Source organism: Olleya sp. Ti.3.14, from assembly GCF_038154885.1.
GTDB lineage: Bacteria > Bacteroidota > Bacteroidia > Flavobacteriales > Flavobacteriaceae > Olleya.
In genome coordinates this window covers 57,672-115,342 of sequence record NZ_JBAKAO010000011.1, presented here as the reverse complement: position 1 = coordinate 115,342, position 57,671 = coordinate 57,672, and the positions used below count along the sequence as shown (strand labels likewise).

The following is a 57,671-nucleotide window of genomic DNA, read 5'->3' as shown; positions in this document are numbered from 1 at the left end:
AAATCATTTCTAATTACATTTTTGAAATCATTACAGATTTAGATAATAACGGGAAACTACCCTTTAGAAAAACTAAAAACGAAAGCGATGATGTGCCACGTTTTAAAGTAGGACTTGGTGTAATACCAGATTATTTATTTGACGGAAAAGGCATGCGTATTGATGGTATAAGCGAAGATAAACCAGCACAAAAAGCAAACCTTCAAAAAGGTGATATAGTTGTTAAACTTGGTGATAGTACTGTTTTTGATATGATGAGTTATATGAAAGTTTTAGCAACCTTTAAAGCAGGTAATAAAACAAATATAACAGTAGACAGACAAGGCACAATGGTTGATGCTGTAATACAATTTTAAAGCTTCTTAATTAAACCATGAAAATCACCAACCATGACATAATAACAAAAATACACTTAATCATATCAGTATGTATTGTTGTTCCGGTGTCTTTTTTTTATGGTTTTAATCCAAGCTCTCAGTTCGATATTCATTTAAACACCATTGACGAGCATAATTTTTTTAAAGCCATTATGGGTCTGTATTTAGGGTTTTCTGTGCTTTGGATTTTGGGAGTATTTAAAGCCAATTATCTAAAAATAGCATTAGTGACCAATATGATTTTTATGCTAGGCTTAGGTTTTGGAAGATTACTAAGTGTAACATTAGATGGTATCCCAACCTTTGGTTATCAATTCGGGACTTTTGCAGAGCTATTTTTAGGGTTTTATGGATTGTGGGTATTGCTAAGCCATCATACTACCACAAATACCTAAACTAACAATTACATAAACAGCAGCTAGTATAAATAACACTTTAGCTGCTTTTTTGTTTTTTTTAAGTAAAGCAAAACCAATAATAGCTAATAAAATAGCTGGTCCAAACATAATAGCAGCAAAAAATAAGACTATTCCGTCGTAATTTCCACCTCCTCCAGTAGCTTCTATAAGTAATGATATCATAATTACATCTCGTTTCTAAGTTGTTCTAAGCGTGCTTTTTTGTCATCACGATAAAACAAATTCATGGTTTCAAAAGGGATAATTTTATTGTCTTTATCTACAATATGCACACACGATTTTTTAATAGCTCTAACATCAAAGTTATAAGCATCTATAAACTGCATAATAATTACTCTAAATAAATTATCATACCCTAACTCTGGAGCATCAATATTTGGTAAGCAACACATAATAGATTTTAGGTTCTCCTCAGCAACCTCAACCGAGTTTCCTGTGCTAAATAGCTCTACCATTTTACCTTGCAGTGCTTCATCTTGCTCGTAAATAATAGTGTTTTTGCTATTATCTAATAAATCGTTTGGATTAATATAACGTGTTAACGGAAACACTTCATCACCTAGTTTAAGTGCGTAACCCATAACCAGAGCATCTGGATTACAAGGTACAGGAAGTAAATCGTCAGCATTAAAAATAGTGGTTTGTTCCATTATTTTTCGACGTACCTCAGTAATGGTCATCCGATCCGTTTCTGGATTAAAATTATCTAATCGACCAGCAATTTGAGTTGGTTGTAAGGTCACACCTCTAACACATTTTTGTTTTAAAGCATAGTCAATAATTTTACCAATCTCGCCATCATTTAATCCTTTTTGTAGTGTGACCACTAAAGTTGTTGATAGGTTTAATTTGTTTAGGTTTTCAATAGCCTGTTTACGGATATCATTTAAATCGGCACCACGAAGCTCGCGCAACACACTGTTTTCAAACGAATCAAATTGTAAATAAATTTCAAAATCTGGAGCATAGGTTTTCAGTCTTTCCGCGAAAGCGAAATCTTTAGCAATTTTAATCCCATTAGTATTCAGCATTAAATGCCTAATCGGTAACGTTTTGGCGTAGTCCATAATTTCCCAAAACTGAGGATGTATGGTTGGCTCTCCACCAGATATTTGCACCACATCAGGCTCCTTTTCATTTCTAACTATAGTATCTAGCATGGCTTTAACTTCGTCCAAAGTACGATGTCTACCGTATGTTGGTGACGATCCTGCATAACACGTCGGACAAGTCAAATTACAACGATCCGTCACCTCAACAACCGTCAAACAACTGTGCTGCTCGTGGTCTGGACACAAACCACAATCGTAAGGACAACCGTAATCCGTTTTAGTGTTAAAAGTATAAGGTGTTTCGCTAGGCTTATTGTAGTTGCGTATGTTTTTATAATACTCAATATCATCAGCAATTAACACCTTGCTATTGCCATGTTCCTTGCAACGTTTTAACATGTAAACATTATCATCTTCAAAGACAATTTTAGCATCCACACGTTTTAAACACTCAGGACACAAGCTTAATGTAAAGTCGTAATAGGTATAATTTCTAACTGGCATTTTCTGTAATTTATGTTATTTTGGCGTTACCACAAGGGTCGCGCTATTCACTAAATCTTTTTTACTTGTTCTCGATACATTTTGCTCATGCTTCACAAAACACTCAAACTGACGCAAAAAAGGATACCGTTTCTATCGCTAACGCGCGTGCTTGCCAAGTAAAAGACTAGCAATAAATTTGCTGTAATACAACCAACAAATTACACATAATATTTGGATACTACTTAAACCAAAAGTATAAAACACATTAGGTTTTAAAAACTCGATACAAAACCTAAAGCCAAAATAACTGAGCATAAAAATCTTAAACAAATCTCCGTTTTTTAACTGTAATCTATTGTTTACAGTTTTTAAAGCTATAAATAAAAAGATTAAAAAAAACAGCTCATATAAAGAGGTGGGATGTCGCAGTAAGCCATCACCTAAGTCCATTCCAAAAGCAGAAGTAGTGACCTTACCATAAGTAAACTCGTTAATACCAGATAAGAAACAACCAATACGACCAATAAAAATTCCTAAAATTATAGGGAAGACAAATAAATCTCCAGACGAGTGCTTTTCGCTAATTATTTTCTTTGCCAATTCCACACCAAGTAAACCGCCAAATAAACCACCCATTATGGTTTTTGTGTTTAGTAATGTAATGGCATTATTTAATGTAAATTCAATTAAAGGATTTTCTAAAAACCCAACCAATCTTGAGCCAACTAAAGCACCTAAAGCTGCACCTAAAATAATAGAGAGTCGGTTATTGGTGTTAATAACATCTGTATTGCGTTTTCTTAAAAACACATAATATCTATACGCTATAAAAAAGGCGAGATATTCTAATATAAGGTGAATATTTATGTTAACGCCAAAAAGCTCAGTGTTGAAGGGTAGGTCCAAATAATGATAGATTATTAGTTAAATATACACAATTACCTAAAAAACACTAATTTTGCACCAAAATTGTATCGTGGTAAAAATAGGTAATATAGAACTTCCAGACTTCCCGTTGTTGTTAGCACCAATGGAAGATGTGTCAGATCCACCATTTAGAGCGTTGTGTAAAGAGCAAGGTGCAGATGTGGTGTATACAGAGTTTGTAAGTAGCGAAGGTTTAATACGTAACGCAGCAAAAAGCGTTATGAAATTAGATATTTACGAAAAAGAACGTCCCGTTGGTATCCAAATCTTTGGAGCTAATTTGGATAGTATGTTACAAACCATTGATATTGTAGCAGAGTCAAAACCAGATATTATTGATATTAATTTTGGATGTCCTGTTAAAAAAGTAGTTAGTAAAGGTGCAGGAGCAGGAATCTTAAAAGACATCTGTTTAATGGAGCAACTAACTGCAGAGATGGTTAAACGTACCAATATCCCTATAACTGTAAAAACACGTTTAGGTTGGGATCACGATTCTATTAGAATTGTTGAGGTAGCAGAACGACTTCAAGATGTAGGTTGTAAAGCTATAGCAATACATGGTCGTACCAGAGCGCAAATGTATAAAGGTGATGCGGATTGGAAACCAATTGCACAGGTAAAAGATAACCCACGTATGCATATTCCTGTTTTTGGAAATGGAGATGTGACTACTCCAGAACGTGCAATGGAAATGCGTGATCAATATGGTTTAGATGGCTGTATGATTGGTCGTGCAACTATTGGTAATCCATGGTTTTTTAAACAAGTAAAACACTTTTTTGAAACCGGAGAACATTACAGACCAATTACTATGCAAGAGCGTGTGGATGCTGCACGCAGACACTTACAAATGTCTATTGACTGGAAAGGAGAAACACTTGGTGTTTTTGAAACCAGACGTCATTATACAAATTACTTTAAAGGGATTCCGCATTTTAAAGAACACCGAATGAAAATGGTTACTAGTGATGCATCTGTAGATGTATTTGCTGCTTTTGATGAGGTTTTAGAATTGTTTGCAGATTTTCAATTTACAGAATAACCAGGCTAATACTTTGTTAAGCAAAGCGCCAACTATATATAACAGTAAGCGCAAGAAGGATGAAGCAATTTGTCTGAGCTCCTCGAAGAGAGCGAGTTGCGCGAGCCTGTTTGCCTGTTAAGGCAACTTGCCCCAATTTTAATTAGTTTTTACTAAATCACGTGTAATACGTGAGGCTGCTATTTTTGAAGCTATTATCCCTAAAACTGAAATAGTAAGCATAACTATTACAAAGTTTTTAAAGTGTATTGCAACTGGATAAGGTAAGCTTGGTGTAATCATTATTAAGTCAAAACTAGCTTGTAATTGAACAACTATGTAGCCTATTGCTAATCCTAAAAACCCACCAATAATAGTCATTAAAATGCCTTGATAAAAAAAGATGTTCCTTATGTCTTTTACTGTTGCTCCTATATTGTATAGGGTGCTTAAGGTTTTCTTTTTGTCTAAAATCATCATTATAATAGAACCTATGACGTTAAATAAGGCAATTATAAGTACTAATGTAAAAATTAAATAGACTGCTAAATTCTCTGTATTTAGCATTTTGTATATCGCATCGTTTAGTTGGTCCTTATTTTTTATAATAATGTTTTTACCTAAAATGCGTTTAATGTTGGTTATAACTGTTTCTTGGTTAGCATTGTCAGTCAATTTAAACTCTAGACTGGTAATTTGGTTTGGTTGGTAATTTAATAATTGACGAGCAGTGGCGATAGATGCAAAAATGTATTTATTGTTTAGCTCTTCGTTAATATCATAAATACCAACGTTAATGGTATTAACCTGATTTAAGGCTTGACTTTGCGAGCTTATTTGACCTTTTCCTGGTTTTGGTACGGATAGGGTAATGGTTTTTCCGTAATCGTTTACAAAAGCTGATAACCGATTGGATATTGCCGAACCAAGAACAATTTGTGGGGTGTCTTGATACAGCCACGTACCATAAGGAATTATGGAGTCTATGGCTGTTATTTTGTTGTAGTTTTCATCTACACCTTTGATGTAAGCGGGATGATTGTTACCCTCTGAAGAGGCAATAACACGTTCTTCTATTATTCTAGAAAAGCTAACTACGCCATCAATAGCGTGTAGTTGTTTGTCTTGATTATCGTTTAAAGTAAAAGATTTACCTATGGTGGTTTCGACTTTTAAATCGGGGTCGATAATGCTGGTAAATTCTAATGTAAAATCACGTAAACCAGCAAAACCCGACAATACAATAAACAATGATGCAGCACCTAAAACAATACCTACAATAGCTATTATTGTAATAAAGTTAATGGCATTATTACTGCTTTTACTGCGTATGTAGCGTTTTGCTATGTATAAAGAAAAATTCAATTAACCTTTGCTACGTTTATCTAATAAATCTGGGTTTTGTATTGGATTTTCATCCCCTTTTAAAGATTTTTCAATTTTATCGATATGCTCTAAACTGTCGTCAACGTAAAACTCTAATACAGGCATTCTGCGTAATTGGTTTTTGGTACGTTGTGCCAATTCATGTCTAATCATAGGTTTGTTAGCTCTAATTCCCTCTAAAAGCTCTTTAGCTTTATCATTAGGGAATATGCTTAAATAAACCTTAGCGTCTGTTAAATCTGCAGTTACTCTAACCTTAGATACAGATATAATTATACCACGCATTCCACCTTGTGTAGCAGCGCCTTGAAGGATATCTACTAAATCACGTTGTAAAACCGAGGCTATTTTTTTTTGTCTTTGACTTTCTTCCATGTTGCAAAAATAGTTGTTATTACAATAATATATTACTTTTAAGCCATAATTAAGCAATTATTATACCCTAAATTATATAATTAATGGAAAAAATAGAACATATTGGTATAGCAGTCAAAAATTTACAGGAATCTAATGCGCTTTTCGCGAAACTTTTTGGCAAGCCACACTATAAAATTGAAACGGTAGAAAGTGAAGGGGTTAATACCTCTTTTTTTGAAGTTGGACCCAATAAGATAGAGTTATTAGAAGCAACAAAGTCAGATAGCCCAATTGCAAAGTTTTTAGAGAAAAAAGGTGAAGGTATACATCACATTGCTTTTGCTGTAGATGATATAAAAGCAGAAATTTTGAGATTAAAATCTGAAGGTTTTATTGTCTTAAATGAAACACCTAAAAAGGGCGCAGACAATAAGTTAGTCGCTTTTTTACATCCAAAATCATCAAACGGTGTATTAATAGAGTTGTGCCAAGAGGACAACTAATTAAAAAAAGGTTTGCAAGACTTTAAAATAAGTAGTAATATTGCAATCCGATTTCGGGTCCTATAACTCAGCTGGTTAGAGTATCTGACTCATAATCAGAAAGTCCCTGGTTCGAGCCCAGGTGGGACCACCATCAAAACCGATTCATTAATTTGAATCGGTTTTTTTGTTTTATATATGTTAAAGGGTTTCTTCGATCCATTTTTAATGTTTTGTTTTACATACCAAACAATTACTCTAATTGATTACAAGTCAGGTGATTTTATTAATATTCAATTAAAAATAAATACTAGTTAGCATATGTATCTTAAAAGTATCCAGTCCGTTTTTGTTTTGTTTATAGTGCTTCTATCTTCTTTTTTATGTACCTCTCAGAATGTTAAAAAGCTACTAAAAAAAGGTAGTATTGAAGATAAAGTGTTTAAATCAACATTTAAATATGAGCCTTACGGTAATGCTATTTTTGTTAAGGTGTTAATTAAAGGTAAAACGTACCGTTTATTATTTGATACTGGAGCAGTTACTGCAATTTCACCTAGAATGGTAGAAGAATTAAACTTAGAGATTGTAGGTAAAGAAGAGGTTTATGATTTAGGAAACACCTCTAAAAATTTAAATTTTGTTAAAATGGATACTATAAATTTAAATGGAATTAATTTTTTTGATACCGGAGCAGCTGTACTTGATATTGAAGCAGTAAAAGATTTTAAGTGCACAGGAATAGATGGCTTTTTAGGTGCTAACTTTATGCGGAATGCTGTTTGGGAAGTAGATATGGCAAAGCACGAAATTACATTTACAAATACTATTGATGCTATTAGTATTCCAGAAGGTACACCTTACACTAAAATCTTTATTGGTTACGATGGAACCCCTGCAATAACAGCTTATTTAGGTAACGAAAAATTATATAGTACTATGATAGACTATGGTTATGGTGGTGGTATTTCTCTTTTTTCGTACGATTTTAAAAAACTAAGAGAAGAAAATGCTGATATTAAATATGTCAAATCTAATGGCGGAAGTACTGTAGCGGGAGTATACGGAGATATAAAAACGTCAACTACTTATAAAGCAATTGTTGATAATTTTAAAACAGGTGATTTTGAGGCACCAAGTACCCTGATGTCTTTTGGGCAATTTGGATCAAGGACTATCGGTGCAGGATTTTTAAAAAATTACAGAGTGGTTTTAAGTTGGAAAGATCGTAAAGCATGGTTTATTGAAAATAAGGCAGCAGATGACCAAATTATATTTAGTGGTCATGGTTACGGAATTAGACTTGAAAATGAATCCATTTTTATCAGTTCAATTTCTGAAAATTCAGAAGCGGAAGAAAAAGGTCTTAAAATTAATGATGAAATTTTAAGTGTAAACGATATAGATTTTACAAAAGTGACGGATCAAAAATGGTGTGAGATTCTAAGTACTAATCGTCCTGACAAGGTTAAACTTGTCATACAAAGGGATACAAAGCAATTAACTGTAGCGCTCGAAAAAAAGGTTTTATTAAGCAATTAATTCATTTTTTTATTGTCTTTAAGATCTATAAATACTTTTTTATTGAAATTAAATAAAATTAAACATCTTGGGTGTCATAATAAATACTGTTTAAAATATTGATTACCAGCTATTTAGGTTGTTATTTTGTAGCCTGAATTTAGTCTGTATTTTAAAAACAGACTAGCTATAAAAGGTCAAACCTCTACTTTAGATTATTATTTAAATAGAAGTAGACCATAAATGGAATTAAACAAATACAGTAAAACAGTCACTCAAGATCCAACGCAGCCAGCTGCTCAAGCTATGTTGCACGCTATTGGATTAACTAAAGAAGATTTTTTTAAGCCAATCATTGGTATCGCAAGCACAGGTTACGAAGGTAATCCTTGTAATATGCATTTAAATGATTTAGCAAAATTGACAAAAGAAGGGACTAAAAACGAAGACATTATTGGTCTTATTTTTAATACTATTGGTGTTAGTGACGGTATTTCTATGGGGACACCAGGTATGCGCTACTCATTACCATCTCGAGATATTATTGCAGATTCTATGGAAACTGTAGTACAAGCCATGAGTTATGATGGTTTAATTACGGTAGTAGGTTGTGATAAGAATATGCCAGGTGCATTAATTGCAATGATTAGATTAAATCGCCCAAGTGTTTTAGTATACGGTGGTACAATAGATTCTGGTTGTCATAACGGGCAAAAACTAGATGTCGTCTCTGCTTTTGAAGCTTGGGGAAGCAAAGTTGCCGGAACTATGGAAGAGACGGAATACCAAAGCATTGTTGAAAAAGCGTGTCCTGGAGCAGGAGCTTGTGGTGGGATGTACACTGCAAACACAATGGCTTCGGCTATTGAAGCTTTAGGGATGACCTTGCCTTTTAACTCGTCTAACCCAGCATTAAGTGATGCTAAAAAAGCCGAATCTGTAAAAGCAGGAGAGGCGATGCGTGTGTTGTTAGAAAAAGACATCAAGCCATCAGATATTATTACTCGTAAATCTCTTGAAAACGCGGTTAGATTAGTTACTATTTTAGGAGGTTCTACAAATGCAGTACTTCACTTTTTAGCAATTGCAAGAGCAGCAGATATTGATTTCACTTTAAAAGATTTTCAAAAAATAAGCGATACTACACCATTTTTAGCAGACTTAAAACCTAGCGGAAAATACTTAATGGAAGATGTACACGCTGTTGGTGGAATTCCTGCAGTATTAAAATACCTTTTAAAGAAAGGTTTAATTCATGGAGATTGTTTAACCGTTACAGGAAAAACAATTGCAGAAAACTTATTAGATGTTGCTGACTTAAAAGAAGGTCAAGACGTTATAAAACCAATCGAAAAACCTATTAAAATCTCTGGACATTTACGTATGCTTTATGGTAATCTAGCAACGGAAGGAAGTGTTGCTAAAATCACAGGAAAAGAAGGGTTGAGCTTTATCGGAAAAGCAAAAGTATTTGAAGGCGAATATGCTGCAAATGATGGGATAAGAGATGGATTAGTAGAAAAAGGAGATGTTGTCGTCATAAGATATGAAGGTCCAAAAGGAGGTCCAGGAATGCCAGAAATGTTAAAACCAACTGCTGCAATTATGGGAGCAGGTTTGGGTAAAGATGTCGCACTAATTACAGATGGACGTTTTTCTGGAGGGACACATGGTTTTGTTGTTGGACATATTACTCCTGAAGCACAAGAAGGTGGAACTATCGCTTTTGTAAAAGATGGCGATATGATTACTATCGATGCAGAAACAAATAGTATTGTTTTGGAAGTTTCAGAAGAAGAATTACAAAAAAGAAGGCAATCATGGAAAGCACCAGATTTAAAGTTTAAACGTGGTGTATTGTATAAATATGCTAAAACCGTATCATCTGCCTCAAAGGGTTGTGTAACTGACGAGTTTTAAACAAAAACTAATTATCCAAAATAGAATAATATGGATACAAAAACAATAAAAAAAGAAACAAACACAACGCAAACTACAGAGCGTATTTCTGGTAGTGAAGCAGTTATCAGATGTTTGTTAGCCGAAGGAGTTGATATCCTTTACGGTTATCCTGGAGGAGCAATCATGCCTGTTTACGACGAGCTTTATAAGTACCAGGACAAAATTCATCATGTATTAACACGACATGAGCAAGGTGCAACACATTCGGCACAAGGTTATGCACGTATTTCTGGTAAAGTTGGTGTTGCAATTGCAACGTCGGGGCCAGGAGCTACAAACTTAATTACAGGTATCGCAGATGCACAAATAGATAGCACACCAATGGTCTGTATTACCGGTCAAGTAGCTTCGCATTTATTAGGTAGTGATGCGTTTCAGGAGACGGATATCGTGGGTATATCTACTCCAGTTACAAAATGGAATTGTCAGGTTACCAAAGCCTCTCAGATTCCAGAAGCAATGGCTAAAGCCTTTTATATTGCTAAAAGTGGACGCCCAGGACCCGTTTTGATAGATATTACAAAGGATGCTCAGTTTGAAGAATTCGATTTTAAATACGAAAAATGTAAAGGTGTCAGGAGTTATATTCCTGTTCCAGAATTAAATATAGCTTCAGTTGAAGCTGCTGCAAAACTTATTAATTCAGCAAAAAAGCCAATGATTGTTTGGGGGCAAGGCGTGTCTTTAGGTCAGGCTGAAGCCGAATTTAAGGCAGTCGTGGAAAAAGCAGGAATCCCTTCGGCTTGGACTATTTTAGGCGCAGGAGCAATACCAACCGCTCATCCTTTAAATATTGGTATGGTTGGTATGCACGGTAATTATGCGCCAAATGTATTAACTAACGACTGTGATGTATTAATTGCAATCGGAATGCGATTTGACGATCGTGTAACCGGAAGTTTATCTACGTATGCTAAACAGGCAAAAGTGATTCATTTTGAAATTGATCCAGCCGAAATTGATAAAAATGTAAAAACAGAAGTAGCTGTTTTAGGTGATTCTAAAGAAAGTTTAGCTGCCTTATTACCGCTTTTAGAAGAAAAAACATATCCAGAATGGCATCAAAAATTCAAAGATTTATATGCTATTGAATATGAAAAAGTAATAAAACATGACTTATATCCTACAAAGGAAGGATTGACGATGGCAGAGGTGTTAAAAGAAATTAATAGTCAAACTAAAGGTGATGCAGCCATTGTGACAGACGTTGGTCAGCATCAAATGATTGCTTGTAGATATGCTAATTTCAACAAAACCAGAAGTAACATTACGTCCGGAGGCTTAGGGACAATGGGCTTTGGCTTACCTGCTGCAATTGGAGCAAAAATGGCAGCTCCGGATCGTGAGGTAATTTCAATCTCAGGAGATGGAGGTTATCAAATGACCATTCAAGAATTAGGCACCATTTTTCAGCAAAAAGCAGGTGTTAAAATAGTGGTTTTAAATAATGAGTTTTTAGGTATGGTTAGACAGTGGCAACAACTGTTTTTTGATAAACGTTATGCTTCAACCGAAATGACAAATCCAGACTTTGTTGCTATTGCTAAAGGTTATTCTATACCAGCAGAGAAAGTAACAAAACGAGAAGATTTAAGGGACGCAGTTGCTAAAATGATAAGCACCGATGGGCCTTATTTTTTAGAAGTTTGTGTAGAAAAAGAAGGAAATGTATTCCCAATGATACCAACAGGAGCATCAGTTTCAGACGTAAGATTAGAGTAATATGAGCACAGAAAAACAATTATATACAGTATCTGTTTATACTGAAAACAATATAGGGTTGTTGAATAGGATTTCAGCAATATTCCAAAGAAGACATATTAATATAGAGAGCTTAAACACGTCTCCTTCAGAAATTGAGGGCGTGTCTAGATTTACTATAGTAGTAAATATGTCCGAAGATAATATCAAGAAAATTATTGGTCAGATAGAAAAGCAAGTCGAGGTTATAAAAGCCTATTATCATACAGAAGATGAGATTATTTACCAAGAGTCTTGCATCTTTAAAATGAGATCAGCTTTGTTATTTGACGAGCGTTCAATTCAGAATATAATCAAAGAAAGCAATGCAAGAATTGTAACGGTAAATCGTGATTTTTTTGTGATTGAAAAATCAGGACGTAAAGAAGAAATCGAATTACTACATAGAGAGTTAAGTGCTTTTGGAATCATGCAATTTACACGTTCAGGACGTATTGCAGTATCTAAAGAAGAAATGAAAATATCAACAATGCTAGAAGCATTCCAACATTAAAAAAAACAAGACAATGTCAAATTATTTTAACACATTATCATTAAGAAATCAATTAGATCAATTAGGTAAATGTAGATTCATGGATGCTTCAGAGTTTGAAGATGGTGTAAATGCATTAAAAGGGAAAAAAATTGTAATTGTTGGTTGCGGTGCACAAGGTTTAAACCAAGGTTTAAACATGAGAGATTCTGGTTTGGATATTTCGTACACATTAAGACAGGTTGCAATTGATGAGCAACGCGAGTCTTTTAAAAACGCAAATTCTAACGGATTTACTGTTGGGACTTATGACGAGTTAATTCCTACTGCAGATTTAGTATTGAATTTAACACCAGATAAGCAACATACAAACGTAGTAAAAGCGATAATGCCTTTAATGAAAAAAGGCGCGACATTAAGTTATTCTCACGGATTTAATATTGTTGAAGAAGGGACTCAGGTAAGAGAGGATATTACTGTTATTATGGTTGCTCCAAAGTGTCCAGGAACAGAAGTTAGAGAAGAATATAAACGGGGGTTTGGTGTGCCAACATTAATTGCTGTACATCCAGAAAACGATCCAGAAAATAAAGGTTGGGCTCAGGCAAAAGCTTATGCTGCTGCTACTGGAGGGCATCGTGCAGGTGTGTTAGAATCGTCTTTTGTTGCTGAGGTAAAAAGTGATTTAATGGGAGAGCAAACCATTTTATGTGGTTTACTTCAAACAGGAGCAATTTTGTCATTCGATAAAATGGTTGCAGAAGGTATTGAACCTGGTTATGCTGGAAAATTAATCCAGTTTGGTTGGGAAACAATTACTGAAGCGTTAAAACATGGTGGAATTACAAACATGATGGACCGTTTATCTAATCCAGCAAAAGTAAAAGCATACCAATTATCTGAAGAATTAAAAGATATCATGCGTCCTTTGTTTGAAAAGCATATGGATGATATTATCTCTGGTCATTTCTCAGAAACAATGATGGAAGATTGGGCAAATGATGATGTAAATCTTTTAAAATGGAGAGCTGCAACAGGCGAAACTGCTTTTGAGAAAACAGCATTAACATCAGATCACATTTCTGAGCAAGAGTATTTTGATCACGGGACGTTATTAGTAGCATTTGTGAAATCTGGTGTAGAATTAGCTTACGAAACGATGGTAAGTGCGGGGATTATTGAAGATTCTGCGTATTACGAGTCGCTTCATGAGTTGCCATTAATAGCGAATACAATTGCTAGAAAAAAATTATTTGAAATGAACAGAGTTATTTCGGATACTGCAGAATATGGTTGTTATTTATTTGACCATGCTTGTAAACCGTTATTAACTGATTTTATGAAAACGGTTAAAACAGACATAATTGGCAAATCATTTTCTGTAACAACAGGAGTTGATAATATCGAATTAATAGCAGTAAACGATGCGATTAGAAATCATCCAATCGAAGCAGTCGGAAAACGATTAAGAGCTGCGATGACAGCAATGAAGATTATAAAATCAGATGTTAAAACAGAAGCATCAGTTTTAGCATAATAACTAATTAGCTTGTCACACTGAGCGCAGTCGAAGTGTTTCATTTGTAAAACAAAAATATTTCCACTGTCGTGGGAAATAAACATGGAAGAAACCAAAACAACATACAGGCCTACTATAGAAGCTGTTGAGGCTGCTGCCGAAAAATTAAGAGGAGTTGCAACTGTAACTCCTTTAATTTCAAACATGCGATATTCAAAGCAATTTGAAGCAAACATCATGTTTAAACGGGAAGACTTACAGCAAGTACGTTCCTATAAAATTAGAGGTGCTTACAATAAAATGTCATCTTTGACTGAAGCTGAAGCTAAAAAAGGAATTGTATGTGCAAGTGCTGGAAACCATGCACAAGGAGTGGCCTTATCTTGTAAATTGTTAAAAATAAAAGGCACCATTTTTATGCCTTCTCCAACACCAAATCAAAAGGTGGAACAGGTTAAAATGTTTGGAGAAGATTATATAGAGGTAGTTTTAGTAGGTGATACGTTTGATGATGCTTATCATGCAGCAATGGAAGATTGCGAGCTTTTAAACAAAGCGTTTATTCATCCATTTAATGATAAAAAAGTTATTGAGGGTCAAGCAACAGTTGGTTTAGAGATTATAGATCAAACGGAGTTTCACCCAATAGATTACGTTTTTGTACCTATTGGTGGTGGAGGTTTGTCTTCAGGTTTATCCTCTGTTTTTAAGTTGTTATCGCCACAGACAAAAATTATAGGTGTAGAGCCAAAAGGCGCACCTTCGATGTTAACGTCAATAAGAAATAATAAAAACACCGAGTTAGAAGAGATTGATAGTTTTGTAGATGGTGCTGCGGTTAAGCGTGTTGGTGATTTAAATTTCGCCATTTGTAAAGAGACTTTACATCGTGTGGTTACTGTAGATGAAGGTAAGATTTGCCAAACCATTTTAGATTTATACAATAAAGAAGCGATTGTAGCAGAGCCTGCAGGAGTTTTAAGTTTATCTGCTTTAGAGTATTTTAAAGAAGAAATTAAAGGTAAAAATGTAGTTTGTGTTATAAGCGGAAGTAATAATGATATCACGCGTACGGCAGAAATTAAAGAACGTGCGCTATTACATGCCGATTTAAAGCACTATTTTATTGTTAAGTTTCCTCAGCGTTCAGGAGCATTAAGAGATTTTGTTGTTGATATTTTAGGTGATACAGATGATATTACTCATTTTGAATACACTAAAAAAGCAAACCGTGAAAACGATGTTGCTGTGGTTGGAATTGAGTTAAAATCACCAAACGATTTAGAGCCATTAATTACTAAAATGAAGCGTCATAATTTTTATGGAGATTATCTAAATGATAAGCCTGATTTATTTCAGTTTTTAGTGTGATTTTGATAATTATGACCTTAAATACTTTCAAATTCGTAAAAATTCATCAAAAATGACACAAAATCAACTTTTGTATCAAATTAAATTATACGTTTGTACCATGTTTACAACACTAAATAAAAACGAAAGACCCACAAGTTTGCTATTACGCAGACGACGTCGCTAATACGCATACTTCAAGCTTTTAGTTAATAGTTTTTATTTTTTTTCAGACAGTGAACAATTCAACACAAATATTTCCTTTTTTAAATACAGTTATTAGAAATAATAACAGGATAACCCTACGTCCAATTTTCCGTCGTCGCCCTTAGGGTGAACTTCTATTTATAGAACTAAGGTGAGTCCGGTTCTGCTTTCAAAAACAAAAATTATCACATTTTTTAATTTAAAATTCAATTACAATGGAAATTGTTATTGCTGATAAATCGCATAGTATTTACGCAGATATTATTTGTAACACTATTGCTGATGCTGCTCAAGTTAGAGGAACTGGTATTGCAAAACGCAAGCCTGAATACATCATTACCAAAATGGAAAATGGTAATGCTGTTATTGCTTTAGAGGGAGATAAATTTGCAGGCTTTTGTTATATCGAACAATGGGGTCATGGCAAATTTGTAGCCAATTCTGGATTAATTGTACATCCAGATTTTAGAAACATTGGCTTAGCTAAACAGATCAAACAAAAAATATTCGAGCATTCTAGAACCAAGTTTCCGGAGGCTAAAGTATTTAGTATTACTACAGGTTTAGCAGTTATGAAGATGAATAGTGATTTAGGTTATAAACCTGTTACGTTTTCAGAATTAACAGACGATCAATCCTTTTGGAATGGCTGTCAGACCTGCAAAAATTTTGATGTTTTAACAAGAACAGAGCAAAAAATGTGCTTATGTACAGGCATGTTGTATGATCCTTCTAAAAAGGAAGCAACAAAACCAGCAGTAAATAATCATGATAAAAAAGTATGGACCAGATTGAAAAATATTAAGCAATCCATGTTCCTTAAAAAAGAAAAGAATGAAAAATAAAGGCAAATTAGTAATAGCATATAGTGGTGGATTAGATACATCCTATTGCGCAGTAAGTTTAAGTAAAGCAGGATATGATGTGCATGCAGTAAGTGTAAATACGGGTGGCTTTTCTGATGAAGAAATTCAAACCATCGAAGCTAATGCGTATAAAATGGGTGTGTCAACTTATAAAAACATTGACGCAATTGCCTCGTATTATGATAAAGTGATTAAGTATTTAATCTTCGGAAATGTTTTGAAGAATAACACCTATCCTTTATCTGTAAGTGCAGAGCGTATTATTCAGGCAATCGAAATTATCGAATATGCTAAAAGTATTGATGCCGAATATATCGCACACGGAAGTACAGGAGCAGGAAACGATCAAGTCCGTTTTGATATGATTTTTCAAACGTTAGCGCCACATATTAAAATTATTACGCCAATTAGAGACGGAAGTTTAAGCAGACAACAAGAAATTGATTACTTAAAAGAAAACGGTATTGAAGCTTCTTGGGAAAAGGCAAAGTATTCTGTTAATAAAGGACTTTGGGGGACTAGTGTTGGTGGAGAAGAAACATTAACATCAGAAAAACCATTACCAGAAAGTGCTTATCCTTCGCAATTAAAACATGCGGAAGAAGAGAAAGTTACATTAACCTTTTTAAAAGGAGAATTGGTTGCTGTTAACGGAATTGAAAACGCATCAGAAGTAAATATTGAAGTGTTAAACAATCTGGCATCTGCGTATGCAATTGGTAGAGATATTCATGTTGGAGATACAATAGTTGGTATTAAAGGACGTGTTGGTTTTGAAGCATCAGCTGCTTTGGTGATTATAAAAGCACATCATTTATTAGAAAAGCATACACTAACAAAATGGCAATTACAGCACAAAGATTATATGTCAAATTTCTACGGAATGCATTTGCATGAAGGGCAATATTTAGATCCTGTAATGCGTGACATGGAAGCCTTTTTGCAAAGCAGCCAAGACAAAGTGTCGGGAGATGTTTTTGTGACCTTAAAACCATACCATTTTACTGTAGACGGAATCAGCTCTAAGCATGATTTAATGAATGCGAAGTTTGGAAGTTATGGCGAAGAAAATAAAGGTTGGACGGCTGAAGAAGCTAAAGGCTTTATCAAAATTGTAGGTAATCAGAATAAAATCTATCAACAAGTAAATAATTAATTGAGTGAGACCTGTTAGGTTTTTAAAACCTGACAGGTCTGAAAGACAAGTTGTAATGAAAAAATTAGAAATAGGAATCATTGGAGGAGCAGGTTATACAGCTGGAGAACTTATTAGATTGTTGTTAAATCATCCAAAAGCTAACATCAATTTTATTTACAGTACCTCTAATGCTGGTAATAAAATCTCAAGAGTGCACCAAGATTTAATTGGTAGTACAGATTTGGAATTTTCAAGTGAAATTAACTCAGAAGTAGACGTGTTGTTTTTGTGTTTAGGTCACGGAAATTCTAAAGCATTTTTAGAGAACAATTCATTTTCTACTGAAACTAAAATTATTGATTTAAGTAATGATTTTAGATTAACTAAAGACGCCATTTTTGAAGGAAAAACGTTTGTTTATGGTTTGCCTGAGTTAAATAAAGAAGTGATTAAAAAAGCGAATTACATTGCAAATCCAGGTTGTTTTGCATCTGCTATTCAGTTAGCATTGTTGCCTTTAGCTAAAGCCGAAGCTTTGCAGAATGATGTACACGTTAATGCAGTTACAGGAGCAACAGGAGCAGGAACATCATTATCTGCAACCACGCATTTTACGTGGCGAGATAATAACTTTTCGCATTATAAAGCTTTTACACATCAACATTTGGGTGAGATTAATCAATCGGTGAAACTATTGCAATCTAACTTTAATTCAGACATCAACTTTATGCCAAATCGCGGTGATTTTTCTAGAGGAATTTTTGCTACGCTTTACACTAAGTTTTCAGGAAGTTTGGAAGACGCAAAAGCATTATACAGTGAATTTTATAAAGATGCTGCATTTACTGTGGTTTCGGATGATGAGATTCATTTAAAACAAGTAGTAAATACCAATAAGTGTATTCTTCATTTGCATAAACATGAAGACAAATTATTGGTGACAAGCATTATTGATAATTTACTAAAAGGAGCTTCGGGACAAGCTGTTCAAAACATGAATTTAATGTTTGGTTTTGATGAAACAGAAGGTTTAAAACTAAAAGCAACTTATTTTTAAAAGTACAGCTGCTGCGTTAGCGGTTGAAGTGGCATCCTTTTTTGACGTCAGTTCGAGTGAATTTGTGAAGCATGAGCAAATTTGTATCGAGAACAAGGCAAAAAAGATATAACGGAAGACGCGACCCTTGTGGTAACGCCCAAACAATATAAAATTATGAAAATAGCAATTATAGGAACAGGAAACTTAGGAAAGTCCATCGCAAAAGGATTGATAACCAACAATGCCATTACTAGTTTGTATTTAACCAAACGGAATTTGGAAGACATTCAAGAATTTGATGGTTATAAAAATGTGCATTTAACGACGGATAATACCGAAGCAGTAAGGCAATCTGATATCATCATTTTTGCAGTGCAACCAGCGCATTTTGAGCAAATATTGAATGACATTAAGCCGGAATTAACAGAGAAGCACGTCTTGATTTCGACCATTACAGGTTTTCTAATTCCTAAGATTGAAGCGCAAGTTGGTGCCGATAAATTTATCATTCGTGCGATGCCAAACACAGCAATTGCAGTTGGTAAATCCATGACGTGTTTGTGTAGTAATGTGCAAGGTGCAAAACGTATTAAGATTGCTGAGGCTATTTTTAACCGTTTAGGACATTCGTTAAGTATTCCGGAAAGTCAAATGCAAGCAGCCACTGTGGTTTGCGCAAGTGGTGTTGCGTTTTGGATGCGTTTAATTAGAGCGACAACACAAGCTGCTATTCAGTTAGGGTTTGATGCTAAAGAAGCACAAGAATTAGCGATGTATACTAGTGAAGGTGCTGCGAGTTTATTGATTACCAACGGGAATCATCCGGAAGAGGAAATAGATCGTGTAACGACTCCAAAAGGGTGTACGATTGAAGGTTTGAATGAGATGGAACACAAAGGATTGAGTTCCTCTTTAATACAAGGTATGATTGCCTCGTTTAACAAGATTAGTAACATTAAAGAAGAGCAGATATGAGTTTATTTAATGTGTATCCTTTATTCGATATCACACCTGTAAAGGCTGTAGATGTCTTTGTTTTTGATGAAAACAATACCAAATATTTAGATTTATATGGTGGACATGCGGTGATTTCTATTGGACATTCGCATCCAAAATATGTGGCTGCCATTTCTGATCAAGTCGCCAAATTAGGGTTTTATAGCAACTCGATTCAGAATCCATTACAAGTACAATTAGCCGACAAGTTAGAGCAATTATCCGGTTGTACAGACTATGAATTATTTTTATGTAATTCTGGTGCAGAAGCCAATGAAAATGCTTTAAAATTAGCATCATTCCATAACGGAAAGAAAAAAGTGGTTGCTTTTAAAAATGGCTTTCATGGTCGTACATCAGCAGCAGTTGCAGCAACTGATAACGCGAAGATTATTGCGCCAATTAATGCACAACAAGAGGTTGAGATTCTAGAATTAGGTGACTTAGAAGCTGTAGAAAAAGCACTAGCTAAAAACGATGTTTGTGCAGTAATTATTGAGTGTATTCAGGGTGTTGGAGGTTTAGACGAAAGTACTGCAGCGTTTTACGAAGGTGTCGATGCATTATGTAAAAAATACAATACCTGTTTTATTGCAGATGAGGTGCAATCTGGTTTTGGAAGAACTGGCGATTTCTTCGCGTTTCAGAAATATAATGTGACTCCAGATATTATTTCGATTGCCAAAGGTATGGGAAATGGGTTTCCGATTGGTGGGATTTTAATTCATCCAGACATTAAAGCATCTTTTGGTTTGTTAGGAACCACTTTTGGTGGAAATCATTTAGCATGTGTAGCTTCTTTGACGGTTTTAGAGGTTATTGAAGAGGAGCATTTGATGCAAAATGCTAAAGATATCTCAGCTTATTTTATTGAAAAAGCAAAAGGAATTTCGGCAATTAAAAACATAAAAGGACGTGGTTTAATGTTAGGATTGGAATTTGATTTTCCGATTGCTGAACTACGTAAAAAGCTAATTTTTGAACATAAGATATTTACAGGAAGTGCAAAGAATCCTAATTTATTACGAATTCTTCCGCCTTTAACCATCAAAAAAGAACATGTTGATTTGCTTTTTGAGGCTTTAAAAAGTGAGTTACAGGGATAGCTTGAGCAACGTCATTCTGAACTAGTTTTAGAATCACATAACAGTGGGAATTAAAATATAATCAGCGATACGAGAATAATAAATAGATGAAAAAGTATACAGAAATAAAAGACATATCAAATCTTCAAGAAACTATAAAGGACGCGATTTCACTAAAAAATAATCCTTTTGAATTCGAAGATTTAGGAAAACATAAAACATTAGTCATGCTGTTTTTTAATTCCAGTTTACGAACGCGATTAAGTACCGAAAAAGCAGCAAATAACCTAGGAATGGATGTGATGATTTTAAACGTAAATGACGCCTGGAACCTAGAATTTGAAGATGGAACAATCATGAATGCAAACACCTCAGAACACATTAAAGAGGCTGCGCAAGTGATTTCGCAATATGGAGATGTGATTGCGGTTAGAGCATTCCCAAGTTTAACGGATAAACAAAAAGATGAAAGTGAGTTTGTGATGAACAGCTTTGTAAAATACGCAACAGTGCCAATTGTAAATATGGAGAGTGCAACTGCTCATCCTTTACAGGCATTAGCAGATGCTATTACTATAACTGAATTATCTAAAAAAGCGAAACCAAAAGTAGTCTTGTCTTGGGCGCCACATCCAAAAGCATTGCCACAAGCAGTTGCGAATTCGTTTGTAGAAATGATGCAAAATATGGATGTCGATTTAACCATTACACATCCGGAAGGTTATGAATTAAGCGAAGCAATTACGAAAAACACACCGATAAATCACAGTCAAGAAGACGCTTTGAAAGATGCCGATTTTGTCTATGTGAAAAACTGGAGTAATTATAAAGACTATGGAAAAGTCCTCAGTCAGGACGAGAATTGGATGATGACTAAAGCGAAGTTAGGTAATGCAAAATTTATGCATTGCTTACCTGTAAGACGTAATGTGGTTGTGGAAGATGCGGTTTTGGATGGCGAGCAATCAGTGGTTATTCAGCAAGCAAATAATAGGACTTTTGCAGCACAAATTGTGTTGAAGCAGATTTTGGAAGAATTGTAAACGCCATTGCGAATGAGGAACGATTGAAGCAATCTTTTAATTGAAACAGATTACATAGTCATACTGAATTCATTTCAGTATCACATCAAAAGAAGAATAAGCATGAAAACACTAAAAATCATAAAAATTGGAGGAAACATCATCGATGATGATGACGCCTTACAGCAATTCCTTAAAGCATTTGCGACTATAGATGTTCCTAAAATCCTAGTGCATGGTGGTGGAAAATTAGCAACCAAATTAGCACAACAAATGCAAGTTGAGGTTAAAATGATTGACGGAAGACGAGTAACCGATCAAATGACTTTAGATATTATTACAATGGTGTATGCTGGAAAAATCAATAAAAATATAGTCGCACAATTACAAGCCAACAATTGTAATGCTATTGGTTTTTCTGGTGCAGACGGAAACACAATAGTTTCAGATTTAAGACCATCAAAACCTATCGATTATGGATTTGCTGGAGACGTCAAAAAGGTAAATACTGAAACGTTAGAAATTCTTTTAAACAATGCAATTACACCTGTATTTTGCGCGATTACTCATGATAAAAACGGGCAATTATTAAATACCAATGCAGATACGATTGCTTCCGAATTAGCAATAGGTTTTGCTTCAATATATAGAGCGGAATTATATTATTGCTTCGAAAAAAACGGAGTTTTAGAAAATGTAAATAATGACGATTCTGTTATCGAAAACATAAACGCCAAAAGCTATCAACCGTTGATTGAAAATGGTATTATTTATGAAGGCATGCTGCCAAAATTAAATAACTGTTTTCATGCTGTAAATAATCAAGTGCAAAAAGTTTGTATTGGTAAATCAGACATGCTTTTCGATAAAAATAATACACACACAACCATTTCAAAATGATAGAAAAATTAACAACAAGAGCAATTGCTTTATTAAAACAATTGATAGAAACGCAGTCGTTTTCTTCAGAAGAAGGGGCAACAGCAGCGCATATTGAGCAATGGTTTGTGCAACAGGATATTCCTTTTAAAAGAACCAATCATAATGTTTGGGCAACCAATAAATATTTTGACGAGAGCAAACCAACGCTATTATTAAACTCGCATCATGATACTGTAAAGCCAAATAATGGTTATACAAAAGATCCTTTTAAAGCCATTGTTGAAGATGGTAGATTATATGGTTTAGGAAGTAATGATGCTGGAGGATGTTTGGTGAGTTTGTTAGCAACGTTTGCCTATTTCTATAGCAGAGAAAATCTAAATTTTAATCTGGTTATTGTTGCTTCCGCTGAAGAAGAGAGCAGTGGAGAAAATGGGTTAAATAGTATGTTGTCCGTCATTCCAAAAGTGGATGTCGCTATTGTTGGAGAACCAACTTTAATGAATTTAGCTGTTGCTGAAAAAGGCTTAGTTGTGTTTGATGTAATCGTAAAAGGAACGCCAAGTCATGCTGCGCATCCAAATCACGATAATGCGATTTATAAAACAATTTCGGTATTAGAATGGTTTAAAAATTACACGTTCGATAAAACTTCGGAAGCTTTGGGAGAGGTAAAGTTGACAATTACGCAAATAAGTGCAGGAAAGCAGCATAATGCGGTTCCTGCAGATGTGAAATTAGTGGTTGATGTTCGTGTGAACGATAAATATTCTAACCAAGACATTGTCGATATTTTACAGAAAGAAGCGCCTTGTGATAGTATTATTCCGCGTAGCATAAAATTAAATTCGTCGTCCATTCCTATCGATCATCCATTGGTAATTGCAGGAATAGAAATTGGTAGAAGCACTTATGGTTCGCCAACATTATCTGATCAAGCGGTGTTGAGTTGTCCGTCTTTAAAACTAGGACCAGGAGATAGCACACGATCGCATTCCGCTGACGAGTTTATTTACGTGAAAGAGATTGAAGAAGGGATTAAAATATATATTGAATTATTAGAAAAAGTACTTTAAAATAAAATTATGAAACTCTGGGACAAAGGAATAAGTATCGATAAAAAAATAGAACAATTTACCGTTGGAAACGATAGAGAAATTGATATGCATATTGCAAAGTACGATGTGCAAGCGTCTTTAGCGCATGCAATAATGTTGGAGTCTATTGGCATTATTTCTTCAGAAGAATTGCAACAGCTTAAAAATGGTTTAAACGCTATTGCGGAAACTATAAAAAACAGAACCTTCGTTATTGAAGAATCCTTTGAAGATGTGCATTCTAAAATTGAATATGAGCTGACTAAAACCTTAGGAGATGTCGGAAAGAAAATCCATACCGCACGTTCTAGAAATGATCAAGTTTTAGTTGCGCTTCAGCTTTATTACAAGGAGAATCTAAAGGAAATTAATACGAAGACAAAAACGTTTTTTGATACCCTTTTAGGTTTGGCGGAAACGCATAAAGACGCTTTGCTTCCTGGTTATACCCATTTACAAGTGGCTATGCCTTCCTCTTTCGGATTGTGGTTTTCTGCTTATGCTGAGGTTTTAATTGATGATGTATACTTGCTAAATGCAGCCTTGAAAACCGTAGATCAAAATCCGTTAGGTTCTGCAGCGGGTTACGGAAGTTCGTTTCCTATTGATCGAGAATTAACGACTAAAGAATTAAATTTTTCAACCTTAAAATACAACGTTGTTGCTGCGCAAATGAGTAGAGGAAAAAGCGAACGAACAATCGCTTTAGCTTTAGGAAGTGTGTGTAATACGTTAGCGCGTTTTGCAATGGATATTTGCGTGTATAATAGTCAGAATTTCGGCTTTATTGCCTTTCCGGATGAGTTAACGACGGGGAGTAGTATTATGCCACATAAAAAGAATCCTGATGTTTTTGAATTAATCCGTGGGAAAGCCAATAAAATACAAGCTTTGCATACCGAAATGGTGTTGATTACTAACAATTTACCAAGTGGGTATCACAGAGATTTTCAGCTATTAAAAGAAAATATCATTGCGGCAATTGAAGATGTAAAAGACTTATTAGATATTTTTAATTACGCCATTCAGCAGGTTATTGTAAAAGATATTGATTTGAATGATGCTAAATATCAATACTTATTTACGGTAGATAATATTAATACATTGGTTGTGGGAGGTATGCCTTTTAGAGAAGCGTATCAAAAAATTGGAGGCGAAGTGGAAAGCGGAGCTTATGTACCAGATACCTCTAAAAAACACACGCATGTTGGTAGTATTGGTAATTTGTGTTTGGATGGGATTAGAGGGAAGTATCCTGAGTAACGTTTTAGGCTTATAACTGTCAATTTGAGCGTAGTCGAAAATCTTATGATTTAGGCTTTAATAGCATTTCGACTGCGCTCAATGTGACATTAGTTTTTGTGCTGATTCTTGAAATTGAAAAAATCCCACTTCTGTAGGATTTGATTTAAGTTTATTCCCCTTTGTGAATAGTCGTTCAAAACAAGAAAGTGTTTTAGCTATATCACTGTCAGTTTGAGCGCAGTCGAAAACCTTAAGGTTTAATTTTAGATAGCATTTCGACTGTGCTCAATATGACAAAGAGTTGTGATTATTTAAACCCGAGGCAAATCGCTGTCATCCTTTAAAGGTAAACAGGATTCTCCCATTAAATAGGTGTCAATATGATGTGCTGCTTGTCTACCTTCTGAAATAGCCCAAACAATCAACGATTGTCCACGACGCATATCTCCAGCTGCAAAAACGCCAGGGATATTTGTTTTGTAATCTTTTATTGTTGCTTCAATATTACTTCTAAAATCCATTTTTAAACCAAATTGATCTGCTAGTGTTTTTTCAGCGCCTGTAAAACCAAGTGCTAATAATGCGATGTCGCATTTCCATTCTTTTTCGGTATTTGGAACCTCTTTAAGTTGAGGTCTTTCACCTGGTGTAAAAATCCATTCTACTTCAACCGTTTTTAGGCCTTTTAGGTTTCCTTTTTTATCGCCAATAAACGCTTTAGTTGAAATGCTAAAAAAACGCTCGACACCTTCTTGGTGCGATGAGGTTGTTTTTAACTTCATAGGCCAATAAGGCCAAGGTTGATTTGCAGGGCGACCTACAGAAGGTTTACTTAATATTTCGAAATTAGTCACAGAGGTTGCGCCATGACGATTGGACGTTCCAATACAATCGCTTCCTGTATCTCCACCACCAATTACGATAATGTCTTTTCCTTTAGCAGAAATAACGTCTTTAAAATCGACTAAACCATCCACGTATTGGTTGTTTAGTTTTAAGAAATCCATCGCTTGCGTTACCCCTTTTAAATCCGCTCCAGGTATAGGAATGCTTCTTCTTACGGTTGCACCTCCACATAAAACAACAGCATCAAAGTCGTCTTTAAGCTGGTTGGCGTCTATGTTTTTACCAACATGAGCGTTGGTTTTAAAAATAATACCTTCTTCTTCTAAAACAGCAACACGTCTGTCAATTACGGTTTTTTCCATTTTAAAATCTGGAATGCCATAACGTAATAAACCACCCACTTTTTCGTCACGTTCAAAAACAGTAACGGTATGTCCTGCGCGATTTAATTGTTGTGCGGCAGCTAATCCAGCAGGTCCAGAACCAATAACAGCAACTGTTTTTTCGGTTCTTACTTTTGGTGGTTGTGCTACAATCCAACCTTCATTAAAGGCGGTTTCTACTATGTTTTTTTCAATATTTTCTATGGTTACTGGGTCTTCGTTAATACCAAGTACACAAGCTTCTTCGCAAGGTGCTGGACATAAGCGTCCTGTAAACTCTGGGAAGTTGTTAGTTTTGTGTAAAATTTCAGCAGCTTCTTTCCATTTTCCTTTATAAACTTTATCGTTAAAATCTGGAATTAAATTCCCAAGCGGACAACCACTATGGCAAAACGGAATTCCGCAATCCATACAACGAGCGCCTTGATTTTCTAGGTGGTCTTCTGGTAACGGAACCGTAAATTCTTTGTAATTCTCTATGCGTTTTTCTGGCGCTATATAACTTTCGTTCTCACGCTTAAACTCTAAAAATCCTGTTATCTTTCCCATAATTTACGCTAATTCTAGTTGTTCTTGTTCTAATCTCACTAAGGCTTGTCTGTACTCTTCTGGTAACACTTTTTTAAACTTAGGAAGGTAATTGTTCCAGTCTTTTAAAATACGTGCTGCTAATGGACTTCCTGTTGCTTCAAAATGATTTTCGATTAATTGTTTTAGCTGAAGACTATCTGCTTCGTTTTCAATTGGATTGATATTTAGATCTTCCGAATTGCAATTCTGTTTAAACGTTCCTTTGTCGTCTAAAACATAAGCGACTCCTCCGCTCATTCCTGCTCCAAAGTTTCGACCTACAGTACCAAGAATAACAGCAACTCCACCAGTCATATACTCACAACCATGATCTCCAATACCTTCGACTACTGCTTGTGCTCCTGAATTTCTAACACAAAAACGCTCTCCAGCTTTACCATTTATATAAACTTCTCCAGAGGTCGCGCCATACAGTGTTACGTTTCCTGTAATGATATTGTCTTCCGGAATAATGGTGCATTTTTCTGGCACTTTAATAATTAATTTAGCTCCGGATAGCCCTTTACCTAGGTAATCATTTGTGTTTCCGTGCACGGTAAATTTTAAACCTTTGGTTGCGAAGGCTCCAAAACTTTGTCCTGCAGAACCTGTAAAATCAATATCTATAGTGTCTTCAGGTAGGCCATCTGCTCCGTAAATTTTCGAAATTTCGTTACTTATAACTGCTCCAACTGCTCTATCTATATTTGTGATAGGCATAGCTAAGTTTGTTTTTTGTCTTCTAAATAAAGCTTGATGTGCCTGTTTTATGATTTTAAAATCTAAGTGCACATTCAAGTTATGGTCTTGACAATACGTGTTGTATAGTTGTACATCTTCTGCGACTTCTACTTTGTGTAAGATTGGTGTTAAGTCAATTCCTGAAGATTTATAATGGTCTATGGCTTTGTTTCTGTTTAGTTTTTGAGATTGTCCAACCATTTCGTTGATAGTTCTAAACCCTAGTTTTGCCATAATCTCACGTAATTCTTGTGCTACAAAATACATGTAGTTAACCACGTGCTCTGGTTTTCCTTTAAACTTTTTACGTAAGTCTGGGTTTTGGGTTGCAATTCCGACTGGGCATGTGTTTAAATGACACACACGCATCATAATACATCCTGAAGCAACTAAAGGTGCTGTTGCAAAACCGAATTCTTCTGCGCCAAGTAAGCAAGCAATAGCAACATCGCGACCTGTTTTTAATTGTCCGTCACATTCTAAAACTACGCGATTTCTAAGGTCATTCATCACTAAGGTTTGCTGTGCTTCTGCAACACCAAGTTCCCAAGGTAAACCTGTATGTTTTTGTGAAGTTAAAGGCGTGGCTCCTGTTCCTCCATCAAAACCAGCAATTAAAATAACGTCTGCTTTTGCTTTAGCAACTCCTGCTGCTACTGTGCCAACACCAATTTCTGATACTAGTTTTACATTAATTCTAGCTTCTCTATTTGCTGATTTTACATCGTAAATTAATTGCGATAAATCTTCAATAGAATAAATATCGTGATGTGGAGGTGGCGAAATTAATCCTACATAGGGTGTCGAGTTTCTTGTTTTTGCAATTTCTGGATTCACTTTTGGTCCAGGTAATTGTCCACCTTCACCAGGTTTTGCACCTTGTGCTATTTTTATTTGAATTTCGCTTGCGCTTGTTAAGTAGTTGGAAGTGACTCCAAAACGTCCTGAAGCGACTTGTTTGATTGCTGAGTTTCTCCAGTCTCCTTGTGAGCTTTTGTAGAAACGTTCTTGGTCTTCTCCACCTTCACCAGAGTTAGATTTTCCTCCAATTCTGTTCATAGCAACCGCTAAGTTTTCGTGTGCTTCTTTACTAATAGAACCATAAGACATGGCTCCGGTTTTAAAACGTTTTACAATTTCTGTCCAAGGTTCTACTTCCTCTAAAGGAATTGGGTCAAATTGATCAAATTCAAATAAGCCTCTAATAGTCATTAGGTTTTTAGACTGATTGTTTACTAGTTTTGAAAACTCCTTGAATGTAGTTGCTTTATTGGTTCTTACCGATTCTTGAAGTTTCGCAACTGTTAGTGGGTTAAACATGTGTTTTTCTTGTCCACGTCTCCATCTGTAATCTCCACCAACTTCAATTTGTGGTTCTGTATTTTTATGAAAAGCTCTTTTGTGACGTTTAACAATTTCTTGTTCAATTTCTCTTAAGCCAATACCTTGAATACGTGTTGGTGTATTTGGGAAGTATTTTTCGACTGTCGAGGTTTTAATTCCGATACATTCAAATAATTGAGAGCCACGGTACGAGTTTAAGGTTGAAATCCCAATTTTGTTCATCACCTTTAAAATCCCTTTTCCAACTGCTTTATTGTAGTTTTTAATGGCAGCTAAATATTCTAAATCTGTAAGATCTGCATTGTTGATTTGTTGTTGAACAATTTCATTTACAATGTAAGGGTTTACAGCACTTGCGCCATAACCAAATAATAAGGCAAAGTGGTGGACTTCACGTGGTTCTGCAGACTCAATAATTAAACTGATTCTAGAACGCTTTTTTAATTTGTGTAAGGCGTGATTGACGTAAGAACATGCTAAAAGCGCAGGAATTGGTGCGTGATTTTCGTCTACAAATCGATCGGATAAAATAATGATGTTTGCACCTTCGTCAATAGCTTTAGAAGCTTTAGTGACTAAGTTTTCAAGTGCGACTTCCAGTTCATTTAATCCACGATTTACTTCGTATAACATCGAAATGGATTCGACTTTAAAATCAGGATTAGTATCATAATCTCTAATCTTATCTAAATCGTGTTTAGAAATAACCGGGTTCTGAATTTTTAATTTTTTACAATGTTCCGCATTGATATCAAATATATTGACGTCACTACCAAGCGTTAAGCTTATATCTGTAATTAACTCTTCTCTAATTCCGTCTAAAGGCGGATTGGTAACTTGAGCAAATAACTGTTTGAAGTAGTTATAAATTAATTGTGGTCTTTCTGATAAAATAGCAATTGGCGTATCGCTTCCCATGGATCCAATAGGTTCTTTCCCTAATTGTGCCATCGGACGAATAATAGTATTTAAATCTTCTTCTGTATAGCCAAAAACAACTTCACGTTTTTTAAGATCAATTTCATCATATTTAATATGGCCTTCTTTAGCTTCAATATCGCGAAGATGTATCAAATTTTCGTTTAACCATTGTCTGTAAGGATGTTTGGCTGCTATTTCTTCTTTGATTTCTTCATCATTAACAATACGACCTTCGCTCATGTTTACTAAAAACATTTTTCCTGGTTCTAAACGACCATGGAATTCTATGTTTTCAGGAGCAATGTCTACAACGCCAGTTTCGGAAGACATAATAACGTTTCCTTGTTTTGTTACGGTATATCTTGAAGGACGTAATCCATTTCTATCTAAAACAGCACCTATAAAATTACCGTCTGTAAATGGGATTGAAGCCGGTCCGTCCCAAGGTTCCATTAAGCAAGAGTTGTATTCGTAAAACGCTTTTTTAGAATGCGACATGTGTGGGTTTTTCTCCCAAGCTTCGGGTACTAACATCATCATTGCTTCTGGAAGCGAACGTCCCGTCATTAATAGTAATTCCACAACCATGTCTAGGGTTGCAGAATCTGATTTTCCTCTTAAAATAGTAGGGATTATTTTTTTAATATCATCTCCAAATAATGGGCTTTCCATGATTTCTTCACGAGAAAACATACGTGATACATTACCTCTAACCGTGTTTATTTCTCCATTATGACAGATATATCTAAAAGGCTGTGCTAAATCCCAAGTTGGAAATGTGTTGGTAGAAAAACGTTGGTGTACTAATGCTAATCTTGTGTCTAAAGCCGAGTTGAATAAGTCTAAGTAATATTCGTTAATATGTTCCGGCATTAATAAGCCTTTAAATATTATGATTTTAGTAGATAGACTTGGTAGGTAGAAGAATTGTGATTCTGATAATTTAGAGTCATATATAGTGTGTTCTGCAATTTTTCGTGCAGCATATAATTTTATGTTGAATTCTCTTTCGGTTTGGGTATCGCTAGCCTTTCCAATAAAAATTTGTTTTACAAAAGGTTCTGTTACTTTTGCAATTTCACCTAAAACAGTACTATTAACTGGTACGTCTCTCCAGCCAATTAATTTAAGGCCTTGATTTTGGATTTCTTTTTCAAAAACATCAATACAGTATTGACGTTGGTTTTCTTTTTTAGGAAGAAATACATTACTAACTGCGTATTCTCCAGCTTCAGGTAAATCAAACTCACAAAAAATCTTAAAGAATTTATGCGGAATATCAATTAATATACCTGCGCCGTCTCCTGTTACTCCGTCTGAACTTACAGCACCACGGTGTTCTAATTTTACTAAAATTTCAAGTGCTTTATGGATGATGTCGTTAGATCGTTTTCCCGTTAAGCTACATATAAATCCTGCACCACAATTATCGTGTTCAAATTCTGGTAAATAAAGTCCTTGTTTTTTTAGCATAATAAGTCAATTTTAAAGGCTTTTTGGGCCTTATTACAACTGTAAGATACACGCTAGTAATTGAATTTAAAAAAAGTATAAACACTTTTCCGAAATTCTGATTTAGACTATTATATAATACACTATAAACAATATTATACTGATTAAACTAACAAATCATCAAAGCGAAAAACACATTAAATAGGATTGTTTATTGCGAAAACGATTGCGTAAAATATAAAAAACTGAATAATATTTAAATAAAACATGATTTTTATAAGAATTGTTCATTATCTACGATGTGAGATTAGTAAAAAAAGCATAGGTATTTTGTGATACCCTATAAAAAATAGGGTATAAAATAAAATTATAATAAAAATGAGTCTAGAACCCTGCATTTTTTAGGGGTTAAATAGATTTTAACATAGATTTGGGATATTAACCAACCATTTTAACACCAATTTTTATGAAACAATTACTGACCCTATCGCTTCTTTTGGTTGCAACAACTTTGTTTGCTCAAGAGGATGCTAATACACCAGAAAAAAAGTTTGCTTTTGAAGGTAGTGTGGATGCATACTACAGAACCAATTTAACAGCGCCAAATGATGAAAATCAAATTGCACCTGCAACATCTTTTGCCGATACGGGTGGATTTTCTTTAGGAATGGGAAATATTATTGCATCCTACGAAAAAGGACGTGTTGGAGCTGTTGCGGATTTAGTCTTTGGTCCAAGAGGTGAAGATGCAAGTGCAACAGTATTAAATCAGTTGTTTGCTTTTTATAACATTAGCGAAAACACCAAATTAACCTTAGGTAAGTTTAATACGTTTTTAGGTTACGAAGTTATTGCGCCAGCAGGAAACTTTAATTATAGTACTTCTTATTTGTTTTCTAATGGACCATTCTCTCATACGGGTTTGAAAGCAGACTTTACTTTGTCAGAAGATTTTAGCCTAATGTTAGGAGTGTTTAATCAAACGGATGTTACGGAGTTTAATCCAGACGGAAGTTATGCAGTAGGTGCGCAACTAGGATATGATGGTCAGTATTTAAACTTATTATATGATGCTGCCGGTTTAGGTTTTGAAGTAGATTATACTGGAGGTTTTGATGCCTCAGAAGACTTTTTTGTTGGGATCAATGCAGCGTATGCGGATAATGATGGTGAAGGATTTTATGGCGTGGATTTGTATCCTCAATATGGTATTAGTGACACCTTTACTATAGGATTAAGAGGGGAATATTTTCAAACACAAAGCGAATCTGTAGATGATGATCCAAGTGTTATTGGATTAACGCTTACTGGAAGTTTGGTTATTGACGAAGATTTAATTATTAAACCAGAATTTAGACTTGATAGTAGTTCTGAAGACGATTTTATTGATACAGATTTAATGGCAACAAAAAGCTTAGGTTCTTTTGTTTTGGCAGCGATATATAAATTCTAATAAAAACTAATTATGAAAAAAGTAGAAGCAATAATCAGAAAATCTAAATTTTCTGCAGTTAAAAATGCATTGCATGAAGTTGGCGTAAATTTTTTCTCTTATTGGGATGTTACAGGTTTAGGTAACGAAAAAGAGGGTCATGTTTATAGAGGAGTTTCTTATAGCACAAGTGATATACAAAGACGCTATTTATCAATAGTTGTTAATGATGATTTTGAAGAAGTAACCATAAAAGCCATTTTAGAATCAGGTTCTACTGGAGAGGTTGGTGATGGTAAAATATTTGTCTCACAAATTGATGAGGTCTATAGAATAAGAACAGGAGCAAAAGGCGGAAACACTTTAAAATAAAAAACAATGGAATTACTTACAATAAACAATGTATGGATGATGATCTGTACAGCCTTGGTTTTCTTTATGCACTTAGGATTTGCATTTTTAGAGATTGGGTTAACACGACAAAAAAACACATTAAACATTTTATTTAAAAACATATTTATTATTACGGTAGGTCTATTGCTTTACTGTTTAGTAGGATTTAATTTAATGTACCCTGGTGAATTTAATGGGTTTATAGGATTTGCTGGTTTTGGATTAGATGCGCCAGTAACAGCAGAAGGTACTTTAGATTTGGCATATAATGAAGGTTATACGTATTGGACAGATTTCTTATTCCAAGGGATGTTTGCAGCAACAGCAGCAACTATTGTGTCTGGTGCAGTAGCAGAACGTATGAAGATTGGACCATTTATGGTTTTTACAATAATATATGTTGGATTAATATATCCAATTGCTGGTTCTTGGAAATGGGGTGGCGGATTTTTACAAACACTAGAAACTCCTTTTTATGACTTTGCAGGATCAACATTAGTGCATTCTGTTGGAGGTTGGGCAGCTTTAGTGGCTGTATGCTTATTAGGCTCAAGAATAGGTAAATTTAAAGATGGTAAAATACAAGCTATTCCTGGACATAATATTCCATTAGCAACTGCAGGAGTTTTAATACTATGGTTAGGATGGTTTGGTTTTAATGGAGGATCTGTATTGTCTGCAGACCCATCGTTAACGTCATTAACTTTAGTAACAACTTGTTTGGCAGCAGCAGCTGGTGGAGTTGTTTCGGCTTTTGTGTCTTTACTTAAGTTTAAAAACTTGGATTTAACGATGTTTTTAAACGGAATTCTTGGAGGATTAGTTGGGATTACTGCGGGAGCAGATCAAATGAGTCCTACTGATGCTATAATTATTGGCGCAGTGGCAGGTGCAATTATTGTTTTTGCGGTGTCTTTAATTGATAGGTTAAAGTTAGATGATCCTGTTGGAGCTATTGCAGTACATTTAGTATGCGGTATCTGGGGTACTTTAGCTGTTGGTCTTTTTGGAGAATTAGCCAGTGGTGCACAGTTTGTAAGTCAGCTTATAGGTGTGGTTTCTTATGCTGTTTTGTGTATAGTATCGTCGTTTTTAATTATTTATACATTAAAGAAAACAGTTGGAATTAGAGTTTCTGAAAAAGAGGAATTGGAAGGACTTGATGCTCATGAGCATGGTATGGATGCGTATCCAGACTTTAGATTAAATGAACATTAAGCTTTAGTTAATTTGTTGAAAAAACCTGAAGACATTTTGTTTTCAGGTTTTTTTTATGCCTAATTTTAAATAGTATAAAGCAAAAAAAAGCTCAGCAATTTAATTGCTGAGCATGTTTTAGACTAACAAAAACAGTGTTAAATAATCGTAGATTGTCCTAAGTGAATATTATTGAAATTAATATTCGTGTCATTTGGGTTACTTATAAAATCGGCAATAAAATCTCCAACCTTAGAGGTAGAGACATTAGTGTAGGATGCGTTTAAATCTGGCGTTGTAATTTCTAGTTTTAAAGATTTTTCAACACCTTCTTTAATTAGATTGGCTTCTTCGTGTAGGTCAAAATGCTCTAAAAGCATTGCTGCGCTTAATATAGATGCAATTGGGTTTGCAATCCCTTTTCCTGTTGCTTGCGGGTATGATCCATGTATAGGTTCAAACATTGCATATTTGTCACCAATGGAGGCTGATGCAAGTAATCCAATAGAACCGCCAATTACACTAGCTTCGTCACTTATAACGTCTCCAAATAAGTTTTCGGTTAAAATAACATCAAACTGTTTTGGGTTTAAAATCATTTGCATGGCAGCGTTATCAACAAATAAAAAATCTAAGGTTACATCTGGGTAGTCCTTTGCTAAATCGGTAACGACTTTGCGCCATAATCTAGAGGTTTCTAAAACATTAGCTTTATCTACTAGTGTTACCTTTTTCTTTCTGCTTTGCGCGTTTTTAAATGCTAAATGTGCGATACGTTCTATTTCGTATTTAGAATATTCGCATAAATCAGACGCTGTATTTCCGTCTTCACTTAAATATTTTTTACCAAAGTAAATTCCGCCTGTCAATTCTCTGTAAATACTAATATCTGTTCCCTCTATAATGTGTTGTTTTAGAGGTGATTTATCTAAAAGCATATCATACGCTTTTACAGGTCTTATGTTTGCGTACAAACCAAGTTCTTTTCTAAGTTTTAGTAAGCCTTGTTCTGGTCTAACTTTTGCTGTTGGATCATTATCGTATTTAGGGGCTCCAATAGCTCCAAATAAAATGGCATCACTAGATTTGCACAAATCTAAGGTATTGTCAGGTAATGGATTGTTGTGTTGATCAATTGCTACTGCGCCAACAGGAGCTTCTTTAAATAAAAAGGTGTGATCAAATTCTAAAGCAATAGCTTTTAACACTTTGATTGCTTGATTAGTCACTTCTGGGCCTATACCGTCACCAGGTAAAACTGCTATGTTTAATTTCATAGTATAATTATTAGTATGTTTTTTTGGCTTCAAAAGCCGAAATAGTTTCTTTTTTACTTAATAGGTAGTCAATATCATCATAACCATTAATCATACAAGTTTTTTTGTAAGCATCAATGTTAAAAGCTTCCTTGAAAGAAGTGCCTTTTACAGAAATGATTTGCTCTTCAAGATTAACTTCTAAAATAGTCTCTGGATTTTCTGTGGTAACGTCTAGTAGTACTTTTAAAAATTCTGCTGAAACTTGAACAGGTAATAGCCCGTTATTTAAGGCGTTTCCTTTAAAAATATCCGCAAAAAAACTTGAAACAATAACTTTAAAGCCATAATCGCTTAAAGCCCAAGCTGCGTGTTCGCGACTAGAGCCGCAACCAAAATTATCTCCGGCTACTAAAATGCTTCCTGAGTATTTAGGATTGTTTAAAGAGAAAGAGTTATTTGCTGAATCATCTTTATTAAATCTCCAATCTTTAAAAAGGTTGTCTCCAAAGCCTTTTCGGTCTGTTGCTTTTAAAAATCGAGCAGGAATTATCTGATCTGTATCTATGTTTTCTATTGCTAACGGAATAGCTTGAGATTGTAATGTTGTAAACTTTTCCATCTTAATTTAGTTGTTTTGTTATGTCCACAATCTTACCTTCAATAGCTGTTGCAGCTGCAACTAAAGGACTGGCTAAAATAGTTCTAGAGCCTTGTCCTTGTCTTCCTTCAAAGTTTCGGTTTGATGTTGAAACACAATATTCGCCTTGCGGAATCTTATCGTCGTTCATAGCTAAGCAAGCGGAACAACCCGGTTGTCTTAGCTCGAAGCCAGCTGCGTCAAATACATCTTTAAGACCTTCTTTTATAATTTGAGCTTCTACTTGTTTACTACCAGGAACTAACCAAGCGGTAACATTATCTGCTTTTTGTTTTCCTTTTATGTAGTTTGCAGCTACTCTAAAATCTTCAATTCTAGAGTTGGTACAGCTTCCAATAAAGACATAGTTAATAGGTTTGTTGATTAAAGATTCTCCTTTTTTGAAATCCATGTATTGTAGAGATTTTTCAAAAGAAGCATCGTCTATAGTTGGTATGTTTTCAGTCACTTTAATTCCCATTCCTGGGTTGGTACCATAAGTTACCATAGGTTCTATATCTTCCGCGTCAAAAGCATATTCTTTATCAAAAACAGCATTTGCATCCGTTGGTAGTGTTTTCCAATAGGCTACTTTTTTGTCAAAAGCATCTCCTTTTGGCGCAAATTCTTTATCCTTTACATAGTCAAAAGTGGTTTGGTCTGGGGCAATCATTCCGCCTCGAGCGCCCATTTCAATACTCATATTACAAACGGTCATTCTGCCTTCCATGGACATGTTTTCAAAAACATCTCCTGCATATTCGCAGAAGTAACCTGTGCCTGAGTTTGTGCCTAATTTGGCAATGATGTATAAAATAACATCTTTGGGTAATACGCCATTTTTAAGTTTACCGTTAACAGTCACTCTTAAGCTTTTTGGCTTAGTTAAAAGTAAGCATTGACTAGCAAAAACTTGTGCTACTTGACTGGTTCCAATACCAAAAGCGATAGTTCCAAAAGCACCATGTGTTGAGGTGTGGCTATCTCCGCAAACCATTGTCATTCCTGGTTGGGTAATCCCTAATTCTGGAGCCATAACATGGACAATCCCATTGTATTGGTGTCCTAATTGGTAAAGTGTAATATTGTTTTTTTTACAGTTTTGAGATAATTGTTCTAATTGATTCCTAGACAATAAATCTTTAACTGGTAAGTGTTGGTTTTGTGTTGGTGTATTATGATCAGCAGTAGCAACAATTTGTTTTGGTCTAAAAACAGGAATGTTGCGTTCTTCTAGCTCATTAAAAGCTTGCGGACTGGTCACCTCATGTATTAGGTGTTTGTCAATATATAATACTTGTGGTCCGTCTTTAACGGTCTCTACAACGTGAGCATCCCAAACTTTGTCAAATAATGTTAGTCCCATAATTAAGCCGAAATTATTTGTTGATACATTTTGCTAGTTTCAATAATTTGGTGGATATCGCCATCATTTATTTCTTTTTTTCTATCAGCAAAACTTAAAAAGTTGGCATAAACATCATCTAATTGAAGTTTAGTTAGTTCGTAACCTACATTTTTTGCTCTGTATGCTAAAGCGGCACGACCACTTCTGGCGGTTAAAACAATTGCAGACTCTGTAACACCAACATCTTTAGGGTTGATTATCTCATAAGTTTCACGGTTTTTAATCACACCATCTTGATGTATACCTGAGCTATGTGCAAAAGCATTAGCGCCAACAATGGCTTTATTAGGTTGCGTGTAAATTCCCATACTTTCTGATACTAACTGACTAAGTCCGTAAAGCATTTCGGTTTTTATGCTGGTGTCTAGATTTAAGTAAGGGTGTTGTTTTAAAACCATGACTACTTCTTCAAGCGCAGTATTACCAGCACGCTCTCCAATTCCGTTTATGGTACATTCTATTTGTCTTGCTCCGTTAATAACGCCTTCAATAGAGTTGGCAGTTGCTAGACCTAAATCGTTATGGCAATGACACGATAAAATGGCTTTTTCAATTCCTTTAACGTTCTCTTTTAAATATTTAATTTTTGCGCCATACTCACTAGGTAAACAGTATCCTGTAGTATCTGGTATATTTAGTACTGTTGCTCCGGCTTTTATTGCAGCTTCGCATACTCTTGCTAAATACTCGTTGTCTGTACGTCCGGCATCTTCAGCGTAAAACTCGACATCTTCAACAAAGGATTTAGCATATTTTACAGCATCGTAAGCACGTTGTATAATATCCGCTTTGTTAGATTTAAATTTATGAAGTATGTGGGAGTCTGATGTGCCAATTCCTGTGTGGATTCTTGGGTGTTTAGCATGTTTTAATGCTTCGGCAGCTACTTTTATGTCGTTTTCTACAGCTCTAGTTAAGCCGCAAACGGTAGCAGTTTTTACGATTTTTGATATTTCTTCTACCGATTTGAAGTCACCTGGACTAGAGACGGGAAAACCTGCTTCGATTACATTAACACCTAGTTGGTCCAATTGCTTAGCAATAATTATCTTTTGCTCTGTGTTTAGCTTACATCCTGGCACTTGTTCGCCATCACGTAGAGTAGTATCAAATATTTGAATTGAGTTTTTTGACATTTTAAGAGAGAATTATTTTTCTTTTGAATTACTAATGTATACTTTGGTTAACTGTTTGATTTAGCATTGGAGGAGAAGCTACGATGTTCAAGACACGAAATATATTATAAAACACTAAAAATCAGTTACATAACAAAGTAATTAGTTGATGACTAAAGAGCAAAAAGATAATTTATTTTTATTAGTTAAGTCTTTAACTAAGTCTGAAAAGCGACAATTTAAATTGTACGTGGGTAGACTTGGAGTGAATTCTGATTCTAAATTTTTAAACCTTTTTAATCTTTTAGACAAAGCTTCAGTGTATAATGAAAACGCTATTTTAAAAAGTGGAGTGGTTAAAAAACAGCAGTTAGCTAATGTTAAAGCACACTTGTATAAGCAAATATTAATTAGTCTTAAATTAAACCCTTCTCATCAAAATATTCGCTCTCAAATAAGAGAACAATTGGATTTTGCATCTATATTATATCATAAAGGATTGTATAGACAGAGTCTTAAAATCTTAGATAAGGCTAAAGAGTTAGCAATAATTAATGAAGAAAAAAACCCTGCTTTTGAGATTGTCGAACTTGAAAAAATTATCGAAACACAGTACATAACTAGAAGTATTAGTAACAGGGCAGATCAATTAACTATTCAGGCAAAAGAATTAAGTGAGTTAAATGTTGTTGCTAGTAAGCTATCTAATTTATCACTACAGCTTTATAGTATAATATTAAAAACGGGTTATGTGAAAAATGAGGAAGAAAGCAAAGCTGTCACGACGTATTTTAATGACAGATTGCCTAAAGTAGATTTATCTGCTTTGGGGTTTAGAGAAAAATTATGGTATTATAAAGCGTATTTGTGGTATAGTTTTTTAACACAGGACTTTTTAAACTGTTATAAATATGCTTTAAAATGGGTGAATTTATTTTATGAAAACCCTAATATGATTAGCTTAAATCCCGTGTTTTTTTTAAAAGGAAATAACTATTTGTTAGAGGCTTTATATTTTATAAAAAATAAAGAAAAATTTGAAACTAAGTTGGCTAGCTTTCATTCTGTTGTTAACCAATCTAATTTTCCGAAGGATGAAAATGTGGCTTCTTTAGTTTTTTTATATGGTAATTTTCATAAAATAAATTTACACTTTATAGATGGTAGTTTTGATGATGGCTTAATATTGATTCCGGAAATTGAGACTGAATTGGTTCAATTTGATAATAAAATAGATGCACATCATAAAATGATATTTTATTACAAGTTTGCAAGTTTACATTTTGGAGCTGGTAATAATAAGGAGTGTATTAAATACTTAGATAAAATTATTTCTAATAAATCATTGTCAATGCGTGAGGATTTATTGTGTTTTTCTAGAGTTTTAAATTTAGTAGCACATTATGAGGCAGGATTGGATTATCATTTAGAAACCTTACTAAAAAGCACTTACAAGTTTTTAATTAAAATGAACGACTTACATGAAGTGCAAAAAGAGATGATAAAATTTATTAGAGGATTACAAGATATTTATCCTCAGGACATTAAAAAGGAGTTTAAAAAATTATTAGAAACTTTAAAACAATATGAAGACCATCCTTTTGAACGTCGTGCTTTTTTATATTTAGATATTATCTCGTGGTTAGAAAGTAAAATTGAAAATAAGCCAGTGGGTAAAATTGTACGAGACAAATATTTAGAACTATTTGCTAAGTCATAATTTATAATATTGTTAAAAATAAATAGTTTACACGTAAAAAATAAAGTGACTTTTAAATAAAAACTGATGTTATCAAATAGTCAAATAAATCAAAATTCACAGCTAAAAGCGCAGTTTACCGAAGAAAACAGTATTTAAAAGGTGTTTTTGTTTAAAAAAGAGAATCAAATGTTTTGATAGCATGCTTTTTTTATTACATTTACAATCTCAAATCAGCAATGAAGAAAAATAAAACATTAATAGCAACAGTCTTATTTTTAATAATAAGCATAGTTGGTGTAGCTCAGATAGTAACTCCACCACCTCCAGCACAACAAGTACCTCCTGTAGGGTTGCCAATAGATGGTAATATTATTGTGCTTGTAGTTATAGGTTTGTTATATGGTGTTTATAAGTTGATATTTAAGCGTAAGTCATCAAACATTTAATTCGTTTAGACGCTTTACGTACTTTCCAATAACGTCAAATTCTAAGTTTATTTTAGTGCCAATTTTAAATTGTTTAAAATTTGTATGCTCATGCGTGTAAGGTATTATAGCTACGCTAAAACTATTTTTTTGAGAGTTTACGACAGTTAGACTTACGCCATTTACTGTAATAGATCCTTTTTCTATTGTAATATTGTTTAGCTCTGGATCATATTTAAAAGTATACAGCCAGCTTCCGTTAGTTTCTTTAGCTTCTATACATAGTGCTGTTTGGTCTACATGACCTTGTACAATGTGACCATCCAACCTGTCTCCAAGTTTCATAGCACGTTCAATATTTACAATATCATTTATTTGTAAATCTCCAATATTGGTTTTATCTAAAGTTTCTTTAATTGCAGTAACTTTATATTGGTCATCATTTATTTCAACTACAGTTAAACAGACACCATTGTGTGCAACACTTTGATCTATTTTTAACTGATTAGTAATAGTACTTTCAATAGTAATATCTAAATTGTCCTTAACTGTTGTTAATTGCTTAACAGTACCTAGTGTTTCAATTATTCCGGTAAACATAAACTTAATCGTATTATTTGGTTAAATTTGCTTTGGTAAATTTACAAACAATAGTTATTAGTATTAATGAAGAAAGAAGAAAATATTAGACTAGGAATATCAATAGGAGACCTAAATGGTATTGGAGCCGAAGTGGTTTTAAGAATATTTGAAGATAATAGGATGTTAGATTTTTGTACGCCAATTATTTTTGCTTCGATCAAAACCATGAGTTTTGTAAAAAACCACCTAAAATTGGATATTAATTTAAATGGTATCCATAATATAAATCAAGCATTACCTGGACGTGTCAACGTTTTAAACTGCTGGAAAGAAAACGTAAACATAAATTTTGGTCAAGAGGATCTTAAAATAGGTGAATACGCAATTAAATCTCTAGTTCAAGCAACAAAAGCGCTAAAGGATGATCTTATAGATGTATTAATTACAGCTCCAATTAACAAGCATAATATACAGTCGGACACGTTTAAGTTTCCTGGTCATACAGATTATCTTAACCAAGAGTTAGAAGGTAATAGTTTAATGTTTATGGTAACTCAAGGATTAAGGGTTGGGTTATTAACAGATCACGTACCAGTAAAAGATATTGCTAATCACATTACCCCTAAACTTATCGAAGAAAAGATTGCGACAGTATATCAATCATTAGTTCAGGACTTTAAAATTAGTAAACCAAAAATTGCTGTTTTAGGCATTAATCCACATACAGGTGATAATGGTGTAATTGGAAGTGAAGACGATACCGTTTTAAGACCAACATTACAAAAAATTAAAGCGACAGGTAAGCTAGTTTTTGGTCCATATGCAGCCGATAGTTTTTTTGGATCAGATAATTACAAAAATTTTGACGCTATAATTGCATCATATCATGATCAAGGATTAATACCATTTAAAACGTTATCTTTTGGTCAAGGTGTAAATTATACAGCAGGATTAAATCGTGTAAGAACATCTCCAGATCATGGAACAGCCTATGAAATAGCAGGAAAAGGAACCGCAGATATCAGTTCTTTTAAAGAAGCTATTTTTACAGCAATACAGATTTTTAACAACAGAAAAGAATACGAAGAGCTTACCAAAAACCCATTAGGATTTTCAAAAAGAAAGATATAAACAAAAAAATGTTTATAAGTCTTTTTAATAAAGAAAATTTTATATATTTGCAGGCTCAAAATAGATGTGGTAATGAAGCAATTAAAAGAATTTACAATACCATTTGTAGGTTTAAAAATAGGAAAACATCATTTTGATTATAGTATAGATCAAACGTTCTTTAATCATTTTGAATATGAAGACTTTAACTCTTGTAATATTAAAGTAGATTTAATTTTAGAAAAAAAATCAACTTTATTAGAGTTACATTTTGATATTTCAGGAACAGTAAACGTCAATTGTGATGTTACAAACGAACCATTTGACCTGCCAATAACAACAGAATTTGATTTGGTAGTAAAATTTGGAGACGAGTATAATGATGAGTATATAGACATATTAATCATTCCGCATGGAGAATATGAACTAAATGTACAACAATATATATATGAGTCAGTTGTGTTAGCATTACCAAGTAAACGTATACATCCAGGTGTGGAAGACGGAACATTAGATTCTGAAATACTTGACAAATTAGATGAACTTAGCCCAAAGCTAAAAGATAAAAAAGAAGACAAAGAGGAAACAGATCCTCGTTGGAATACATTAAAAAAACTATTAACGGATAAATAATAATATAAAATGGCACATCCTAAGAGAAAAATCTCGAAAACAAGAAGAGATAAGAGAAGAACACATTATAAAGCAGTTGCGCCACAAATTGCAACTTGCCCAACAACAGGTGAAGCTCATTTATACCACAGAGCGCACTGGAGTGAAGGTAAACTTTACTACAGAGGTCAAGTGTTAATTGACAACTCAGTTGAAGAAAACGTAGCATAATTACTATGCATGCATATAGAAAAACGCTCACTTGTGGGCGTTTTTTTTATGATTTGTTTTTCTTTACGTTAAAAAGCATTTACTTTGCATAGAATTAGTCTAAAAAAGAGTAATTTTATTATAATTAAGTCAATATAGGTCATTTTAGACCTTTTTTTGACTAAAATAGCTAAAAAATGAGCAAAATCTCTGCTGCAATTACTGCTGTTGGTGCCTACGTACCAGACTATGTTTTGTCTAACAAGGTACTAGAAACTCTTGTAGACACAAATGATGAATGGATAACATCAAGAACAGGAATAAAAGAGCGTAGAATACTTAAACTAGAAGGCGAAGGGACATCTTACCTTGCCATTAATGCAGCTAAAGATCTGCTTAAAAAACGTAATCTAGACCCTAAAGAAATAGACTTAGTTATTGTCGCAACTGCAACACCAGATTTGCCTGTTGCTGCAACAGCGGTATATACAGCAACCCAAATTGGAGCAACTAATGCATTTGCCTATGATTTGCAAGCAGCTTGTTCAAGTTTTCTTTATGGTTTATCCACAGCAACTAGTTATATAGAGTCTGGACGTTACAAAAAAATATTACTTATTGGAGCAGATAAAATGTCGTCTATAATAGATTACACAGATCGTGCTACATGCATTATTTTTGGAGATGGTGCAGGAGCTGTTTTATTAGAGCCAAATACAGAAGGTCTAGGTTTTCAGGATGAATACCTTAGAAGTGATGGTTCTGGTAGAGAATTTTTAAAAATTGAAGCAGGTGGATCAATATTACCACCTTCACAGGAAACCATAGACAACAAACAACACTTTGTACACCAAGATGGACGTACAGTATTTAAGTTTGCTGTTTCTAATATGGCAGATGTTTGCGAAAAAATAATGGAACGTAACAACCTTAGTCATGATGATGTATCATGGTTGGTGCCACACCAGGCTAATATGCGTATTATTGACGCAACAGCTAACAGAATGAGTTTACAAGACGATAAAGTCTTAAAAAACATACACAGATATGGTAATACAACCTCTGCAACATTACCATTATTATTAAACGATTTTGAATCCAAGCTTAAAAAAGGAGATAATTTAATATTTGCTGCTTTTGGAGGTGGATTTACTTGGGGTTCTATTTATTTAAAATGGGCTTACAACTCTTAAACTAACTAAAATAAAGATTAATAACTTATAATTATGGATTTAAAAGACATTCAAAACTTAATTAAATTTGTTGCTAAATCAGGAGCAAGTGAAGTTAAATTAGAAACTGACGATGTAAAAATCACGATAAAAACGGGATCAGAAACAGAGACAACTTACGTTCAACAAATTCCTATGCAGGCTCAAATGCCAATGCAACAAGCAATGCAACAAGCTCCAGCAGCACCAGCCTCTACAGAGGCAGCAGCACCTGCAGCTGATGAAAATTCAAAATATATCACTGTTAAATCTCCTATTATTGGGACTTTTTACAGAAAACCATCTCCTGACAAACCATTATTTGTAGAGGTAGGACAAACAATTGCAGAAGGTGATGTACTTTGTATTATCGAAGCAATGAAATTATTTAACGAAATAGAATCTGAAGTATCAGGTAAAATTGTTAAAATATTAGTGGATGACTCTTCTCCAGTAGAGTTTGATCAACCATTATTTTTAGTAGACCCATCTTAATTTTAGATTATTAGTGTTTTTGACTGCTTGTAAAGTAGTTGAAAAATCGAATAATCAAATCGTCTAATTATCTAATTTATACAAGATGTTTAAAAAAGTATTAATTGCCAATAGAGGAGAAATAGCATTACGTGTTATCAGAACCTGTAAAGAAATGGGCATAAAGACCGTTGCAGTATACTCTACTGCAGATGCTGAGAGTTTACACGTCAAATTTGCTGATGAAGCAGTTTGTATTGGACCTCCAGCAAGTAGTGAGTCTTATTTAAAAATGTCAAATATTATTGCTGCAGCAGAAATCACAAATGCAGATGCCATCCATCCTGGTTATGGATTTTTATCTGAAAATGCTAAGTTTTCTAAAATCTGTGAAGAACACCAAATTAAATTTATTGGTGCATCTGAAGAGATGATTAACAGAATGGGAGACAAAGCAAACGCTAAAGCAACTATGATTGCTGCAGGTGTACCTGTAGTACCAGGAAGCGAAGGTGTAATAGCAGACTTTAAAGACTGCCTAAAAGTAGCTAAAGAAACAGGATATCCTGTAATGCTTAAAGCTTCTGCAGGTGGTGGTGGTAAAGGTATGCGTGCTGTTTGGAAAGAAGAAGATTTGCAAAATGCTTGGGAGTCTGCTCGTGCAGAATCTAAAGCTGCTTTTGGAAATGATGATATGTACATGGAAAAACTTATTGAAGAGCCACGTCACATCGAAATCCAAATTGTAGGAGATAGCACAGGAAAAGCATGTCACTTATCAGAAAGAGATTGCTCTATCCAACGTCGTCACCAAAAGTTAACAGAAGAAGTACCTTCTCCGTTTATGACAACAGCTTTACGTAAAAAAATGGGTGAAGCAGCTGTAAAAGCAGCAGAATATATTAAATACGAAGGTGCAGGAACAGTAGAGTTTTTAGTAGATAAGCATAGAAATTTCTACTTTATGGAAATGAATACGCGTATCCAAGTAGAGCATCCAATTACAGAGCAAGTTATTGATTTTGACTTAATCCGTGAGCAAATTTTAGTTGCAGCAGGTGTGCCTATTTCTGGAAAAAACTATACTCCAAATTTACATTCTATTGAGTGTCGTATTAATGCGGAAGACCCTTTTAATGACTTCCGTCCGTCACCAGGAAAAATTACAACATTACATGCTCCAGGTGGTCATGGTGTTAGACTAGACACGCATGTATATGCAGGTTATAGCATTCCGCCAAATTATGACTCAATGATTGCTAAGTTAATTACAACAGCTCAAACTAGAGAAGAAGCTATCAATAAAATGAAGCGTGCTTTAGATGAGTTTGTTATAGAAGGAATTAAAACAACCATTCCTTTTCATAGACAATTAATGGATCATCCAGATTATTTAGCTGGTAATTATACCACTAAATTTATGGAAGATTTTGTTATAGAAAAGCAAATAGAAGAATAAAACTAAGACTCCGAAATTAATTTCGGAGTTTTTTTTTGATGCATATAACAAATAGCTTCAGTATATTTGAATACTAAAGCAATTTACATGAAAAGTCCTAGTTACCTAAAATACAGCCTTTTGTTATTGGTGTTTTTTTCAATAACATCTTGTTTTGAAATTATTGAAGAGATTGATCTAAATAGTGATGGTACAGGTACAATGACCTTTACATTAAACATGAGTAAAAGCAAATCAAAATTAGCTTCAATCATGTTGTTAGACTCTGTAAATGGTTATAAAGTGCCTTCAAAAGCAGATATACAAAAAGGATTAAACGATATGGTTTCGGAGCTTAAAAAAGCAGAAGGCATTACTAATATTGTTAAAACAGCAGATTACGAAAATTTTGTGTTTTCAGTAAAATGTGATTTCAATAAAATCGATAATATCAATAAGATTACTAACAAAATAACTAGTCAACAAAAAAGTAACGCTGCATCTACTTCTTATCTTTTTGATGATAAAAACGGTGTTTTTAAAAGAAAATATACCTATTCCTCAGAAGTAAAAAAACAGTATAATAAATTAAAAACCGAGAATAAAAAGGTGTTTAATGATGCCTCTTATACAGTGATTTATAGATTTGATAACGAGGTAATCAGTCAAAATAATAAACAAGCTAAAGTTTCTAATTCTAAAAAAGCAGTCATGCAACGCGTAAGTGCAATGGATGTGATTAACGGTACAGGAGACTTTACGACTCATATTCAATTAAAAAAATAATCCTTAAACTAACAACCAACCAATGAAAAAATTATCATGTGTAATCATGCTATGTGCATCTGTATTTTCTTTTGCACAAAATTCAACATCAAAAATCCCAAGTGATGCAGCTGTTGTTGCTACAATAAAAGGAAATAATTTGTTACAATTAATGTCAATAGATGAGTTAAATAACTCGTTTATGGGAACTGAGATTTTAAAAGAATTATCCAGAAAACAGACTAAATACAACTCGTTGGAAGATTTTGGTTTTGACTTAAATGGCGCTGCTCATTATTTTTTCCAAGCTAATGATAGTATTAATTACAACGCATTTATCGTTCCTTTAAAAAATGTAACTGCTTTTGAAAGTTTTTTAACCACTCAAAGCAAAAAAGAAATTGCAAACGTTAACGGAGTCAGGTCTTTTAAAGATCATAATCAAGGCGGAATTGTTTGGGATAGCTCAACTTTGATAATGGTTGTTGGAAGCACTAACGATGCGTATTTTCAAAACCCAGAGGTCATGGAGCGTTACGGACTAACACAGGATGATTATTATGGATACGTAATAGATGATGCTGTTGTTGAAAGTGCAGAGGATTACGATGATGAAGTTATTGAGGCTGAAGAAGCATATGAGGAAGAAATAGAAGAAACGGTTATCGAGTCTACAGAAAGTGAAGAGGTTTATGAAGACGAGTATATGGAAGAGGAAGCTACTGAGGTTGTAGAATATAATTACAATAATGATGCGTCTAACTACCAAATTAAAAGCGCCATAAATAAAAATTGGGCTTTATTAAAGGCAGAGCAGCTTTTAAAGCAACAACCAAATCGTTCTATCTTAAAAAACAAATCATACTTAAGTAGTTTAGACAGTAAAGCAGAAGCTACATTATGGGTTAATGACTTTGGGCAATTATACTCTAATATGTTAGGGTCTATGTACTACAATCAATTAGTTGGTTTTGATTTATCAAGCATGTATACTAATAATGGTTTAACAGCTAAATTGTTTTTAGAAAACGACAAAATGGTACTAAATACAAAGTACACTATGTCTGATCAAATGGCTGATAGTTATAAAAAAATGACCTCTAGAAAACTTAATAAAAAGTTTTTAGACTATGTAAATGAAGACAGAATGATTGGCTTTATGAGCTACTCTATAGATACAGAAGCCATGTTAGAAGAGTATCCTAAATTAATGAAGTCTATGTATAGCAACATGCCATACTACGGAGAAGAAGCTAGTTTGGGTATAGATTTATTTTCCTTATTATTAGATGAGGAAGCTGTTGGAGAAGTAATTAATGGAGATTTACTATTTTTATTATCAGGTATCTCTCAGCAAGAAGTTACTTATACTACATACCAATATAATGACGATTATGAGTATGTTGAAGTGGAAAAAACAAAAACAGAAACAGTTCCAGATTTTTTATTAATGGCATCTACGGATGAGCCTAGCATGCTTAATAAATTAATCCAATATACTGTAAATAAAGAGATGGTAACTTTTAACAATGGTTATTACACATTTGAAATTCCAAGAAGCCCACTGGCTATTCACTTTGTAATTAAAGACGGAATTGCTTTTTTAGGTACATCTGAAGTAGAAATGAATAAAATCGTCTCAGGTACATTTGATGCTAAAGTAACATCTAAAACTAAAAAAATGATGTTAGACAATTCTTATTCAGTATTTGTTAGTGCTAAACAATTAGCACAACAATTACCAATAGAAGAGATGGGAATTGACAGAAGTGGTAAGCTAGAATGGTTTTTAAACACAACAGAGGATGCATACATTACAGCATCAAAAATTAAAGGAAATGCAGTAAATAGCGAAATGGTTGTTGGTGTGCCTCCAACCGAAGAAAATGCTTTAAAATACATCTTTAATATCATCGAAAAATTTGCAAAATAATTATTAATGAAAATTAAGAAAATATTAAAAAAAGCAGCCATTATTATTAGTGTGCTGCTTTTGGCTTTTAAAGGCTTTTTAATGTACCGTAATTACACGTCTTACCAAGATGTAATACATTATAAGGCCAATCAAATAGTTAAGGTAAATATTGACGATATCGCTCAATCACTAGTGTTTAATGCAATTGCAAATCCTTCATTTTATTTAAAATCAAAAAGGGAGAATGACTCCATTATTGATGACGATGACAAACAAACAAAAGGATTCAATATTCCTGCTAACATCTTTTTATATACTATTAAAGGACAACCTATAACCACAGTATTTACATCCTTTAAAATTTCAGAACAAAACACCTTTAAAGACTACCTAAAAGCTAATTATAAAACTGAAGATTTTAAAGACACCCAAGACTTTACTGTTGCAACAGTATTAAATAATAGTGTGGTTATAGCATTTAACAAAACACAAGCAGTTATTGCATACAATCCAAGTAAGGACGATGTAAATCAAGTGTTTGAAGACATATTGGTAAATCATAAAACATTAGAAAAGTCAGATGTAAAATGGGAGAAATTACAGGATGCAGATGGACATTTTAATTACCTCACAAAAACAGATCATTTGGCTATTAATTTTCAATCTGGAAAAGCTATAATACAAGGTGATTTTGTATTGCCAGTATTTTTGGACACTCCAAAAGTTTATAAAAGCACAAATTTTTCTAAAGATGCTAGTGTAACTTTTAATCTTAATCTACTTTCAACATTAAAGTATGTAAACTTTAAACACAAAAATCAAAGTGTAGACATAGACAGTTTAGATACATATTATAAAGGTCATATGGCTCTAGAAATTGCTAAAGCAACATCACAATTAGACTCGGTAATAACTTATGAGTATAATGACGATTTTGAAAAAGTAGAAACCCTGACAACGGTAACAAAACAAGTACCAGAAATTAATTTGCAATTAACCTCTGACGCTTCAAAACTTTATAAATATTTAGAAAAAATAGCGATAGTAAAAGACGGTAAATTAAGTAAAGATATATTTCCTTTGTATCAAGTTAAAATAGATTCTACTAACGCTAAAAGTTTGCAAGCAAGTACCAATTTATCCAATACAGTAAAATCTATATTAAACGAAACTTCAGAAGTTTTTGCTTTAAACGTTAATTTTGAAAGGCTGCAAAAGCAGAATCATTTTCCAATGATACATGATTATTTAGAAAAGCTAAAAACATTAAAAATTATTGGAAATAATTCTCAAAACGAAGCAATAGCAGTAAATGGACAAATGATTTTAAAAAATCAAGATATTAATGCCTTAGCTCAGTTTTTTATTAATCAAAAAGAATAAACAAATTTAGTATCTTACTAAGATGACATTAAGCTATTGGGAAATAAAATCATGGTTAACCAACGTGGATTATACTATTGTTGGTAGCGGAATTGTAGGTTTAAATTGTGCTTTGCAATTAAAAAAACGTTTCCCCAAAGCCAATATTTTAATATTAGAAAAAGGTACTTTACCTCAAGGAGCAAGTACTAAAAATGCTGGTTTTGCTTGTTTTGGTAGTTTGTCAGAAATTGTAGCCGATCTTAAAACACATACAGAACAAGAGGTTTTAGATTTGGTGCAAAAACGAGTCAAAGGGTTACAAAAATTAAGAGATAATCTTGGAGATAAAACCATAGATTATCAACAATTAGGAGGTTATGAGTTGTTTAATACTAACAGTGATTTATTTGAAACCTGTTTACATCAAAAAACGTTAGTTAATAATTTATTAAAACCTGTTTTTGAAGACAACGTATTTAGCCTTAAAGAAAATAGATTTGGTTTCAAAAACATCAAAAACCAATACTGTTTTAATCAATTTGAAGGACAAATAGACACAGGTCGTATGATGGAGGCATTACTGCAAAAAGCACTCTTAAAAGGCATTAAAATACTTAATAATGTTTCGGTGTCTGGTTTTTCAGAAGATGCCAATGCTGTTAAAGTTGAAACGAATCAATTTAGTTTTTCGACTTCAAAATTATTAATAGCAACAAATGGCTTTGCTTCGGTTTTGAATATTCCAAAAGTTAAACCAGCAAGAGCACAAGTGTTAATTACAAAACCAATAAAAAATCTTCATATAAAAGGCACGTTTCATTTGGATGAAGGGTATTATTATTTCCGAAACATCGATAACAGAATACTATTTGGAGGTGGACGGAACCTAGATTTTAAAGGCGAAGAAACTACTGAATTAAGTCAAACAGATTTAATTCAGAATAAACTAGAAGCGTTATTAAAAACTACAATTTTACCAAATACACCTTTTCAGATAGAGCATCGCTGGAGTGGAATTATGGGAGTAGGAACTCAAAAAAAACCAATTGTAAAACAGCTTAGTAATAATGTGTTTTGTGGTGTGCGATTAGGCGGAATGGGAGTTGCAATTGGAAGTTTAATAGGAGAAGAATTAGCAAACCTAATAGCGTAATATGTTTAAAAAAATATTCAAATTTTTAGCTAAATGTTTACTTTGGTTTATTATTTCAACCGTTGGTGTGGTGGTTTTATACAAGTGGATGCCTGTACCAATAACACCATTAATGGTCATTAGATATTTTGAAAAGGACAGTCCAAAACTTTTAAAACACGATTGGGAGCCAATAGAAAATATCTCTAAAAATTTACAACTAGCAGTGATTTGTAGCGAAGATCAAATTTTTTTAAGTCACAATGGATTTGATTTAAAAGCAATTGAAAAAGCGTACGAAAACAATAAAAAAGGAAAACGTGTTAAAGGCGGAAGTACCATAAGTCAGCAAACAGCAAAAAATGTATTTTTATGGCCACAGCGTAGTTGGTTACGTAAAGGTTTAGAAGTTTATTTTACGTTTTTAATAGAGACCATTTGGGATAAAGAACGTATTATGGAAGTCTACTTAAATAGTATAGAAATGGGCAACGGTATATATGGCGCAGAGTCGGCAGCTCAATATTGGTTTAAAAAACCAGCTTCAAAATTATCAAAATTAGAAGCCTCTGCTATAGCAGCAATATTACCCAACCCAAGAAAATATAAGGCTAATCCTGTTACTAATTACATAGCCTCTAGAAAAAATTGGATAATAAAACAGATGAATTTTTATGGTCCTTTAAATTATAAAACAGAGGATGAATAGCACTGAAAAAATTAAACAAGCATTGCATGATAGTTGCGCTTTGTTTACAAAAAATAGGCTGGATACCATTAATAAAACCATTTTAGAACTGCAAGAATCCTTAACCTCTGAGACTAAAAGTAGCGCTGGAGATAAGCATGAAACTGGGCGAGCTATGGTGCAATTAGAACGCGAAAAAGCAGGACATCAATTAGCTCAAATCCAAAAAGTAAACCAGTTATTAGTCAAAATAAGTACAGAAAAGACCTCTAAAATTATTGGCTTAGGTAGTGTTGTTTATACCACAAAATCCAATTATTACATTGCTATAAGTGCTGGAGAGCTAGAGGTTGACACTCAAAAATTTTATGCAATTGCAGCCAATACGCCTATTGCACAATTGCTTTTAGGTAAAACAATTGGCGATGATATTGTTTTTAGGGCACAAAATTTTTTAATAACAAATGTTAACTAACGTCTAAATCAACAATTTTCGAGGTATCTTTAGTAAAATTGAATTAGAAAAAAGTTGAATATAATTCCCTCAAATTTTGATGTTATTATTATTGGTGGAGGATTAGCAGGTCTTAGTAGTGCTATCCATTTATCAAAAAATAAGCATAGTGTTTTGGTTATCGAAAAAAACGAGTATCCAAAACATAAGGTTTGTGGCGAGTATATTTCTAACGAAGTCTTACCTTATTTAAACTTTCTGGGAGTAGACGTTTTTAAACTAGGCGCAAAAAGGATTGATAAATTTGAACTATCTACACCTAAAAACAAGCTTGTAAAGGCCAATTTGCCTCTTGGTGGTTTTGGTATTAGTCGCTATTGTTTAGATAACCAATTGGCAAAAGTTGCATTAGCAAATCAGGCTACCATTACTCAAGATACAGTAGAAAATGTAACGTTTGCTAATGATGTGTTTTCGGTTGAAACTAAATCAAATAAGTATACTTCAAAAATTGTGATTGGTGCTTATGGCAAACGTGCTAATTTGGATGTTAAGCTCAATCGTAATTTCATTAAAAACAAATCACCATTTTTAGCAGTTAAAACACATTTAAAAGGCATTTTTACTGAAAATTTAGTGGCGCTTCATAATTTTGAAGGTGGTTATTGTGGGATCTCAAAAGTAGAAGACGATAGTATAAATGTATGCTACATAACCAATTTTGAGGCTTTTAAAAAGTATAAAGATATTGACGAGTTTCAGCGAAAAGTGCTTTATAAAAATACCGCTTTAAAATCAGTTTTTGAAAACACAACTTCAGTTTTTGAAACGCCTTTAACTATTAGTCAGATTTCTTTCGAAACCAAAAATCCTATAGAAAACCATATGTTAATGTGTGGCGATACTGCAGGAATGATTCATCCTTTATGTGGTAATGGAATGAGCATGGCAATACGCAGTGCACAAATGGCATCACTATTAATTATTCAATTTTTTAATGGTGCAATAAAGGACAGAGAAGGATTAGAAAAACAGTATCTTAGAGAATGGAATACCGAGTTTAAATCGCGATTAACAACAGGTCATATTATAGCAAAACTATTTAGTTACAACAAATTGGCTGAGGTTTTAATACGTATCGTAAAAACAATACCAAGTATTTTGCCACAAATTATTAAGCGTACACATGGTAAAACAATGACAATTAAATGAGTGTTTTAGTAAATACAAAATATAGAAGTGAAGCAGAAGAAATAATGGACGATTTGGATTATAATGGTCCAATACTTCATGATGCATTAGATAAATTGGCCAAAATTAATCAATGGTTAGGCGGAAACATTGTGACTATTAATGGCTTAAAAAAAGCACTTAAAAACCATAATAAATCAGAAGCTATAACCATCATTGATTTGGGTTGTGGAGGAGGAGATATATTAAGAGAAATATCACTTTTTGGAATAAAAAACAACTATAATTTTAAACTAATAGGGATTGATGCAAACCCTCATACAGTTAATTATGCTAATTTATTATCGCAAAAATACGATAACGTAAGTTTTGAAGCAATAGATATATTTTCAGATCAGTTTAATAACTTAGAGTATGACTTAGTATTAACCACTTTGTTTTTGCATCATTTTAAAGAAGATCAATTGGTTTCGTTTTTAAAACCTGTGTTACAAAAAGCAAAATTAGGTATAGTGGTTAATGATTTACACAGACATAAATTAGCCTATTATCTGTTTAAACTGTTATGTACAACTATCAAGAATAAAACAATAGTAGAGGATGGACTAACCTCTGTTTTAAGAGGATTTAAAAGGGAAGAGTTGACAACTATTTCAAAACAAATTAATGCAAATTATCAAATCCAATGGAAGTGGGCGTTTCGTTTTCAATGGATTTTGAAGCAACAATAATATGAGCGTAAAAATAACAGCAGTAGCCAAACAACTTCCAAAGTACACTAGAGAAACTAAGGATATTATTCCTTTTTTAAAACTTTGGATGACTGGTCAAGACGACCGTTTTCAGCGTAAAGTAATCAAACTTTTTGAAGGCGCAGGAGTGGACAAGCGCTACTCTATAATGGATGCAGAAGAAGTTTTTACAAATACATCTTTTCAAGAAAAAAATGATATTTACGCTCGTGAGGTAGTAAAATTAGCAGAGCAATCTTTGGTAAAAGCATTAGATAAAGCAGCGCTAAAACCAACCGATATTGATTATATAATTACAGTAAGTTGCACAGGTATTATGATTCCTTCTGTAGATGCTTATTTGATAAATAATCTAAAGATGAAGCAGGATATTGTTAGGTTACCTGTTACTGAAATGGGATGTGCAGCAGGTGTTTCAGGTATTATTTACGCCAAGAATTTCCTGAAAGCAAACCCTAATAAACGTGCAGTTGTCATTGCGGTTGAGTCGCCAACAGCAACTTTTCAGCTAGATGATTTTTCAATGGTTAACATAGTAAGTGCTGCTATTTTTGGTGATGGTGCAGCAAGTGTTATTTTATCGTCTTATAAAGATGAAGTAGGACCAAAAATAGTAGATGAAGCCATGTATCATTTTTATGATGCCACAACCATGATGGGTTTTAAATTGGTAAACACAGGGTTACAAATGATTTTAGATAAGGCTGTTCCTGAAACTATTTCAGAACATTTTCCTATGATTGTCCATCCGTTTTTAGAACGCAATAACATTACAATTGAAGATATTGATCATCTTATTTTTCATCCAGGAGGGAAAAAAATAGTGCAAACGGTAGAAGATTTATTTGGATCCTTAGGGAAGAATATAGACGATACAAAAGAAGTCTTGCGACTTTACGGAAACATGAGCAGCGCAACTGTTTTGTATGTTTTAGAACGCTTTATGGATAGACCATTACCAAAAGGCGATAGAGGATTAATGTTGAGTTTTGGACCTGGTTTTTCAGCACAACGTATATTATTAGAATGGTAATTATAAAGGCAAATGGTAATTGCTATGTGATGCTGAGCTTGTCGAAGCCTCTTAATGTTATCAACAGATTATAATATAAAATATCACACTAAGCGCAGTCGAAGTGTCTTTTAAAACAAGATTTATTAGTTATGACAAAAGATTTTCAGCATAAAAACTATTGGGCACTCATTTTAGGAGGTTCAAGCGGATTGGGTTTAGCTACAGCAAAAAAGCTAGCTAAACATGGTATGAATATTTGTATTATTCACAGAAATTCAAGAATTCAGGAAGCCGAAATTAACAGCAATTTTGATACAATAAAAGCAGAAGGAGTACAGTTTAAATCGTTTAATGTTGATGCTTTTAAGCAAGAAAAAAGAACGCAAATTATTTCTGAATTAGAAGTAATTTTAGGCTCAGAAGGAAAAATAAGAACATTAGTACACAGCGTGGCTAAAGGGAATTTAAAACCAATGTTGGATGACCATAAAGCAACACTTAAAACTGACGATTTCAATTTAACAATAAACGCTATGGCTATTAGTTTGTTTGATTGGACTAAAACTGTTTTTGAAGCCAAATTGTTCGCTGACGATTCAAGAATCATAAGTTTTACAAGTGAAGGCAATACAAAAGCATGGAAAAATTACGCAGCAGTTTCTGCAGCAAAAGTAACATTAGAAGCCATTACTAGAAATATTGCTTTAGAGTTTGCGCCTTATGGTATCAGAGCCAATTGCATTCAAGCAGGAGTAACAGATACAGCGTCTTTACGTATGATTCCTGGAAGTGATAAAATTAAAGAACACAGTTTACTTCGTAATCCATTTAACAGATTAACATTACCGGAAGATGTTGCAAATGCAGTGTATTTGTTATCTAAAGATGAAGCTAGCTGGATCAATGGTTGTGTCATTCCTGTAGATGGAGGCGAACATATTAGTTAAAAATGACAAAAGAAAAAATCATATTACTATTACCATATAAAGAGCCATTTCTATTTGTGGATGAATTAAACACGATTTCCAATGAAGGAGTAACGGGAAGTTATACTTTTAAAAAAGACGAGTATTTCTACAAAGGACATTTTAAAGACAATCCAATTACGCCAGGCGTGATCTTAACGGAATGTATGGCGCAAATAGGTGTAGTATGTTTGGGTATTTATATGTTGAAGGATGAAATTTCAGAAGATAATAAACCTCAAATAGCTTTAACGTCAAGTCAAGTAGATTTTTTTTTACCTGTTTTTCCAGGCGAAACAGTGACTGTAGTTTCAGAAAAAGAAGTCTTTCGTTTCAATAAATTGAAATGTAAAGTAAAAATGTTTAATCAGAAAAATGAATTGGTTTGTCGAGGACAGATTTCAGGAATGCTGAAAGCAGAATAATACCAATTGTAAACGATAGATCAAACTGAGTTTGTCGAGGTGTATTTTAATTAATAAAGTATGAAAAACAGAGTCGTAATAACAGGTTTAGGAGTCGTTGCACCAAATGGAGTAGGTGTCGACGCATTTACTAAGGCTATAAAAAATGGTGTATCCGGAATTACTTTTCATCAGCAATTAGCAGATTTAAATTTTTCGTGTTGTATTGGTGGAATTCCTAATATTTCCGAAGAAAAAAAGTTAGAATACTTAACACCTTTACAATTAAGAGGCTTTAATAGTTCTGGTATTTTATATGGTTGTATTGCAGGAATGGACGCTTGGAAAGATGCTGGGTTTGAAGTTGATCCTGATAGTGATTTAGACTTTGATTCCGGTACTGTTTTTGGAACAGGAACCTCAGGAGTAGACAAGTTTAGAGAGGCTATTTATAAGTTGGATGACAAGCAGGTAAAGCGATTAGGAAGTACAGTTGTGGTACAGACTATGGCTAGTGGAATTAGTGCTTTTTTAGGTGGAATTTTGGGTTTAGGTAACCAAGTAACGACAAACTCATCTGCATGTACCACAGGTACAGAAGCTATTTTAATGGGTTATGAACGTATTAAAAACGGACAAGCAAAACGCATGTTGGTTGGTAGTTGTAGTGACCACGGACCTTATATTTGGGGAGGATTTGACGCTATGCGAGTGATGACATATAAGCATAATGAAACTCCAAAAGAAGGCTCTAGACCAATGAGCGAAACAGCAAGTGGTTTTGTGCCAGGCGCAGGCGCAGGTGCTTTAGTTTTAGAGTCTTTAGAAAGTGCTTTAAAAAGAAAGGCGACTATTTATGCTGAAATTTTAGGCGGAAATATAAACTCTGGA

General features: G+C 33.8%; 54 protein-coding genes and 1 tRNA gene (2 of these 55 cut by a window edge). 43 read left to right on the top strand and 12 right to left on the bottom strand.

The window, feature by feature from the left end:
* On the top strand, positions 1-356 hold the final stretch of the coding sequence (locus tag V6251_RS13820; RefSeq protein WP_341588776.1) for a M28 family peptidase. 871 nt of this gene lie to the left of the window's left edge; 356 of the gene's 1,227 nt are visible here — the last part of the coding sequence; its start codon lies off the left edge, out of view; it ends in the stop codon at positions 354-356.
* A 17-nt stretch (positions 357-373) separates the two neighbouring features.
* Positions 374-772, top strand: coding sequence for a DUF4345 domain-containing protein (locus tag V6251_RS13815; RefSeq protein WP_341588775.1), 399 nt, complete (start codon positions 374-376; stop codon positions 770-772).
* Here V6251_RS13815 and V6251_RS13810 read toward each other — a convergent pair.
* The 3 genes from V6251_RS13810 to V6251_RS13800 all read right to left on the bottom strand — a co-directional run bounded on the left by V6251_RS13810 (position 743) and on the right by V6251_RS13800 (position 3,240).
* On the bottom strand, positions 743-958 hold the full coding sequence (locus V6251_RS13810; protein WP_341588774.1) for a hypothetical protein: 216 nt from the start codon (positions 956-958) through the stop codon (positions 743-745). The genes V6251_RS13815 and V6251_RS13810 overlap by 30 nt on opposite strands.
* A gap of 2 nt (positions 959-960) precedes the next feature.
* Positions 961-2,352: a radical SAM protein gene (locus tag V6251_RS13805; RefSeq protein WP_341588773.1), complete on the bottom strand. Its 1,392-nt coding sequence runs from the start codon at positions 2,350-2,352 to the stop codon at positions 961-963.
* A gap of 138 nt (positions 2,353-2,490) precedes the next feature.
* Positions 2,491-3,240, bottom strand: a complete 750-nt coding sequence (locus tag V6251_RS13800) for a prolipoprotein diacylglyceryl transferase (RefSeq protein WP_341588772.1) — start codon at positions 3,238-3,240, stop codon at positions 2,491-2,493.
* Between the two features lie 70 nt (positions 3,241-3,310).
* Here V6251_RS13800 and dusB point away from each other — a divergent pair, with 70 nt between their 5' ends.
* Positions 3,311-4,306, top strand: a complete 996-nt coding sequence (gene dusB / locus V6251_RS13795; protein WP_341588771.1) for a tRNA dihydrouridine synthase DusB — start codon at positions 3,311-3,313, stop codon at positions 4,304-4,306.
* Positions 4,307-4,444: 138 nt separating this feature from the next.
* Here dusB and V6251_RS13790 read toward each other — a convergent pair whose 3' ends face one another.
* Together V6251_RS13790 and rbfA are read right to left on the bottom strand one after the other, a co-directional pair.
* The gene (locus V6251_RS13790; protein ID WP_341588770.1) at positions 4,445-5,650 is read right to left on the bottom strand and encodes an ABC transporter permease; all 1,206 of its coding nucleotides are present in this window, start codon (positions 5,648-5,650) and stop codon (positions 4,445-4,447) included.
* Positions 5,651-6,046 (bottom strand): 30S ribosome-binding factor RbfA, encoded by a 396-nt coding sequence (gene rbfA / locus V6251_RS13785; RefSeq protein ID WP_145005110.1) that lies wholly within the window; start codon positions 6,044-6,046, stop codon positions 5,651-5,653.
* 83 nt (positions 6,047-6,129) lie between these two features.
* Between rbfA and mce the strand changes: the two genes are divergently transcribed.
* From mce to argH, 17 genes are all read left to right on the top strand, one after another.
* A complete protein-coding gene (mce, locus tag V6251_RS13780; RefSeq protein ID WP_341588769.1) occupies positions 6,130-6,531 on the top strand; it encodes a methylmalonyl-CoA epimerase in 402 nt (133 codons plus the stop codon).
* Between the two features lie 56 nt (positions 6,532-6,587).
* Positions 6,588-6,664, top strand: a tRNA-Ile gene (locus V6251_RS13775).
* Positions 6,665-6,831: 167 nt separating this feature from the next.
* Positions 6,832-8,052, top strand: coding sequence for an aspartyl protease family protein (locus tag V6251_RS13770; protein ID WP_341588768.1), 1,221 nt, complete (start codon positions 6,832-6,834; stop codon positions 8,050-8,052).
* Positions 8,053-8,274: 222 nt separating this feature from the next.
* Positions 8,275-9,951 carry a dihydroxy-acid dehydratase gene (ilvD, locus tag V6251_RS13765; protein ID WP_341588767.1) on the top strand — a complete coding sequence of 559 codons (1,677 nt, stop codon included), beginning with the start codon at positions 8,275-8,277 and terminating at the stop codon, positions 9,949-9,951.
* Positions 9,952-9,981: 30 nt separating this feature from the next.
* On the top strand, positions 9,982-11,715 hold the full coding sequence (ilvB, locus tag V6251_RS13760) for a biosynthetic-type acetolactate synthase large subunit (RefSeq protein ID WP_341588766.1): 1,734 nt from the start codon (positions 9,982-9,984) through the stop codon (positions 11,713-11,715).
* 1 nt (position 11,716) lies between these two features.
* Complete coding sequence (ilvN, locus tag V6251_RS13755) at positions 11,717-12,247, top strand: acetolactate synthase small subunit (protein WP_090837020.1); 531 nt, start codon at positions 11,717-11,719, stop codon at positions 12,245-12,247.
* Positions 12,248-12,260: 13 nt separating this feature from the next.
* Positions 12,261-13,763 (top strand): ketol-acid reductoisomerase, encoded by a 1,503-nt coding sequence (ilvC, locus tag V6251_RS13750; RefSeq protein ID WP_101202229.1) that lies wholly within the window; start codon positions 12,261-12,263, stop codon positions 13,761-13,763.
* 84 nt (positions 13,764-13,847) lie between these two features.
* Positions 13,848-15,116 (top strand): threonine ammonia-lyase IlvA, encoded by a 1,269-nt coding sequence (gene ilvA, locus V6251_RS13745; protein WP_341588762.1) that lies wholly within the window; start codon positions 13,848-13,850, stop codon positions 15,114-15,116.
* Positions 15,117-15,517: 401 nt separating this feature from the next.
* Positions 15,518-16,147, top strand: coding sequence for a GNAT family N-acetyltransferase (locus tag V6251_RS13740; RefSeq protein ID WP_282070281.1), 630 nt, complete (start codon positions 15,518-15,520; stop codon positions 16,145-16,147).
* A complete protein-coding gene (locus V6251_RS13735; RefSeq protein ID WP_341588754.1) occupies positions 16,137-17,324 on the top strand; it encodes an argininosuccinate synthase in 1,188 nt (395 codons plus the stop codon). Before V6251_RS13740 ends, V6251_RS13735 begins: the two co-directional genes overlap by 11 nt.
* 55 nt (positions 17,325-17,379) lie before the next feature.
* Positions 17,380-18,363 (top strand): N-acetyl-gamma-glutamyl-phosphate reductase, encoded by a 984-nt coding sequence (gene argC, locus V6251_RS13730; protein ID WP_341588752.1) that lies wholly within the window; start codon positions 17,380-17,382, stop codon positions 18,361-18,363.
* A 156-nt stretch (positions 18,364-18,519) separates the two neighbouring features.
* Positions 18,520-19,320, top strand: coding sequence for a pyrroline-5-carboxylate reductase (gene proC, locus V6251_RS13725; protein ID WP_028282578.1), 801 nt, complete (start codon positions 18,520-18,522; stop codon positions 19,318-19,320).
* Positions 19,317-20,447 carry an aspartate aminotransferase family protein gene (locus V6251_RS13720; RefSeq protein WP_341588748.1) on the top strand — a complete coding sequence of 377 codons (1,131 nt, stop codon included), beginning with the start codon at positions 19,317-19,319 and terminating at the stop codon, positions 20,445-20,447. Before proC ends, V6251_RS13720 begins: the two co-directional genes overlap by 4 nt.
* 86 nt (positions 20,448-20,533) lie before the next feature.
* Positions 20,534-21,469, top strand: a complete 936-nt coding sequence (locus tag V6251_RS13715; RefSeq protein WP_341588746.1) for an N-acetylornithine carbamoyltransferase — start codon at positions 20,534-20,536, stop codon at positions 21,467-21,469.
* A 102-nt stretch (positions 21,470-21,571) separates the two neighbouring features.
* Positions 21,572-22,348 carry an acetylglutamate kinase gene (gene argB, locus V6251_RS13710; RefSeq protein WP_341588745.1) on the top strand — a complete coding sequence of 259 codons (777 nt, stop codon included), beginning with the start codon at positions 21,572-21,574 and terminating at the stop codon, positions 22,346-22,348.
* A complete protein-coding gene (locus tag V6251_RS13705) occupies positions 22,345-23,406 on the top strand; it encodes a M20 family metallo-hydrolase (RefSeq protein ID WP_341588743.1) in 1,062 nt (353 codons plus the stop codon). The genes argB and V6251_RS13705 overlap by 4 nt, the downstream gene beginning before the upstream one ends.
* 9 nt (positions 23,407-23,415) lie before the next feature.
* Positions 23,416-24,690 carry an argininosuccinate lyase gene (argH, locus tag V6251_RS13700; protein ID WP_341588741.1) on the top strand — a complete coding sequence of 425 codons (1,275 nt, stop codon included), beginning with the start codon at positions 23,416-23,418 and terminating at the stop codon, positions 24,688-24,690.
* 293 nt (positions 24,691-24,983) lie between these two features.
* Here the strand turns inward: argH and V6251_RS13695 are convergent, their stop codons facing one another.
* Positions 24,984-26,450, bottom strand: coding sequence for a glutamate synthase subunit beta (locus V6251_RS13695; RefSeq protein WP_341588739.1), 1,467 nt, complete (start codon positions 26,448-26,450; stop codon positions 24,984-24,986).
* A 3-nt stretch (positions 26,451-26,453) separates the two neighbouring features.
* Positions 26,454-30,950, bottom strand: a complete 4,497-nt coding sequence (gltB, locus tag V6251_RS13690) for a glutamate synthase large subunit (RefSeq protein WP_341588738.1) — start codon at positions 30,948-30,950, stop codon at positions 26,454-26,456.
* Positions 30,951-31,395: 445 nt separating this feature from the next.
* On the opposite strand from gltB, the gene V6251_RS13685 reads away from it, so the two are divergent.
* Genes V6251_RS13685 through V6251_RS13675 form a run of 3 tightly spaced genes read left to right on the top strand, consistent with a single transcriptional unit; the run spans position 31,396 to position 33,972 of the window.
* Positions 31,396-32,382: an outer membrane beta-barrel protein gene (locus V6251_RS13685; protein WP_341588736.1), complete on the top strand. Its 987-nt coding sequence runs from the start codon at positions 31,396-31,398 to the stop codon at positions 32,380-32,382.
* Positions 32,383-32,394: 12 nt separating this feature from the next.
* A complete protein-coding gene (locus V6251_RS13680) occupies positions 32,395-32,733 on the top strand; it encodes a P-II family nitrogen regulator (RefSeq protein WP_090836999.1) in 339 nt (112 codons plus the stop codon).
* A 6-nt stretch (positions 32,734-32,739) separates the two neighbouring features.
* Positions 32,740-33,972: an ammonium transporter gene (locus V6251_RS13675; RefSeq protein ID WP_341588732.1), complete on the top strand. Its 1,233-nt coding sequence runs from the start codon at positions 32,740-32,742 to the stop codon at positions 33,970-33,972.
* A gap of 137 nt (positions 33,973-34,109) precedes the next feature.
* Here V6251_RS13675 and leuB read toward each other — a convergent pair whose 3' ends face one another.
* From leuB to V6251_RS13655, 4 genes are read right to left on the bottom strand one after another with little or no spacing between them, the layout of a single operon-like run.
* Positions 34,110-35,228 (bottom strand): 3-isopropylmalate dehydrogenase, encoded by a 1,119-nt coding sequence (gene leuB / locus V6251_RS13670; protein WP_341588730.1) that lies wholly within the window; start codon positions 35,226-35,228, stop codon positions 34,110-34,112.
* 10 nt (positions 35,229-35,238) lie between these two features.
* Positions 35,239-35,829 carry a 3-isopropylmalate dehydratase small subunit gene (gene leuD, locus V6251_RS13665; protein WP_341588728.1) on the bottom strand — a complete coding sequence of 197 codons (591 nt, stop codon included), beginning with the start codon at positions 35,827-35,829 and terminating at the stop codon, positions 35,239-35,241.
* 1 nt (position 35,830) lies between these two features.
* On the bottom strand, positions 35,831-37,213 hold the full coding sequence (gene leuC / locus V6251_RS13660; RefSeq protein ID WP_341588726.1) for a 3-isopropylmalate dehydratase large subunit: 1,383 nt from the start codon (positions 37,211-37,213) through the stop codon (positions 35,831-35,833).
* Between the two features lie 2 nt (positions 37,214-37,215).
* Complete coding sequence (locus V6251_RS13655; protein WP_341588724.1) at positions 37,216-38,391, bottom strand: 2-isopropylmalate synthase; 1,176 nt, start codon at positions 38,389-38,391, stop codon at positions 37,216-37,218.
* Positions 38,392-38,539: 148 nt separating this feature from the next.
* On the opposite strand from V6251_RS13655, the gene V6251_RS13650 reads away from it, so the two are divergent.
* Positions 38,540-40,090 (top strand): hypothetical protein, encoded by a 1,551-nt coding sequence (locus V6251_RS13650; RefSeq protein ID WP_341588722.1) that lies wholly within the window; start codon positions 38,540-38,542, stop codon positions 40,088-40,090.
* Positions 40,091-40,308: 218 nt separating this feature from the next.
* The gene (locus tag V6251_RS13645; protein ID WP_341588721.1) at positions 40,309-40,518 is read left to right on the top strand and encodes a hypothetical protein; all 210 of its coding nucleotides are present in this window, start codon (positions 40,309-40,311) and stop codon (positions 40,516-40,518) included.
* Here V6251_RS13645 and V6251_RS13640 read toward each other — a convergent pair.
* On the bottom strand, positions 40,507-41,097 hold the full coding sequence (locus tag V6251_RS13640; RefSeq protein WP_341588719.1) for a riboflavin synthase: 591 nt from the start codon (positions 41,095-41,097) through the stop codon (positions 40,507-40,509). The genes V6251_RS13645 and V6251_RS13640 overlap by 12 nt on opposite strands.
* Positions 41,098-41,163: 66 nt before the next feature.
* Here V6251_RS13640 and pdxA point away from each other — a divergent pair, with 66 nt between their 5' ends.
* The 18 genes from pdxA to V6251_RS13550 form a co-directional block, all read left to right on the top strand.
* Positions 41,164-42,210, top strand: a complete 1,047-nt coding sequence (gene pdxA, locus V6251_RS13635) for a 4-hydroxythreonine-4-phosphate dehydrogenase PdxA (RefSeq protein ID WP_341588717.1) — start codon at positions 41,164-41,166, stop codon at positions 42,208-42,210.
* A 72-nt stretch (positions 42,211-42,282) separates the two neighbouring features.
* Positions 42,283-42,822: a YceD family protein gene (locus V6251_RS13630; protein ID WP_341588715.1), complete on the top strand. Its 540-nt coding sequence runs from the start codon at positions 42,283-42,285 to the stop codon at positions 42,820-42,822.
* Between the two features lie 9 nt (positions 42,823-42,831).
* Positions 42,832-43,032, top strand: a complete 201-nt coding sequence (gene rpmF / locus V6251_RS13625; protein WP_028282597.1) for a 50S ribosomal protein L32 — start codon at positions 42,832-42,834, stop codon at positions 43,030-43,032.
* A 176-nt stretch (positions 43,033-43,208) separates the two neighbouring features.
* The gene (locus V6251_RS13620) at positions 43,209-44,204 is read left to right on the top strand and encodes a beta-ketoacyl-ACP synthase III (protein ID WP_145005201.1); all 996 of its coding nucleotides are present in this window, start codon (positions 43,209-43,211) and stop codon (positions 44,202-44,204) included.
* 33 nt (positions 44,205-44,237) lie between these two features.
* Complete coding sequence (gene accB / locus V6251_RS13615) at positions 44,238-44,717, top strand: acetyl-CoA carboxylase biotin carboxyl carrier protein (RefSeq protein ID WP_145005204.1); 480 nt, start codon at positions 44,238-44,240, stop codon at positions 44,715-44,717.
* Positions 44,718-44,802: 85 nt separating this feature from the next.
* Entirely contained in the window at positions 44,803-46,155 is a 1,353-nt protein-coding gene (accC, locus tag V6251_RS13610; RefSeq protein WP_028282600.1) for an acetyl-CoA carboxylase biotin carboxylase subunit, read from the top strand.
* 87 nt (positions 46,156-46,242) lie between these two features.
* A complete protein-coding gene (locus V6251_RS13605; protein ID WP_341588712.1) occupies positions 46,243-46,920 on the top strand; it encodes a hypothetical protein in 678 nt (225 codons plus the stop codon).
* 22 nt (positions 46,921-46,942) lie between these two features.
* The gene (locus tag V6251_RS13600) at positions 46,943-48,832 is read left to right on the top strand and encodes a hypothetical protein (RefSeq protein WP_341588710.1); all 1,890 of its coding nucleotides are present in this window, start codon (positions 46,943-46,945) and stop codon (positions 48,830-48,832) included.
* Positions 48,833-48,838: 6 nt separating this feature from the next.
* A complete protein-coding gene (locus V6251_RS13595; protein ID WP_341588708.1) occupies positions 48,839-50,197 on the top strand; it encodes a hypothetical protein in 1,359 nt (452 codons plus the stop codon).
* A 22-nt stretch (positions 50,198-50,219) separates the two neighbouring features.
* Positions 50,220-51,332, top strand: coding sequence for an NAD(P)/FAD-dependent oxidoreductase (locus tag V6251_RS13590; RefSeq protein WP_341588707.1), 1,113 nt, complete (start codon positions 50,220-50,222; stop codon positions 51,330-51,332).
* A gap of 1 nt (position 51,333) precedes the next feature.
* Positions 51,334-52,020, top strand: coding sequence for a monofunctional biosynthetic peptidoglycan transglycosylase (mtgA, locus tag V6251_RS13585; RefSeq protein WP_341588706.1), 687 nt, complete (start codon positions 51,334-51,336; stop codon positions 52,018-52,020).
* Entirely contained in the window at positions 52,013-52,474 is a 462-nt protein-coding gene (locus V6251_RS13580) for a 3-oxoacyl-ACP synthase (protein ID WP_341588704.1), read from the top strand. The genes mtgA and V6251_RS13580 overlap by 8 nt, the downstream gene beginning before the upstream one ends.
* Positions 52,475-52,537: 63 nt before the next feature.
* The gene (locus tag V6251_RS13575; protein WP_341588780.1) at positions 52,538-53,665 is read left to right on the top strand and encodes an NAD(P)/FAD-dependent oxidoreductase; all 1,128 of its coding nucleotides are present in this window, start codon (positions 52,538-52,540) and stop codon (positions 53,663-53,665) included.
* Positions 53,662-54,375, top strand: coding sequence for a methyltransferase domain-containing protein (locus V6251_RS13570; protein WP_341588702.1), 714 nt, complete (start codon positions 53,662-53,664; stop codon positions 54,373-54,375). The genes V6251_RS13575 and V6251_RS13570 overlap by 4 nt, the downstream gene beginning before the upstream one ends.
* Position 54,376: 1 nt before the next feature.
* Positions 54,377-55,429, top strand: coding sequence for a type III polyketide synthase (locus V6251_RS13565; RefSeq protein ID WP_341588700.1), 1,053 nt, complete (start codon positions 54,377-54,379; stop codon positions 55,427-55,429).
* 131 nt (positions 55,430-55,560) lie between these two features.
* The gene (locus V6251_RS13560; RefSeq protein WP_341588698.1) at positions 55,561-56,358 is read left to right on the top strand and encodes an SDR family oxidoreductase; all 798 of its coding nucleotides are present in this window, start codon (positions 55,561-55,563) and stop codon (positions 56,356-56,358) included.
* 2 nt (positions 56,359-56,360) lie between these two features.
* Positions 56,361-56,801: a 3-hydroxyacyl-ACP dehydratase FabZ family protein gene (locus tag V6251_RS13555; protein ID WP_341588697.1), complete on the top strand. Its 441-nt coding sequence runs from the start codon at positions 56,361-56,363 to the stop codon at positions 56,799-56,801.
* Between the two features lie 60 nt (positions 56,802-56,861).
* On the top strand, positions 56,862-57,671 hold the 5' portion of the coding sequence (locus tag V6251_RS13550; protein WP_341588695.1) for a beta-ketoacyl-[acyl-carrier-protein] synthase family protein. 462 nt of this gene lie beyond the right edge of the window; 810 of the gene's 1,272 nt are visible here — the first part of the coding sequence; its start codon is at positions 56,862-56,864; its stop codon lies beyond the right edge, outside the window.

Coding starts and splice junctions, on each gene's coding strand:
- V6251_RS13815 (WP_341588775.1), top strand. CDS start 374: ATGAAAATCACCAACCATGACATAATAACAAAAATACACTTAATCATA.
- V6251_RS13810 (WP_341588774.1), bottom strand. CDS start 958: ATGATATCATTACTTATAGAAGCTACTGGAGGAGGTGGAAATTACGAC.
- V6251_RS13805 (WP_341588773.1), bottom strand. CDS start 2,352: ATGCCAGTTAGAAATTATACCTATTACGACTTTACATTAAGCTTGTGT.
- rbfA (WP_145005110.1), bottom strand. CDS start 6,046: ATGGAAGAAAGTCAAAGACAAAAAAAAATAGCCTCGGTTTTACAACGT.
- mce (WP_341588769.1), top strand. CDS start 6,130: ATGGAAAAAATAGAACATATTGGTATAGCAGTCAAAAATTTACAGGAA.
- V6251_RS13770 (WP_341588768.1), top strand. CDS start 6,832: ATGTATCTTAAAAGTATCCAGTCCGTTTTTGTTTTGTTTATAGTGCTT.
- ilvD (WP_341588767.1), top strand. CDS start 8,275: ATGGAATTAAACAAATACAGTAAAACAGTCACTCAAGATCCAACGCAG.
- ilvB (WP_341588766.1), top strand. CDS start 9,982: ATGGATACAAAAACAATAAAAAAAGAAACAAACACAACGCAAACTACA.
- ilvN (WP_090837020.1), top strand. CDS start 11,717: ATGAGCACAGAAAAACAATTATATACAGTATCTGTTTATACTGAAAAC.
- ilvC (WP_101202229.1), top strand. CDS start 12,261: ATGTCAAATTATTTTAACACATTATCATTAAGAAATCAATTAGATCAA.
- ilvA (WP_341588762.1), top strand. CDS start 13,848: ATGGAAGAAACCAAAACAACATACAGGCCTACTATAGAAGCTGTTGAG.
- V6251_RS13740 (WP_282070281.1), top strand. CDS start 15,518: ATGGAAATTGTTATTGCTGATAAATCGCATAGTATTTACGCAGATATT.
- V6251_RS13735 (WP_341588754.1), top strand. CDS start 16,137: ATGAAAAATAAAGGCAAATTAGTAATAGCATATAGTGGTGGATTAGAT.
- argC (WP_341588752.1), top strand. CDS start 17,380: ATGAAAAAATTAGAAATAGGAATCATTGGAGGAGCAGGTTATACAGCT.
- proC (WP_028282578.1), top strand. CDS start 18,520: ATGAAAATAGCAATTATAGGAACAGGAAACTTAGGAAAGTCCATCGCA.
- V6251_RS13720 (WP_341588748.1), top strand. CDS start 19,317: ATGAGTTTATTTAATGTGTATCCTTTATTCGATATCACACCTGTAAAG.
- V6251_RS13715 (WP_341588746.1), top strand. CDS start 20,534: ATGAAAAAGTATACAGAAATAAAAGACATATCAAATCTTCAAGAAACT.
- argB (WP_341588745.1), top strand. CDS start 21,572: ATGAAAACACTAAAAATCATAAAAATTGGAGGAAACATCATCGATGAT.
- V6251_RS13705 (WP_341588743.1), top strand. CDS start 22,345: ATGATAGAAAAATTAACAACAAGAGCAATTGCTTTATTAAAACAATTG.
- argH (WP_341588741.1), top strand. CDS start 23,416: ATGAAACTCTGGGACAAAGGAATAAGTATCGATAAAAAAATAGAACAA.
- V6251_RS13695 (WP_341588739.1), bottom strand. CDS start 26,450: ATGGGAAAGATAACAGGATTTTTAGAGTTTAAGCGTGAGAACGAAAGT.
- gltB (WP_341588738.1), bottom strand. CDS start 30,950: ATGCTAAAAAAACAAGGACTTTATTTACCAGAATTTGAACACGATAAT.
- V6251_RS13685 (WP_341588736.1), top strand. CDS start 31,396: ATGAAACAATTACTGACCCTATCGCTTCTTTTGGTTGCAACAACTTTG.
- V6251_RS13680 (WP_090836999.1), top strand. CDS start 32,395: ATGAAAAAAGTAGAAGCAATAATCAGAAAATCTAAATTTTCTGCAGTT.
- V6251_RS13675 (WP_341588732.1), top strand. CDS start 32,740: ATGGAATTACTTACAATAAACAATGTATGGATGATGATCTGTACAGCC.
- leuB (WP_341588730.1), bottom strand. CDS start 35,228: ATGAAATTAAACATAGCAGTTTTACCTGGTGACGGTATAGGCCCAGAA.
- leuD (WP_341588728.1), bottom strand. CDS start 35,829: ATGGAAAAGTTTACAACATTACAATCTCAAGCTATTCCGTTAGCAATA.
- leuC (WP_341588726.1), bottom strand. CDS start 37,213: ATGGGACTAACATTATTTGACAAAGTTTGGGATGCTCACGTTGTAGAG.
- V6251_RS13655 (WP_341588724.1), bottom strand. CDS start 38,391: ATGTCAAAAAACTCAATTCAAATATTTGATACTACTCTACGTGATGGC.
- V6251_RS13650 (WP_341588722.1), top strand. CDS start 38,540: ATGACTAAAGAGCAAAAAGATAATTTATTTTTATTAGTTAAGTCTTTA.
- V6251_RS13645 (WP_341588721.1), top strand. CDS start 40,309: ATGAAGAAAAATAAAACATTAATAGCAACAGTCTTATTTTTAATAATA.
- V6251_RS13640 (WP_341588719.1), bottom strand. CDS start 41,097: ATGTTTACCGGAATAATTGAAACACTAGGTACTGTTAAGCAATTAACA.
- pdxA (WP_341588717.1), top strand. CDS start 41,164: ATGAAGAAAGAAGAAAATATTAGACTAGGAATATCAATAGGAGACCTA.
- V6251_RS13630 (WP_341588715.1), top strand. CDS start 42,283: ATGAAGCAATTAAAAGAATTTACAATACCATTTGTAGGTTTAAAAATA.
- rpmF (WP_028282597.1), top strand. CDS start 42,832: ATGGCACATCCTAAGAGAAAAATCTCGAAAACAAGAAGAGATAAGAGA.
- V6251_RS13620 (WP_145005201.1), top strand. CDS start 43,209: ATGAGCAAAATCTCTGCTGCAATTACTGCTGTTGGTGCCTACGTACCA.
- accB (WP_145005204.1), top strand. CDS start 44,238: ATGGATTTAAAAGACATTCAAAACTTAATTAAATTTGTTGCTAAATCA.
- accC (WP_028282600.1), top strand. CDS start 44,803: ATGTTTAAAAAAGTATTAATTGCCAATAGAGGAGAAATAGCATTACGT.
- V6251_RS13605 (WP_341588712.1), top strand. CDS start 46,243: ATGAAAAGTCCTAGTTACCTAAAATACAGCCTTTTGTTATTGGTGTTT.
- V6251_RS13600 (WP_341588710.1), top strand. CDS start 46,943: ATGAAAAAATTATCATGTGTAATCATGCTATGTGCATCTGTATTTTCT.
- V6251_RS13595 (WP_341588708.1), top strand. CDS start 48,839: ATGAAAATTAAGAAAATATTAAAAAAAGCAGCCATTATTATTAGTGTG.
- V6251_RS13590 (WP_341588707.1), top strand. CDS start 50,220: ATGACATTAAGCTATTGGGAAATAAAATCATGGTTAACCAACGTGGAT.
- mtgA (WP_341588706.1), top strand. CDS start 51,334: ATGTTTAAAAAAATATTCAAATTTTTAGCTAAATGTTTACTTTGGTTT.
- V6251_RS13580 (WP_341588704.1), top strand. CDS start 52,013: ATGAATAGCACTGAAAAAATTAAACAAGCATTGCATGATAGTTGCGCT.
- V6251_RS13570 (WP_341588702.1), top strand. CDS start 53,662: ATGAGTGTTTTAGTAAATACAAAATATAGAAGTGAAGCAGAAGAAATA.
- V6251_RS13565 (WP_341588700.1), top strand. CDS start 54,377: ATGAGCGTAAAAATAACAGCAGTAGCCAAACAACTTCCAAAGTACACT.
- V6251_RS13560 (WP_341588698.1), top strand. CDS start 55,561: ATGACAAAAGATTTTCAGCATAAAAACTATTGGGCACTCATTTTAGGA.
- V6251_RS13555 (WP_341588697.1), top strand. CDS start 56,361: ATGACAAAAGAAAAAATCATATTACTATTACCATATAAAGAGCCATTT.